This is a genomic window from Nocardiopsis codii, from assembly GCF_036327455.1.
Classification (GTDB): Bacteria; Actinomycetota; Actinomycetes; order Streptosporangiales; family Streptosporangiaceae; genus Nocardiopsis; species Nocardiopsis codii.
Genome location: NZ_JAUZMY010000010.1, coordinates 57,672 through 112,562, shown reverse-complemented (window position 1 = coordinate 112,562; position 54,891 = coordinate 57,672). Strand labels below are relative to the sequence as shown.

Sequence of the window (54,891 nt, the reverse complement as noted above, 5' to 3'; positions counted from 1 at the left end):
TGATCACGTGCAGCCTGACACCGTAGTCGAGCGTGCGTCCGCGCTTGGCGGCCAGCGCGCTGACCCGGTCGATCTTGTCGGCGACCGCGCCGGGCGGCTCGCCCCACGTCAGGTACACCTGCACGCGGCGCGACGCCACGTCGAGCGCGGCGGGGGAGGACCCGCCGAAGTAGACCGGCGGCAGCGGGTCGGGCGCCTTCGCGAGCCGGGCCCCCTCCACGGTCACGTGCCGCCCCTGGAAGTCCACGGTCTCCCCCCGCCAGAGGCGCTCGACCACCTGGAGGAACTCGTCGGTCCGGGCGTACCGCGCGTCCTTGTCGAGGAAGTCGCCGTGCTGCCTCTGCTCGGCGGACTCGCCGCCGGTCACCACGTTCAGCAGCAGGCGCCCGTTGCTGAGCCGCTGGTACGTCCCGGCCATCTGCGCCGCCAGGGTGGGCGAGAGGAGCCCGGGGCGGAACGCCACCAGGAACTTGAGCCGCCTCGTGCTCCCGACCAGCATCGCCGTGGTCAGCCAGGCGTCCTCGCACCATGCGCCGGTGGGCGTGAGGACGCCCTCGAACCCCAGCCGCTCGGCCGCCTGGGCGATCTGGCCCAGGTAGTCCAGGGTCGGTTCGCGGGTCCGCCAGGCGGAGGCCACGACGTCCGCGCCGTGGCCTCCGCCGACGATGCCGCGGCTGTCCCCCTGCGTGGGCAGGAACCAGTGGAAGGTCAGGGGCATTGAGGGACGCTCCTCCGTTGTCGGGTCAGATCTGTCCGTGCCGCGGTGGGCGGCGACGGTTGAGGGAGTACTCCCCGACGTGCTGGACCTTCCAGCGCACCGGGTCGTGCACGGTGTGGGTACGGGTGTCGCGCCAGTGGCGGTGCAGGTTCTCGCTGTCGGCTGCGGCCCGCGTGCCCGCCACCTCGAACAGGGCGGAGGAGATCTCGACGGCGGCCCGGCCGCCGACGACCTTGGCCGCTGCCACGGCGATCGACGCCTCGGCGGTGGCGTCCTCCGCGCCGGGGGCGCCCTCGGACAGGACGGCGTCGGCGGCGTCCACCCGGTCGGCGGCGGAGGCCAGCAGGGCCTCCGCGGCCCGCACCTGGACCTCCAGCTCGCCGAACCGGTGGACGAGCAGCGGGTCCTCGGCGGCGGTGTCGACGCCGCTCTCGAACCAGGGGCGGCTCTTGGCGCGCACGAAGTCGGCCGCCTCGGTCAGCGCGCCGCGCGCCGCACCGACGTCGATGGCGGCGTGGAGCAGCTGCGCGAACGCGCCGTAGGTGGTGGGCGCCTCGAACGTCAGGTACTGGGGCAGGACCAGGGAGTCGGGCACGGCGACGTCGGCCAGGTGCACCGTGCCGCTGGCGGTGGTGCGCTGTCCCATGCCGGCCCAGTCGTCCTCGACGCGTACGCCGGGGGCGTCGGCGGGCACGAAGGCGAGGTGGGGGCGCGGGCCGTCCGGTGTCTCCGCGGGGGCGACCACGGCGATCCAGTCGGCGAGGAGCGACCCCGTGGCGTAGTACTTGCTGCCGTTGATCCGCCATCCGTCGCCGCCGCGCTCCAGGCGGGTGGCGTGGGTGTGGGCGGTCCTGCCGGACCGCTCGGCCTGGGCGTTGGAGACCAGGGATCCCGCGAGGACGTCGCCGAACACCCGGACGCGCGCCGAGTCGCCTCCGCGCAGGCGGAGCGCGTTGAGGAACGCGAAGTGCGGCTGCGTGACCTGCGCCAGGCTCAGGTCGGCTGTACCGAGCAGGCGCAGGACCTCGGCGACGGTTCCCGCGCCCGTCTCGGGTCCGCCGAGGGCGCGCGGCACGGTGACGCCGAGCAGGCCCGACAGGGCCAGCTCGCGGAGCTGCTCCCGGGGCAGACAGCGTTCGCGGTCGCGTGCGGAGGCGCCTTCCGCGAACCGGGGGACCAGGGCACGGGCGATCCGCACGGCCTCCGCGCCGGAGGCGATGACCGCCGCCTCACGGTCTGACGCGCCGAGGGTGGGACCGGTGATGGTCTCGGACATGGGGAACCTCCTGCTGGGACGCACGCCGACGTGTGCCGTAAATACCTACCGGAATTATGGGGAATCAAAGCACAGGGCGGTGTGCGGCGGGCGTCAGTCCCGTGTCCTCGGCGTTGTGTTCGACAGCCCGCGCGCGGCGGGGGAGGGGCTTCGGTCCGACCGCGTCCGTCCGCGCGTCGTGCCGGGCTCCCGTGCCGCCGGGGTGCGCGGCGGTTCTGGTCGGGTCTCGGGCATCGGGTCGGCCTCCCGTCCGATCGCGCTGGACGCGGCGTGGATGGCGTTCCGGGCCGAGAGTCGGGCGGCTCCGCGCATGGCAGCCCCCTCGGCCCGGAACGCCGGGACCGGCCTCGCGTTCGTCCGTCCGGCGGGGTGGCCCGGGCGGCGCGGGTTCGGCGGGTCCTGGCCGGCGGCTCCGCGATTCCGTCGGCCTCGTTCATCAGCCTGAACCCGTAACCCCATTTTGTCAACCGATAAAGTAGGGAATCTTCCGCGCCGCGTGTTCGGCGGTGGACTCCGGGTGTCGGTGTGCAGGTCGGGGCGCGTGTCGCGCGCGACGCCGCCGTGCTGGTGCGGGTGTGACACGTGCGGCGGGAGGCATCTACCAACTAAACCTGTAGGGAATATGGTTTACTGCGGTCATGGCAGTCAGAACACCGTCACACCTGCGGCCACGGCAGCGGCACCTGACCTTCGACGAGCACTGTTAGCGGTCACCGGACCCCTGCAGACGCCGACCGCCCACGACACCGAGAGCAAGAAGGCCATGACCGACACCGCCGCCGCACCCGCCGTCGCGCCGACACCGCTCACCCTGGACCGCCTGTCCGAGCTGACCGCCACGGTCGCCGAGGAGGTCCGCCAGGGGCTCCACGAGATCCACTTCGACGCCGAGAACCGCTGGTCCGTCCGGTTGCGCGCCGACGACTACACCGACGTCTGGCTCATCTCCTGGACCCCCGACCAGTCCACGCGCCTCCACGACCACGCCGGTTCGCTGGGGGCGCTCACGGTCGTCGCCGGAGAGCTGGTCGAGCGCTACTGGGACGCCGGGCTGCGCGAACGCACCCTCGCCGACGGCGAGGGCGGACGGTTCCCGCTCGGCCACGTGCACGACGTCGTCAACACCGCCGCCGAACCCGCCGTCAGCGTGCACGCCTACTCGCCCCCGCTGACCGCCATGCACTACTACGAGGTCAGCGACGACAACGCGCTGCGCCGCACCGGCAGCATCCTGACCAGCGACCCCGAGCCCGATGTCCCCACCCTGGACGCGGTGCCGTCCCTGAGGGCGGACGCCGTGCAGGAGGTGCGGCGGTGAGCGCGATCGAAAGGCTCCTCGACGGCAAGCGCACCCGCCTCGAGCGGCTGTCCCCGACCGAGGCGCTGCACGCCCAGGAGGAGGGGGCGCTCCTGGTGGACACCCGCCCCGTCGTCAACCGCGAGGCCGAGGGGGAGATCCCCGGTGCGCTGGTGATCGACCGCAACGTCCTGGAGTGGCGGCTGGACCCCAGCAGCCCCGACCGGGTTCCCGAGGCGGACTCCACGGACCGGCACATCGTGCTGTTCTGCAACGAGGGGTACGCCTCCAGTCTGGCCGCCGTCCAGCTCCAGGAACTGGGACTGACGCGGGCCACCGACATGGCCGGCGGCTTCCGCGCCTGGCGTGCCCGGGGGCTGCCCACCACCGAGCCCGCGCTCCACGGCGAGCCCGGCCCGGAGCCCGCGCACCGGGACTGAGTCCCGGCGCCGCGCCGGCGCCGAGGTCCGGCTCCGGGACGCGTACCACCTCCCGGATCCGGGCCTGGCGCCTCGCACGGCCATTAACTATACCTAAACAGTAGGTTTTGTGTGAATTGTCGCGATCGTACTCGCGACCGCACCCCCGTCCCCTCCCCCCGAGGGCGCCGTCCGGCGCCCGGAGATCGAGAAGAACCATGAGCGAGACACCCTCCACACCCGCGCCACCGCCGGCGTCCCCCGCGTCGCCCCCCGAAGCCCGGTGGAGCCTCAGCGAGGACTGGGCGGCCACCGTCACCGGACTCGTCCTGCTGGTCCTGGCCCTGGTCGGCGTCATCCCGGCGGGGCTGATCCCCTGATGAGCACAGACACCCCCACCCCCGAGGACGGCACGCCCCGGGCCGACGAGGCCCCGCGGCCCGACGCCGCCACGACCACCGGCACCGCGGACGACGCACCGGCCCGCCCCGACGACGCCGCCGGAACCGCGGCCGGCGGCCACGGAGCGGATGGTCAGGGAGCGGATGGTCAGGGAGCGGATGGTCAGGGAGCGGACGGTCGGGAGCACGCCGCCGGCCCGCGCGGCCCGGGCGCCCCGCTCCGGTTCGCGGCCGGCCTCGTCGTGGTCCTCGGCCTGGCCGCGACCACGCGCTTCCTGGAGTCCTGGGTCCCCGGTGTCGCCGAGGGCTCACCGCTGGGCGGCTTCGCCGAGGCCGTCGAGTACCCCGTCTACGCGATCCTGCTCGGCCTGCTGGGCAACCTGGCGCTCTCCCTCGCAGGAGTGCGCGACAGGCTCGCCCCCGCGTTCAAGACCGAGTTCTTCATCAAGACCGGCCTGGTCCTGCTCGGCTCCACGGTCCTGTTCGACGTCATCGTCCGGGCCGCCGGGCCCGCCGTCCTCCAGGCCCTGTTCCTGGTCACGTCGGTGTTCCTGTTCACCTGGTGGATCGGCGGCAAGCTCGGCCTGGACGACCGGCTGCGGGCGCTGCTCGCCTCGTCGGTGTCCATCTGCGGCGTCAGCGCCGCGATCGCCGCTGCCGGAGCCGTGCAGGCGCGCAAGGAACAGCTCGCCTACACCGCCAGCCTGGTCATCCTGTTCGCCGTCCCCTCGATCTTCCTCCTGCCGTGGCTGGTCGGGGTGTTCGGGTTGAGCACCGCCCAGGCCGGCGCGTGGATCGGCGGCAACATCGACACCACGGCGGCGGTCGCCGCCTCCGGGGCGATCGTCGGCGAGGAGGCGCTCCAGATCGCCTCCATCGTCAAGTCCACCCAGAACGTGCTCATGGGCGTCGTGGCGGTGCTGCTGACCGCCTACTTCGCCTTCAAGATCGCTCCCGCCGAGGGCGCCGGCGCCGTGGAGCGCCCCGGCCTGCGCACCCTGTGGGACCGGTTCCCCAAGTTCGTGCTGGGGTTCCTGGCCGCCTCGGTCATCGCGACCCTGTGGGCCAACGGCCCGTCCGCCGACCCGGACGCGGGCCTGGCCACGGCCAGGGCCCTGCGCGACTGGTTCCTGATCGCGGCGTTCACCAGCATCGGCCTGGAGTTCAAGCTGAGCTCCCTGCGCGAGGCAGGCTGGCGGCCGATCGGCGTCTTCGCCCTGGCCACGGTGTTCAACCTGGTGGTCGGTCTGCTGCTCGCGGTGCTGCTCTTCCGCGACTTCGCCTTCTAGGGGTTCTCCCGCAGGGCCCGCTCCGCCGGAGCGGAGGGAGAAGGAGAGAGCGGCGCGGTGCCTCCCGGGCGGGGGCGCCGCGCCCTGCCGTGTGTGCGGGGAGGAGAGCGGTGCCGGAGCGGGGCTCGGAGTCGCGTCCCGGGGGCAGTGCCCGCCGCCCTCCGGAGGGGGCGTCCTCGTCGCGGGGCTCGGCGGGGGCGCCGACGCGGGGACGTGAGCCGGTGCGGGCCGCCGAGGCGGAGGCGGCCCGCACCGGTCACTCCCCGTGCGGCGACGTCGGGGGACCCTGGTAGATGTAGCCGACCTTGCGCACGGTCGCGATGAGGTCCCCCGCGCGGCCGAGCTTGCGGCGGAGCCGGTGGATGTGCACGTCGATGGTGCGCGAGTGCAGGTCCTGGTGCGTTCCCCAGACGCGTTCCATCAGCTCCCCCCGGGCGATCGCGCGGCCGGGGGAGTCGGCGAGGCACTCCAGGAGCTCGTACTCCTGGTAGGTGAGCTCGACCTCCCGTCCGCCCGACCAGACCCGGCGGGCGTCGCGGTCGATGAGCAGTGCGCCGCCCGTCGTGGGGAGCGGCCGGGCCCGGCAGTGCGGCTCGTCCACCACCACTCCGTAGACCAGCATGTACTTGCCGCTCTCGGGCAGGGGGAGCACCCCGAGGAGCGAGTGGTCGGAGTCGGTGTCGCCGGGGGAGGTCTGGGCGGGGACGCGGAGGGAGCCGGCGGCCCCGGTGACGTCGAGCGGTCCGTCCTCCGGCCGGGGTACGGCGGGCAGGGAGGGTTCGCCGCGCAACGGGGCCGCGCTCCGCAGGGGCACGGTACGGGTGTCGACGCCGGGGAGTGAGCTGTGTGCGCTGAGCATGACTCCATCATGCGCCGAATTCCCGTTAATTTCTACCGGAGTAGTCGGTAATATGGTTCGTGTGGCTCACGCCACGCGTCGAGCGGGGCGAATCGGATTTTTCCTACCAATACGGTGGGATAGGGTCTGGTCAGGTTGGCGGCACCCCACAGGGGCCGCGATCCTCCCGGTCCGGCGGCGTTCGTGTCGACGCCGGGGCCCCCTGATCCTCCACCCCATGATCCCCAAGGAGTGCACATGCGCACGACCTCAGCCGTCCTCGGCGCCGCCGCCGTCACCCTGGCGCTCTCCGCCTGCGGTGCCCCCAGCGAGCAGGCCGCCGAGTCCGAGAACGAGGGCGGGGGCGGAGAGGTTCTGACCGTGGGGGTCAGCCCGGTGCCGCACGGCGACATCCTCGCCTTCATCGACGAGAACCTCGCCGAGGAAGCCGGCCTGAACCTGGACATCGTCGAGATCTCCGACTACAACACCCCCAACGCGGCCCTGGTCGAGGGTGAGCTGGACGCCAACTACTTCCAGCACCGCTCGTTCCTCGCCGAGTGGAGCGAGAACGGCCCGGACGCCGAGCTCGCCTACGTCACCGACGTCCACATCGAGCGCCTCGGCCTCTACTCCGAGGGCGTCGAGAGCGTCGACGACCTGCCCGACGGCGCCGAGATCGCGGTCCCCAACGACCCCGCCAACCTCGCCCGCGCGCTCGGTGTCCTGGAGGCCGAGGGCCTGATCACCGTCGACCCCGAGGCCGGCGGGTCCGCCACCGAGAACGACATCACCGACAACCCCCGGGACATCACCGTCACGCCGCTCGAGGCCGCGCAGCTGCCGCGCTCGATCTCCGACGTGGACGCGGCGATCGTCAACGGCAACTACGCCATCGAGGCCAACCTGCCCGAGGAGTCCAACGTCCTCGCCTGGGAGCCGGAGGGCGAGGACTACGTCGAGGCCTACGCCAACGGCCTGGTCGCCCTGGAGGAGAACGCCGACGACGAGCGCGTGCAGCTCCTCGCGGAGCTGCTCCACGACGAGCGCGTCCTGGAGTTCGTCCGCGAGTCGTGGCAGGGCGTCGTCCTGGCGGTCGACGGTGACGGCAACATCGTCGAGACCGGCGCTGCCGACGAGGAGTAGCGGTCGGGCGGTCGGCAACGGCCGTCGCGAGACCTTCCCGGACCCCCTGTGAGGGCGGTGGAGCCTTTCGGCTCCACCGCCCTTCGCCGTGTCCGGGCCCCGCCGCCGGCCTGCCGGGCCCTGTGCGTCCGCCACTACGGGCCCGTCCCTCACTCCCCGGGGTGTGGCGTCCACCCCTCGTGGCCAGGGCTTCCCCCTCGCCTTCCCCGAGGCTCCCAATGTGATCTGCATCACTATCGGCGAACTTCCACAAAACCTACTCATTTAGTAGAGTTTGTCCCGACCGGCCCGAACTCCCCCGACCCCCGAATGAGGACCCGAGATGAGCATGCGCACGTCTGTGCTTCCGACCGCCGCCGTAGTCATGGCACTGGGGCTGGTCGCCACCGGGTGCGGGAGCGCGGGGGGCGATGGCGGTGAGGGCGGTGGCTCCGACACCCTCACCCTGGGCTACTTCCCCAACATCACCCACGTTCCGGCGCTGGTCGGAGTGGAGAACGGGACCTTCGCCGACGCCCTCGGCGACGTCGAGCTGCAGACCCAGACCTTCAACGCCGGCCCCGACGCCATCAACGCCCTGTTCGCGGGCGAGGTCGACGCGACCTTCATCGGCCCCAACCCCGCCATCAACGGGTGGGCGCAGTCCGACGGCACCGCTCTGCACATCATCGCCGGGTCCACCTCGCGGGGTGCCGGGCTCGTGGTCCAGCCCGGTATCGACAGCGTCGAGGACCTGCCCGGCACCACCATCTCCACGCCGCAGCTGGGCAACACCCAGGACGTGGCGCTGCGCTGGTTCGCCCAGGAGCAGGGCTGGGACGTCGACACCGAGGGCGGCGGCGAAGTCTCGATCCTGCCCCAGGACAACGCCGAGATCATCGACACCTTCGTGCTCGGCGAGATCGACGGGGCCTGGGTGCCCGAGCCGCACCTGAGCCGCCTGATCAACGAGGCGGACGGCGAACTGCTCGTGGACGAGACCGACCTGTGGCCGGACACCGGCGGCGAGTTCGTCACCACGCACCTCATCGTCAGCGCCGAGTTCCTGGAGTCCGACCCCGAGGCGGTCGAGAACCTGCTGCGCGGCCACATCGAGACCGTCGACTGGATCAACGAGAACTCCGAGGACGCCCAGGCCGCGGCCATCAGCCACCTGGAGTCCCTGACCGGCGGCGGGCTCGACCCGGAGGTGGTCGCCTCCGCCTTCGAGAACGTCACCTTCACGGTCGACCCGATCGCCCCCTCGCTCCAGGGGGGCGCCGAGCACGCCGAGGCCGTCGGCCTCCTCGACCCGGTGGACCTGGGCGGCATCTACGCGCTGGACCCGCTCAACGGGCTCCTCGCGGAGGAGGGGCGCGACGAGGTCGCCGGACTCGGCTGACCCGCGGTCGGTGCGGCGGCGGCCGGCAGCCCCCGGCCGCCGCCGCGCGCGGCTTCCGCGCCGACGCGCCCGGATCACGGAGAGTGATCTGGATCACATTACGTGGGTGTCGCAGGTCGCGGGGGCGTACCGCGGGAACGCGGTGGGTGACCGGCGGCGCGGACAGTGCCCCAAGGGCTGGGCTGACCTGCTCGTTCTCGAGGGGTGGGATCACCCCGGGTCATGGCCTGGGGTGTCTGGGCTGGTCATTCGGGAGGAGGCGGGCGATATGCCTGCTTCCACAAAACCTACTTATTAAGTAGAGTTTTGCTCGTCCTCCGACGCAGCACGAAAAGGACCTCCCGATGCGCGTGCCTTCCGTACCCCTGAGAACCGCCCTGGCGACCCTGGCCCTCGGCCTGGCCGCCACCGGGTGCGGGGCGGCCGGCGACGGGGAGTCCGAAGGGTCCTCGCTGACCATCGGCTACTTCCCGAACCTGACCCACGCCCCCGCGCTCGTGGGAGTCCAGAACGGGATCCTCACCGACGCCCTCGGCGAGGACGTCGCCTTCGACACCCGCACCTTCAACAGCGGCCCGGACGCCGTCAACGCCCTGTTCGCCGGCGAGGTCGACGCCGCCTACCTCGGCCCCAGTCCCGCCGTCAACGGGTGGGCGCAGTCCGAGGGCGAGGCCCTGCACATCGTCGCCGGAACCGCCACCCAGGGGACCGGGCTCGTCGTGCGCGAGGGCATCGACACCGTCGAGGACCTGCGCGGCACCACCCTCGCCACCCCGCAGCTGGGCGGCACCCAGGACGTGGCGCTGCGCTGGCTCGCCGAGGAGCAGGGCTGGGACGTCGACACCGCCGGAGGCGGCGACCTGTCGATCGTCCCCCAGGCCAACCCCGACACCGTCGACGCCTTCGCGCTCGGCGAGATCGACGGCGCCTGGCTGCCCGAGCCCCACCTGAGCCGGGTCCTCGCCGAGGACGACGCCCACCTGCTCATCGACGAGGCCGACCTCTGGCCCGAGACCGACGGCCAGTTCGTCACCACCCACCTCGTGGTCGGCTCCGAGTTCCTCGAAGGGAACCCCGGTGTGGTCGAGGACCTGCTGCGCGGTCACATCGCCTCCGTCGACCTGCTCAACGAGGACCCCGAGCAGGCCCGGCGCGCCGCGGTGGACCACCTGGAGTCCCTCACCGGTGCGCGGCTCGACCCCGACACCACCGCGACGGCCTTCGACAACGTGACCTTCACGGTCGACCCCGTCGCCCCCTCACTGCTCGCCGGAGCCGACAGAGCCGAGGCCGTCGGCCTGCTCGAACCCGTCGACCTGACCGGAATCTACGCCCTCGACCTGCTCAACGGACTCCTCGCCGAGGCCGGCCGCGAGCAGGTCACCGGGTTGGAAGGGTAGAGGCCCATGACCACAGTCACCGAGACACCCGCGCGCACCGCCGCCGTGGAGATCGAGGACATCTCCAAGGTCTTCGGCCACGGCAAGGGCGCCGTGACCGCCATCGACGGAATGTCCATCACCGTCGGCACAGGAGAGTTCCTGGCCATCGTGGGAGCGTCCGGCTGCGGGAAGAGCACCCTGCTCTCCCTCGTCGCCGGACTCGAACAGCCCACGACGGGGAGCGTGGACGCGGGCGGCCACAAGGTCGCGATGATGTTCCAGGAGTCCGCGCTGTTCCCCTGGCTGACCGTGGGCGCCAACATCGAGGTGCCCATGAAGGTCAACAAGGTGCCCAGGGCCGAGCGCCGGCGGCGCGTCGCCGAGCTCCTCGACCTGGTGCGGCTCACCGGTTTCGACCGCAAGCGCCCCCACGAGCTGTCCGGCGGCATGCGCCAGCGCGTCGCCCTGGCCCGCGCCCTCGCCCAGGACGCCGACGTGCTGCTCATGGACGAGCCGTTCGGCGCCCTGGACGCCATGACCCGCGACATCCTCCACGACGAGCTGGAGCGGATCTGGCGGGAGAAGGAGCTGACCATCCTCTTCGTCACCCACAACGTGCGCGAGGCGGTGCGCCTGGGCGACCGGGTCGTGCTGCTCTCCAGCCGCCCCGGCAGGGTGATCGACGACTTCCCGGTGAAGGGCGAACGCCCCCGCCGGATCGACTCGGTGCAGATCGCCGAGCAGGCCGCCACCATCACCGACCGACTCCGTGAGGAGGTCTCGCGCCATGCCTGACACCGACGTGCGGGACGACCAGCGCCGCGTCCGGGGGCTCGACGCCCTCGAACTCCAGCCCAAACGCGGCACGGGGGAGCGCACCGCGGCCGAGACCGCGGGGAGGATCTGGGCCGCGACCTGGCCCAAACTGGCCGCGGTGGTCCTGGTGCTGCTGGCCTGGCAGGCGGTCGTGTGGTCCGGGTGGCGGACCGAGTTCGTCTTCCCCGGCCCGGACAAGGTCCTGCCGACCCTGTTCCGTGAGGTGACGACCCCCGAGTTCTGGGAGGCCGTCCAGGTCACCATGCGGCGGGCCCTGACCGGCTTCGCCCTGGCCCTGGTCGTGGGCGTGATCATCGGCATCGCGGTCTCGCAGTTCAAGCCGCTGCGGGTGGCGATCGGCTCGCTGATCACCGGACTCCAGACGATGCCGTCCATCGTGTGGTTCCCGTTCGCGATGCTCCTGTACGGCATCAGCGAGTCGGCGATCATGTTCGTGATCGTCCTGGGCGCCGCCCCCTCCATCGCGGGCGGACTGACCTCGGGCATCGACTACGTGTCCCCGTCGCTGCTGCGTGCAGGCCAGGTGATGGGCCTGCGGGGTGTCCAGCGGTACTCGCTGCTGATCATCCCGGCGGCCCTGCCGATGTTCGTCACCGGTCTCAAGCAGGGGTGGGCCTTCGCCTGGCGCTCGCTCATGGCCGGCGAGCTGCTGGTGATCATCAACCAGCAGAACTCCATCGGGTGGGCGCTCAGCCAGGCGCGCCAGCTCAACGACGCCGAGCGGCTGCTCAGCTACATCATCATCGTGCTGGTCGTCGGCATCGTCATCGACGTGTTCTTCAACTGGGCGGACCGGGCGCTGCGCCGCCGCTGGGGCATCACCGCGTCCTGACCGGTACGGGCCGTTCGGAGCAGACGGGGGAGGACGCGCACCCGCGCGTCCTCCCCCGACGTGTGCGCGGCCGGAGCGGGCCGCGCGGGCTCCGGTGCGGACCGGTGGCCGCCCGGCCCGCCCACCGGGACGGGGGCGGTCCCCCGCACGGGCGGACCGGTGGCCGGGGGCGGGGGTGTCGAGACCTCCCGTGGGACGGCGGCGGGGTGCGTCTTCGAGGCCGGCCCCGGTTGCGTCGTTCGGTCCGGTGCGTGTCGCACACCCAACGAAAGCCAACTAAAAACACAAGAAGCCAACAGCAAAGCCACACAAACCTGGCTTTTGACTGTCGGTGTGTGGTTGACTTCGTCGTGCCACATCCTCCGGCACGCGCCGGTCCCCGTTCGGCCGGTCAGTACCCCCTACGGTCTTGGAGACGCACATGTCCGTTTCACGCAGAGGCAAGGCCCTGGCCTCGTCGTTGGTCGTCGGCCTCTTCCTCACCTTCGGCCTCGCGATCGCCACCGCCTCCCCGGCCGCTGCCGCGGGAACCTTCCGACTCTGCAACGTCGGCTCCGGCTACACCGCCACCGCGCACTTCCCCGCCCGCGGCGGCTTCTCGACCTACGTCGTCGGCTCCGGCCAGTGCACCAGCGTGAGCACCAACGGCGGCGAGAGCATCAACGTGCGGATCAGGAACAGCGGTGGGGCCAACAAGATGACGCCCAACTACTACATCCCGAGCGGCAGGAGCATGGACTTCTCCACGGGAGGCACCTTCGCCGCCCCGCAGTTCCACGCGCAGGTCTACTGAGGCACCGCGTACTCGCAGGGCCGGGTCGCGTGTCGCGACCCGGCCCTGCTCCGTCCGACCGCGGGTGGTCTCCGGCGCGCTCAGTGCAGAACGCCCACCAGGTAGACCACGCCGGTGACCGTGATGAGCGCGCCGAGCAGGAAGCGCAGCGGCTGTTCGCCCAGGTGCCGTGAGAGCCGGATGCCGACCAGGGATCCCAGGGCGCCCCCCGCCCCCAGCGCCAGGCCGACACTCCAGTCCGGGGCGGCCGGGGCCGCGCCGAAGCCGATCCGGTCGAAGAGCGCGTAGGCGGTCAGGCCCACCACGGACGTGGTCAGGGTGGTGGTCAGGGCGACCACGGCTGCCCGCGCGGTCAACCACCCGGCCGCGCCGATCAGCAGCGGCGACAGCAGGGAACCGCCGCCGATGCCGACCGCGGCGCCGAACAGCGCCGCGCCGCCCGCCGCGAGCGCGAGCAGGGAGCGGCCGTCGCGGGGCCGGGTCCCGCCCCGGGTGTCCGGGGGCGGGGGAGCGGCCGCGCGGGCACGGCGGACCACGAGCAGGCGCGCCCCCATGCCGAGCATCAGCACGGCGAGCAGTGCGCGGAAGTGCGCCGGATCGGACAGCCAGGTGACGCGCACGGCCGCGCCCGCGACCGCGCAGGGCACCGCCGCCACCGCTGCCACGAGCATCTCCGTGCCGTGGCCGCGCGCCGTCCGCACCAGGCGGCTCAGCCCCAGTGGTGTGGCGACCACGTTGTAGAGCAGGTTGGTGGCGCTGACCGCCGGGCCGTGCATCCCCAGGGCGCTGATCTGGACCGGAAGGAGGAGGACGGCCCCCGAGATCCCGACGGGGGCGGTCACGGCAGCGACGGCGAATCCGGCCAGGACGGCGACGAGTAGCTCCATGCGCGTAAATCTACTAAACAAGTGGGTTTTTAGGAGATTCGGATTCCCTGTGGAGAGGGGCCGGACGGCAGCATCGGCCGCCGTCCGTCCTGGCGGGGCGCACGACGCGGGGCCGACTCCGCCCCTGGCGCGGCGCTCGGGGGAGAGCGGGCCGGCGCCCGGCCGCGCCGGAGGTTTGGTAGCTTGCATCCATCCCCGCGCCATCCGCCCGTACCGGGCCGGTCCGGCCGATGGGCTGATCCGGACGAAGGGACACGATGGCGGAGGACTCCCGACCCCCCGGCTCCCAGGCGGTGGTCCGGGCCCTGCGGGTCCTGCACTGCTTCCGCGACCACGGTCCCGAGCTCGGCGCCACCGACCTCGGGCGCCTCCTGGACCTGCGCACCAGCACCGCCCACCGGCTCGCCCGCACCCTGGTGGCCGAGGGCTTCCTGGAGCAGGACGGCGCCACCTCCCGCTACCGGCTGGGCGCCGCCGTGGCCGAACTCGGACAGGCGCTCTACCGCCATCGCGGCCTGTACCGGGTCGAGCCGCTGATGGAGAGCCTGGCCGAGGCCACCGGCACCTCGCCCGGCCTGGCCATCCGCAGCGGCGAGCGCGCGGTGGTCGTCGCGGGCGAGGCGGTGGACCCCGAGGCGGGGATCGGCGTGTACATCCCGCTGCACGCCTCGGCGATGGGCAAGGTGCTCATGGCCTGGGATCCCGGCTTCGACACGTCCGGGCTCGGGGAGCTGGCCGCGCTCACCGAGAACACGATCACCGACCCCGCCCGGCTGGCCGAGGTCCTCGTCCGGGTCCGCGCCGACGGCTACGCCACCAACGACCGCGAGATCACCCCCTACAAGCGCACGGTGGCGGTGCCCCTGGTGGACGAGCTCGGACAGGTGCGCATGGCCCTGGCGCTGCGCGCCGACGCCGGGTCGCTCCCGCCGGAGCGCTTCGCGGAGCTGGCGGAGGTGGCCAAGGAGTTCGCGCCGGCCTTCCAGCGCCTGCTGCTGCGGCCCTCCGTGTAGGAGCCGCCGCGTCGGGGGGTCTCCGCTCCCGTCTACGCGGAGCATGCCCAGGGAGGCCCGAACCCCCGTCCGTCCAGGTGGGGTGGTGTGCGGTGCGCCACGGGCCTATTGGCTATAAAACCTACTGGAAAGATTGACATTGCCACATAGTGGCAAATACTGTTCGAGGTGTTCGCTCACCCCACCCCCGGGACACCGCCGAGCGCGGTCTCCCGCACCCAGAAGGCGACCGCCCGATGCACTCCCTCCTCCGTACCGCAGTCCTCCCCCTGGCCGCCGTGTTCGCCCTCACCTCCTGCGGTACCGGCCAGGACGGTGCCGACGGCGACGACGGTGGAGCGGTCCTGCGCCTCATCGACCCCGGCAACGCCGGCCCCCTCGCCTACGCCAAGCACGAGGGCATCTTCGAGGAACGCCTCGCCGAGGTCGGCGCCACCATCGAGTGGGGCGGCTCCTACGCCTCGTTCACCGCCGCCAGCGAGGCCCTGCGCACCGGCGACATCAACATCCAGCAGGGCGCGCTCTCGCCCGCCGTCGGAGCCCTGGCCACCAGTGAGGACCTGCGCATCTTCAACGTCTCCGACCCGGTGGACGCCCCGGCGCCGCTCGCCGACGGCCTGGTCGTGCCCGCCGACAGCGACGTCCGGAGCCTGGACGACCTCCGGGGCGGACGCGTCGCCGTCAACCAGGCGGGCAAGGGCGAGTACCTGCTCCTGCGCGCGCTCGACGCCGAGGGCATCGACGCCGACGAGGTCGAGCGCGTGTACCTCAACCCGCAGGAGGGAGCCTCCGCGTTCGCCTCCGGGGAACTCGACGCCTGGTGGGCGATCGTGGACGCCTACCCCGAGGCGGTCGCGAACGGCGCGCAGACCATCGTCACCAGCCGCGATGTCGACGAGTCCGACCTGGGCATGTTCGCCGCCCGCGTCGAACTCCTGGAGGAGCACCCCGAGGCGGTCGAGGTCTTCCACGAGGTCTACAACGAGCTCATCGCCCGGGGCCGCGAGGAACCGGAGCTGTTCCAGAACGTCTTCCTGGACCAGGGACCCACCGCCCTCTCCGGGCAGCGCCTCGACGACGCGATCGAGACGACCCGGGCCGCGACCGACTCCCGCTACCCGCAGGAGGACGACCTCGCCGCCATCGAGGTCGTCGGCGGAGTCTTCCACGACCACGGCGTGCTCGCGGAGGCCGTCGACGCCCGGGACGTCGTCTTCGACCTGCCCGGCGCCCTCGGCTGACCCACCACGCGAGCCCGACCAGAGCGGAGGACAGCATGAGCGTGTCACCCCCTTCCACCGAACGGCCCGACGGAGCCCCCGCGGGCCGCCCCGGACCCGCGATCCCCCTCGACCCCGCGGCCCCGGCCGGGCTGGTCAGCCCCGCCCGTCCGGGGGTGCGACGGCGCCCTCCCGGTCTCTCCCTGCTCGTGCGGCTGAGCGTGCCCGCCGCCGTCCTCGTCCTGTGGTGGTGGGGGGCGGCCTCCGGGTTCGTTGACCCCGCGATCCTGTCCACGCCGCCCGACGTCCTCAACGCGCTGCGCGAGCTCGTCGCCACCGGCCAGCTCGTCGACTTCCTGGCCGCCTCCTTCACCCGCGCGGCCCTGGGCGTGGCCGTCGGCGTCACGGCCGGGCTCGTGCTCGGTGTGGCCGCGGGGCTGTCCGCCCTGGGCGAGGAACTGGTCGACCCGTCCATGCAGATCGTGCGGGCCGTGCCCTTCCTCGCCCTGGTCCCGCTGTTCATCTCCTGGTTCGGGGTGGACGAGACCTTCAAGGTCGTACTGATCGCGGTCTCCGCCGTCGCCCCCATGTACGCCTACACCTACCTGGGCGTGCGAGGGGTCGACCGCAAACTCGTGGAGGCCGCCCGGGACTTCGGGCTGCGCGGCCCCCGCCTCGTGGCCGGGGTGATCATCCCGACCGCCCTGCCCAGCATCCTCATGGCCCTGCGCATCTGCATGAGCGTGAGCCTCACCGGCCTGATCGCGGCGGAGCAGATCGGCACCACCGCGGGCATCGGCTACCTGGTCACCCTCGCCCAGCAGTACTTCCGCACCGACTACATGGTGCTGTGCATCCTGCTCTACGCCGTCATCGGCATCCTCATCGACCTGGTCATCCGCCTGGCCGAACGGCTGCTCATGCCCTGGCGCGGCCAGGTCACCGCCCGCTGACCCCGGAGGAACCGCCTTGACCACCCACGCACCCGCACCCGGGGCCCCCGCGAAGCCCGCCCCCGCCCCAGCCCCCGCGCACCGACCCGCCACCGTGGACCCGGCCGCCGCGACGGCGGTCCGCGTCCGCGGCCTGAGCCGCGCGTTCGGCGCCAAGACCGTCCTCGACGGCCTCGACCTGGACATCCGGCGCGGCGAGTTCCTGGTCCTGCTCGGCCCCAGCGGGACCGGCAAGACCACCCTGCTGCGCATCCTGTCCGGCCTGGAGGCGCCCGACGCCGGGGAGGTCCTCGTCCCGCCCCGCCGCACCACCGTCTTCCAGGAGCCCCGGCTCATCCCGGCACGACGGGTGCTGTCCAACGTCACCCTCGGCCGGCGGCGCGGTCCCGCCACCCGCGAGGCCGCCCTCCGCGCCCTGGCCGAGGTCGGCCTCGCCGACAAGGCGCGCGCCTGGCCCGCCACCCTCTCCGGGGGCGAGGCCCAGCGCACCGCCCTGGCCCGCGCTCTGGTCCGGGAGCCCGAACTCCTGCTCCTCGACGAACCCTTCGCCGCCCTGGACGCCCTGACCCGCCTCCGGATGCAGGACCTGGTCGCGGAGCTGTGCGCCCGCCACCGGCCCGCCGTCCTGCTCGTCACCCACGACGTGGACGAGGCGGTCCGGCTCGCAGACCGGGTCATCGTCCTCCACAGCGGCCGGATCGCCCTGGACCGCAGGGTCGGGACCGACCACCCCCGCCACCGGGACGACCCGGCCGTGCTCGCGCTGCGCCGGGACCTGCTCACCGAGCTCGGCGTCGACACCGCCCACTGACGCCGACCCGTAGGGGCCCCGGACGTCCCGGCCTCCTGGCCCACCGGACATGCAGGACTGTTCGGACGCTCCGAACGGCCCGAGGACCACGCACCGTCACCCCTCGGGGTGCGTCCGGGCGACCCGGCGGCGGTCGGACGCCCGCCGCCCGGGGTTCCGCGACGCCCTGACCACACCCCCGGGGACCGGCCCCGCACCCCGCCCACTCCCACCACCCTCGGAGCACCCCATGACCGTTCCCGCCTCCACCGGCGCACCCGTCCACGACGACACCGGCACGACGGCCGGGCCCGCCGGCGGTGCGCCCCGGTCCGACGCCTCCGCTCCCGCCGCCCCCGGCGGCGTGGACAGGATCTGGTACACCCGCTGCCCCGTGCCCACGGCCAGCGGACTCGCCCACCACCTCGGCTGGCTCGCCGACGCCTTCGGGGAACGCGGCCTGGACGTGGGCGTGCTCCAGGACGCCCCGCCCGAGATCGCCGCCCACCACTTCGACCACCAGCTGCGCGGCCTGTTCCGCGAGGGCGGCAACGTACCCGCCCTGGCCGCCCGCTCCGAGGGAGCGCCCACCCGCCTGATCGGCCTGACCTGGATCGACGAGTGGCAGTCCGTCCTCACGCGGCCGGACTCCGGCATCAACGGCCCCGCGGACCTGGCCGGACGCCGCGTCGCCGTTCCCGACTGGGCGGCCACCCCCGGCCGCAGCTTCCCGCGCGCCATGGCCCTGCACGGGTTCACCGGAGCCCTCGCCCTGGCGGGGCTGGCCCTGGACGACGTCGAGCGGGTCACCGTCGCCTCGGCGCTCCGTCCCAGCGTCGGCGCCGACGCCCGCGCCACCTCCTGGCCGGGCCTGGCCGAACTCGCCGACGGCCGCGTGGACGCCGTCTACGTCAAGGGAGCACGCGCCGCCGAGGAGGCCGCCGCAGTCGGAGCCGTCGTGGCCGTGGACCTGGACGCCGCCCCCGAACGCCGCTTCCGCGTCAACAACGGGACCCCGCGACCCATCACCGTGCACGAGCGCACCCTGGAGGAGAACCCCGAACTCGTCACGGCCTTCCTGGTCCAGACCCTCCGGGCCGCCGCGTGGGCCGCAGGCCACCCCGACGACGTCCGCGCCGTCCTCGCCGCCGAGACCCGCTCGGGGGCCGCGGGGGTCGCGCGCGCCTACGCAGACGGCTTCCACACGGACCTGGCACCCGACCTGTCCGGCGAACGGCTGGACCTGCTCCACGCCCAGCAGGGCTTCCTGCACCGGCACGGGTTCCTCGCCGCACCCGTGGACGTGCGCGGCTGGGCCGCCCACGAACCCCTCGCCGAGGCCCGACGGATCCTGGCGGCCGGCACTCCCGTCTGACCGGGCCGCCGTCCGGCTCCGCGGCCCGCTCCGCAACCCGCCCGCGGTCCCGCTCCAGCCGGATCCCACCGTCACCACGGTCACCCGGATCCCCCGGTCGCCCCCGACCTCTCCCACCCCGTCCTCCCCTGTTCCACCCCCACCGTCACCACCCCACCGAACGGAGCCCCGCACCATGACCAAGGTCGGCTACTTCCCGCACAACAACTCCCTGTTCGTCCTCCGCCACCGGGGCATCCTGGAACGGACCCTGCCCGACGTGGAGTGGGTCGACCTGCGCGACCTCGCCCCCGGAGAGCGCCCCGACCCCGCCGAGGGCCTGCCCACCGTCCACGCCGACCACCTCTTCGACGGCGGCTACGACTTCATCGGCACCGGGTTCACGCCGCCCGTCACCGCGCAGGGCCACGGCCTCGACGTCGTCTATGCGGCGATCTCCGGCCCCCGCGTGGAGAACGGCCGCCTCGTCGTCAAGGCGGACTCCGATATCAAGGACCTCTCCGACCTGGCCGGACGGCGGGTCGGCATCGCCCACGGCTCCTGGCAGACCACCCTGGTCCTGTTCGCCCTCGAACGGGTCGGCCTCACCTGGAAGGACATCGTCCCGGTCGACACCGGCGTCCACGCCTCCCGGCAGTTCCTCGACGGCGACATCGACGCCTGGGTCGGCGCCTACCCCGGCCTGGGCGCCGTGGAGGCACAGGTCGCGATCCGCGACCTCGTCGCCACCGACGGGCTGTTCAGCCACCGGTCCCTGTGGTTCACCCGCCGCGACTTCGCCGAGGAGCGCACCGACGAACTCGCCGCGATCCTCGCCGCGCTCCAGGAGTCCGACGCCTGGATCCGCCGCAACCCGCGCGAGGCCGCCGAGATCTTCGTCGCCGACGCACGCGAGCGCGGCAACCCCGACACCGACCCGGACGCCTGGGAGCACGCCCTGCGCACCCGCCCGTTCGGTCTGCACCCGGTCTCCGACGAGTTCGTCGCCGAACAGCAGCACGCCGCGAACCTCCTGCACGGCGGCGGTCTGCTGCCCACGCGCCCCGACGTGTCCAGGGCCGTGTCCGCGAAGGCCAACGCCCTCGTCCCGCCCGTCCCCGAGGACGCCTGATGCCCGAACTGATCCTGCGCCTGCCCACACGGCAGCCGCCCGCCCGCGGGCTCGGCCCGGTCGCCACCGACGTGCGCGCCGGCCTGTACGGGCCGCTCGAACACCTCTTCCAGACCGGCCGCGCCGCCGAGATCGCGGGGCTCGGCGGCGTCCTGGCACCCGACGACCCCGGCGGCGAGGAACCCTGGACCGTGGCCGCCGGGGCCCTGCGCCACAGCCGGCACCTGCGCGTGGTCGCCGAGTTCTCCCCGTCGTTCGCCACCCCCGTCTACGCCGCGAAGGTCTCCGCCACCCTCCAGCGCGCCGCCGGCGGACGCCTCGGCTGGCGGGTGGCGGTGGGCGGCGACCCGGCCGCGCGCGCCGCCCAGGGCGACACCGTGACCGGGCCCGACGCGTTCCGGCGCGCCGCCGAGTTCCTCACCGCCGCGAAGGGCGTGTGGCACCAGCGCCCCTACACCTTCGAGGGCGACTTCTACCGGGTGCTCGACGGCGGGTTCGGGCATCCGCTCGCCGGACACCCCTTCCCGACCGTGTACCTCTCCGGCACCGGAGAGGCGGAGCTGGACCTGTCCGCCGAACACGCCGACGTGCACCTGGTGCGGTTCGGCGCCGACCTGGACGCCGTCCGAGCCGCACTGGCCGATCGCGCCTCGGCCCACGGCCGCGAGGTGCGCCTGGGAGTGGAGCTGTCGCTGTCGGTGCGCCAGACGGGCCGGGACGACGGCCCTCCCGAGGGCGTGACCGGGCACTGGGACGGGTTCGCGGGCCTCGGCCACACCGTGCCCGAAGGGCTGGTCGGCACCCCCGACGAACTGGCGGCCGAACTGGACCGCCTGGCGGGGCGCGGGGTCGACACGTTCGTCGTGGAGGCCACCCCGGCGCTGCCGGAGGCCTACCGCCTGGGAGAGCACGTCCTGCCCGCCCTGGAGGCACTCGCGGCGAGGGAGGCCTCCGGTGCCCGCTGAAACCCCGCGCACCCTGTCCGCCGTCCGCCCGCCCGGCGGGCGCGTGCTCCCGCCGCCGATTCCGTCCGCCTCAGGGGAGGCCTTCCGTGTCCACTGACTTCTACTGGCGCATCGGCATGCACGGCGACCAGCGCTCGCTCACCGAACGCGCCGCCACACGAGGTGACTGGGAGCCCCACGGCCCCGGCCGCATCGCCCCGGCGCTCCGGCGAGGGGCGGACGACGGCTACGCGTACATCGAGCACATGGCCGACGTGGCCCGCGCCGCCGAGGCCGCCGGGTTCTACGGCGGGCTGATGCCGTCGTTCCCCTTCACCGACGACCCGTGGGCCACGGCCGGGCTGCTCGCCCGCGAGACCCGCGGCTTCCGGTTCATGATCGCGTTCCAGCCGGGGTTCCTGAACCCGGTGCACGCCGCCCGCATGGCGGCCAGCCTCCAGCGGGCCACGGGCGGGAGGGTGGTCTACAACGTCATCACCGGTGGCGGCGGACCGCCCCAGCTGTGGTGGGGCGACGAGGTCGCGCACGACGACAGGTACGCGCGCACCTCGGAGTTCCTGCACGTCCACAAGGGGGTGTGGAAGGAACGGCCGTACTCCTTCGACGGCCGCTTCTACCGGGGGGAGGACGGTGCGCTGCCCGACGCCCTCGCCGCCGAGGACTTCCCGGAGGTCTACTTCTCGGGGTCCTCCCCGGCCGCGATCGCCGCCGCAGGGCGGCACGCCGACTACTACCTGTCCTGGATGGAGCCGACCGCCGCCCTGGCCGAGAAGTTCGCGTCCGTGCGGGCCCACAGCGCCGCCCTGGGGCGGACCCCGAGGTTCGCCGTGCGCGTGGACGTGGTCGCGCGCGCCACCGAGAGGGCGGCCTGGGACGTGGTGCGCACCGGCTTCGAGTCGGCCGATCCGTCAGCCCTCGCCGCGTGGCGCACGGGCGACTCGGTCGGAGCCGCGCGGAGCCTGTCCTTCATCGACGGCCCGGTCACCGGATACCGCGACCTTGAGGTGGAGCCCCACGTCTGGGGCGGGTTCAGCCTGCTCCGGGGCGGGCCGGCGTTCGGTCTGGTCGGCAGCTACCAGCAGGTGGCCGAACGCCTGGACCAGCTGATCGGACTGGGCGTGGACGCGTTCATCCTGGCGGGGGTGCCGCACCTGGAGGAGGCCCAGCGGGTGGGGGAGGAGGTGCTCCCGCTCCTGCGCGGCGCGCGTGCGCCGATCGCCTCCCCCGTCTGAGGGCGAGGGGCCCCGGGCCGCGTCCGGACGCGGCCACCGCCCTCCGACGGGCGCCCCCGTCCCGGGGACGAACGCACGGCACGCCCCGGGACGGGCCGCCCGGGAGCCTACAGGGGCTCCACCGGCCGGGCGGCGCGCTCGTCGTAGTCCGCACGGGCGGTCGCGATCTCGCCCATGTGCTCCTCCGACCACACGCGGATCGCCCCCATCAGCGTCTCCAGTTCGGCGCCGAGCGGGGTCAGGCTGTACTCCACCCGGGGCGGCGTCGTCGGATACACCCGGCGGTCGACCAGCCCCGCCCGCTCCATCTCGCGCAGGGTCTGGGTCAGCATCTTCTGCGTGATGCCGTCCAGACGGCGGCGCAGCGCACCGAAGCGCGCGGGACCGGAGGAGAGCACCCCCACCACCAGGCACAGCCACTTGTTGGACAGCAGTGAGAGGACGTTGCGGGACGCACAGTTCCGCAGGTAGACATCGGCGCCGCCGAGTTCTCGCAAGTCAGGAGTGGTATACACCAGGTACCTACAGATGGGAGAAGTGCCTTCTATACAAGGGATACCTTAAACGGGAAGCTGGGCCCATGACAGAGCAGATGCGCACCGTCCAGCAGAAGACCGTCGGCGGTCCCGAGGTACTGGACGTGGTCGGCGCCCCCGTGCCCGAGCCGGACCCCACCCACATCCGGGTGCGGGTGCACGCCGCGGGCGTCAACCCGACCGACTGGAAGATGCGGTCCACCGGCTACTGGCACACGCCCCCGTTCGGCCAGGGCTGGGACGTCTCCGGGGTCGTCTCCGCCGTCGCTCCCGGGGTCACCCGCTTCGCCGTCGGCGACGAGGTGTACGGGATGCCCAACTTCCCCCACACGCCCGGGGCCTACGCCGACCACGTCACGGGTCCCGCGCGGCACTTCGCCCCCAAGCCCGCGGGGCTGGACCACGTCCACGCCGCCGCCCTCCCGCTCGCCGCGCTCACCGCCTGGCAGGCCCTGGTGGACACCGCGCGTGTGGAGTCCGGGCAGCGCGTCCTCGTCCACGCCGCGGCGGGCGGCGTGGGCCACCTGGCCGTCCAGATCGCGAGGGCGCGGGGCGCCCACGTGATCGGCACCGCGCGCGCCTCCAAGCACGACATCCTGCTCGGCCTGGGCGCGGACGGGGTGGTCGACTACGAGGCGGTGGACTTCGCCGAGGCCGTCGACGACGTGGACGTGGTGCTCGACGGCATCGGGGGCGACTACCTGGAGCGGTCGCTGCGCACCCTGCGCCCCGGCGGCCTGTACATCGGCCTGACCGACCCGTTCGGCACCGAGGGGGTCGCCCGGGCGGCGGCGGAGGCGGGCGCCGGGATCCGCGGCGTGACCCTGATGGTCGAACCCGACCACAAGGGCCTGGAGGCGGTCACCGCGCTCGTGGACGAGGGCCGGTTGAAGCCGCTGGTCGCCGCCACCTTCCCGCTGGAGGACGTCGCGAAGGCGCACGAACTGGGTGAGGCGAACCGCACCACCGGGAAGATCGTGCTGACCCTGGCCTGACACGTGCCCGGATCCCGGGAGCGGCACGCGACGAGGGGCCGGGCAGTGGGCCCGGCCCCTCGGCCGACGCGTTCGGGCCCCGTTCCGACGGGCCTGCGCGGTACCCGCCTCAGACGTGGACGAGCGGGGTGTCCACCAGGTGTTCGGCGACGAACCAGGCCTCCAGTTCGTTGGTGCGGATCACGTCCGACACCAGGAGGTCGTTCGTCCCGTCGTCGCCCGCCTCCTGGGTCCGCGCGGCGGCGTCGTGGCAGTCCTCCAGGATGGTCTCGTGCGCCTCCAGGAGGCGGGAGAGCATCGCGGGAACCTCCTCGACGCCGTTGGGCGGGCGCGGGATGCTGGTGATCTCCGCGACGTGCCTCGGGTCGCCGACGGCCACCCCGCCCAGGGTCTGGATCCGCTCGGCGATGTTGTCGATCAGCTCCGTCTGCTCGTCGGCGTGCTTGTCCATCAGCAGGTGGAGCTGGTAGAACGTGTGCCCGCGCATCAGCCAGTGGTGCTTCTTGTACAGGTCGTGCAGGATGCGGGTGTCGCACAGCACCTGGTTGAGCCGCTGGCACGAGTACATCCGCGCGTCGTAGGAGAGGCCGACCGGGAGCTGGCGGACGGTGCCGAACTCCTGGATCTCCTTGCCCTTCTGGTGCAGCCACGGCTGGCTGCTCCTGGGCTTGGGCGTCGTCCGGGCCTTGCGGTCTGCGGTCGTCACTCTGGTCCCCCTCCAGTCGGTGTGACTCGCTCTCGCGACTGGAGCGCACACGGCGGTGCGCTCCGTGTGTCAGTCTCGGATACCCGCTGCCGCCGGGCGACTAACGTCCCGCCAACCCGGGGTAAGTTTTCTGTGCTTTTGCCGGATTCGGGTGCGGTGCGCCCGGTGTCCGCCGTCACCGCTCCAGGCTCACGGGCAGGGAGAACAGTCCGTGCATGATCATGCTCGGCCACCAGTGCAGCTCGGACTCGTCCACCGCCAGCCGCAGCCCCGGGAACCGGTCGAGCAGGGCGCCGACCGCCACCCGCACCTCCATCCGGGCGAGCTGCGCCCCGACGCAGAAGTGCGCGCCGTGCCCGAACGCCAGGTGCGAGTCCCCGCGCTCCGGACGGAACCCGTCGGCGTCCTCGTAGCGCTCGGGGTCCCGGCCCGCGGACAGCAGGGAGACCAGGACCGGATCGCCCGCCTCCAGGGCGACTCCTCCCACGGTGGTCGGCTTCCCCGGGAACCTCCAGGTCGCGTTCTGCAGGGGGCTCTCCAGGCGCAGAGACTCCTCGACGGCCGGGTCGAGGAGCGTCCGGTCCGCGCGCAGGCGGTCCCACCGCTCCGGGCGGCGCAGCAGGGTGAAGAGCATGTTCCCGATCAGCGCGACCGTCGTCTCGTGCCCGGCCACCAGCAGCAGGAACGCCGTCGACGTCACCTCGTCGCGGGTCAGCCCGCCGGTGCGGTGCGCCTCGACCAGGTCGCCGAGCAGGTCGTCGGAGGGCTCGGACAGGCGGGCGTCCACCAGCTCCCCCAGGTAGCCGTCGAACCAGTCGGTGGTCGCGGCGATGGCCTCCTTCTCCTCGTAGGACGCGGAGTCGAGGACCGCGGCCCGGCGGTGGAACTCGGGCCGGTCGGCCTCCGGAACGCCCAGGATGTCGCAGATGATCGCGATGGGCAGCGGATAGGCGAGGTCCCGGACCAGATCCGGCCGGTCGGAGGCCGCGATGCCGTCCATCAGGTCGGCGGTGACGCGTTCCGCGCTCTCCACCAGGGTCCGGACCCTGCGCGGGCTGAACGCCCGGCCCGCGATGCGGCGCAGCCGCGTGTGGTCGGGCCCGTCCACGTTGACCATGCTGCGTACCAGGCTGGGTCGGTGGTCGTAGGGCAGCCCGAGGCCGGCCGCGTGCCAGAGGGCGTTGCCCGCCGAGGGATCCTTGAGCATGTCGGGATCGGCGAGGACCGTCCGCGCGTCCTCGTGACGGGTGACCAGCCACGCCCACGCCCCTCCGGGAAGGTCCACGCGGTGCACGGGGGAGTGCTCCCGCAACCACCGGTAGGCGGGGTGGGGGTCGGCCTCGAACGCGGGGCCGTGCAACTGCGGTTGGGAAACGGACATGGCGTGCCTCTCGTACCGGGGGTTCGGGGTGGTTCCTACCCCGTGCGTCCCACCGGCCCCCGCCCGGGGACCAGCACCGGTGGCCGTTTCCGGCCATGCGCCGCGCACGCGCCGACCCGTGTGGTCCGGCCCCGTCCCGCCCGGCGGCGGACGCGGTGTACCCGCCCCGGACCGTGGCCGGGCGCGGGCCCGGTCCGCCCCGCGGGTTCAGGGGGCGATGGCGCAGGCGGTCTCCAGTACGAAACGCGGCCAGGGCCGGTGCGGATCGTGGCCGGTCAGCTCCCGGACCCGGCGCAGCCGGTAGCGCAGCGTCTGCGCGTGGACGTGCAGGGCGTCCGCCGCCGTCGTTGCCGCGCCCTCCCGGAAGTAGGCCCGCAGGGTCTCCAGCAGATGGGCGTGGTCCGCCGACAGCAGCGGACCGAGCACGGTGCGCCGGACCGACGCCGGAGTGACCGGACCGCCGTTCAGCAGCGCAAGCACGCAGGCGTCGGCCTCCCGCAGCAGCCCCTCGGGGTCGAACGCGTGCGGGGGAGCGGTCTCCATCGCGTCGTCGGCCAACCGGTAGGCGGCCGACATGTCGGCGAGCGCGCGCGGCGCGAGTACGCACCCCCGCCACGGGTGCGCGCCGAGCACGGCGGCCACCCTGCCGGCGTCGTCCGGGGAGGCAAGCAGCACCACCCGCCCCGAGCGCGTGGTCAGCAGCGGGTCCGCCCCGGCGGGTTCGACCAGGCCCAGCAGCCCCATTCCGGCGGACACCGTGTCCGCCCGCGGTGAACCGTCGGCGGGAGTCCCCTCCGTCTCCGCGACGACCAGGACCGCCGGATCGGGCGGTGCGATGCCCAGAGTCCTCGCCCGGTCGCGGATGGCCCCCCGCGAGGCCTGCCGACCGATCAGGAGGTCGTCCAGGAACGCCCTCCGCGCCCGTTCCCGGTCGGCGTCCAGCCGGTGGGCGGTCTCGGCGTGGCCCACCGACAGGCTCTCGGAGATCTGGTCGATCGAGGTCAGCCAGAGTTCGCTCAGAGCGAACACGTCGGCGGCGTCGAGCTTTCCCGCCGCGTACTCGCAGACGACGCGCACCGCCGCCACCGACCCGACCCGGTGCGCCCGGACGACGGCGCCGATCGAACGCCCGTCCGCGGCGCGCGAGCGCCCGATGCCCCGCAGCCGTTCCACGTCCTCCGGCGGCAGCCGCGTCTCCCCGGCCACCCACAGCTCCAGCGAGCGGGAGACCAGCCACCCGGTGATCGCGCGCACCTCCGCCAACTGGGAGCCGTGCAGCGCACGGTAGGCGGGGACCTCGGCGTACACCTCGGCGACGATCCGCTCCACCAGTCCGGCGCGGTCCCGCACCAGCCCCGCACTGACCCGGGCGCGCTGTTCGTGTCCCACCGGTCACCTCCAGCCTCGGCCCGGCAGCCTACCGGGCGGTCACGCGCCGCGGCGCGCCCGGGAGGACGGCGGGGGCCGAGGGCGCGCAGGGCGGTGGGTATCGGTAAAAAGCCCGCGCATCAGCGGCGCAGCCTCGGGCCGCTGCCCGCCCCGACGTGGCAGTATGCGACTGCGGCACGGGGAAGGCCGCACGTCGTACGAAGCAGGACCGTTCAGGGCCGACGGGGGATGAGAGCAGATGACGGTTCCCGGCATCACTCTGAGTAATGGTGTGCGAATGCCGCAGCTGGGCTTCGGAGTGTGGCAGGTACCAGACGACGAGGTGGTGGACGCCGTCTCGACGGCGCTGGAGGCGGGATACCGCAGTATCGACACCGCGGCCGCCTACGGCAACGAGGAGGGGGTCGGCGAGGCCCTGCGCAGAGCGGAGCTGGACCGGGACGACCTCTTCGTCACCACCAAGCTCGCCAACCGGGACCAAGGCTACGACGGCACGCTGCGGGCCTTCGACGAGAGCCTGGACCTGCTGGGCCTGGCCGTCCTCGACCTGTACCTGATCCACTGGCCGCTGCCCCGGTGCGACCTCTACGTGCCGACCTGGAAGGCCATGGAGCGCCTCTACGCGGAGGGCCGTGTGCGCGCCATCGGCGTGTGCAACTTCCAGGTGCCGCACCTGGAGCGGGTCATGGAGGAGGGCGGGATCGCGCCCATGGTCAACCAGATCGAGCTGCACCCGCTGCTCACCCAGGAGGCCGTGCGCGGCTTCGACGCCGAACACAACATCGCGACCGAGGCGTGGAGCCCCCTGGGTCACGGCAGGCTCCTGAACCACCCCGCGGTCACCGCGATCGCCGAGGAGCAGGAGCGCACGCCGGCCCAGGTGCTCCTGCGCTGGCACATCCAGCTGGGCAACGTGGTCATCCCGAAGTCGGTGACCCCGGAGCGCATCCGGTCCAACTTCGAGGTCTTCGACTTCGAGCTCTCCGACGAGGAGATGGACCGCATCAGCGAACTCGACACCGGGACCAGGTTCGGTCCCGACCCCGACGAGTTCGACGGCGACTAGGGAGCCCTGCCCGGGGCCCCTCGGATCCGCGGGCCAAAGCCCGGGCGGTCTCTCGCGGGACGCGGTGTGCGGCGTTCGGCCCGCTCGTGCTCCACGGGCGCGACGCCGCGCCGAGGGGGAGCCCGGCGGACGCGAGCCCCGAAAGACGCACGGGACACGCCCCCGGGGCCGTGCGGGCCCGGCCGCCCCACCACGCCCGGCCGGGGCTCACCGTGGCCGGGACGCGGCGCGTGTGAGGAGGAGCGCGACCTAGCCGCGCAGTTCCCGGTGCTTGCGGGCACCCGCGAGGACGGCCTCGATGCCGTGGCGGCGGACGCGGCCGGTGTAGACGGCGCCTCCGACGAAGATCGCGGCGAACAGCGCCAGCACGGCGACAAGGGCGACAGCGGACAACAGCAGTGTGATCGACATGCGCTCATCGTAGCCGCACGTCCGCGGACCTCCCCCCGGGGGACCGTTCCGGACCGCGCGGCGGGAGCCGCAGGAACAAGGAGGGACGCCGATGGACCGGACACCGCACCAGATCGTCAACCCGCTTTCCCTCGCCGACCCGGTGGGGTTCTCCCACGCGCTCGTGGTCAGACCCGGGCAGGTCATCCGCGTCGGCGGACAGATAGCGCGACGTTCCGACGGCAGGGTCGCCGGGAAGTCCGTGGTGGAGCAGTTCGACCGGGCGCTCGCCAACCTGGTGGAGGCCCTGCGCGCCGCCGGGGCCGAGCCCGCGCACGTGGTGGACATGTGCGTGTACACCACGTCGATGAGGTCCTACCGCGTCAACAGCGGCACCATCGGCTCGGTCTACCGGCGCCACATGGGCCGCTACTACCCGCCGATGGCCGTCGTGGGCGTGACCGACCTGTTGGAGCCCGGCGCCCTCGTGGCGCTGGTGTGCACCGCCGTTGTGCCGGAGACCGGTGAGGACGGGCTCATCGACGGGGCCGAGGCGCGCGAGCTGGTCGAGGAGGCCGAGGAGACGCTCGCCACCGGGCCGTTCGCCGTCACGGGGTCCGGTCGCCGGAACGTGCCGTAGCAGGCCCCTCATCGGGGCCGGGCGCAGAGCTCGGCCCCGCCCCGGGCACTTGCCGGGGGAGACCGCCCGGGCGCCCGACGTCCCGGCCGCCCCCGGTGGGGCGGACCTGCCGCCCCGCCGGCGCCGGCTCAGCCCAGGGGGACGGCGGTCACAGGTAGCCGAGCCGGGACAACTCCACACCCGCCACCTCGTGCACGTCCCCGTGCTGGTTGCGGGAGAGGCGGTCGCGCCACGAACCCACGCCCCACGACTGGTCGTTCAACAGCTCCGACGCCGACACCCGGGCGCCGCAGAACTCCCGCAGCCGCTCCGCCGTCTCGACCTCGCCGCCGTGCAGGTCCTCGTAGCGAAGGGTCAGCAGACGGTCGGCCCCGATCTCCCGGCGCAGCAGCGCGGACATGCGCACCGCGCCCCGCCAGCGCATCGCGCACTTGGCGGCGGTGGAGCCCTCCGTGAAAGCGTCCAGGTCCGACTGGTCCTCCAGCCCGAAGAAGTGGTTCGGGAACTCGTGGTCCAGCTTCATGAAGCTCGGCTTCAGCCAGGCCAGGGAGCGCTCGTCGTCCATCATGTCCGCGATGACGTCGCGCCCGTCCCGGATGACCTGGACGAACAGCGCGTCGGGGAACGCCGCGTGCAGGGCGGTCGCGGCGAAGAGCAGGTCGGGACTGGCGTCACCGTAGCGGTGCGCCTCGGCGCTGTGCTCGCACGGCTCCGCGGACGCGTTCGCGGGCACGCGGGCCCACGGTCCCGGGCACTTCGGACAGGTGAGGGGGGTGAGCTGCCAGGCCTCGGCGTAGGCCTCGCGAAGGAGGCTCGCCGTTCCGGCGACCTTCTCCCGGGCCAGCGACGGGCGTCTGGCCACGGCGTAGACGGCGTTGAGCACGCCCGAGGAACCCGCCCCCAGGTGGAACCCGGGCGCGCGGGACAGGGCGCGGGCGACCTCGGAGACCCCGGAGTGGGGGGCGCCCAGGACGAACACCGGGCGTTGGACCTTGGTCCCGTTGACCACGAGGATGTAGGACGGCTGCTTCATGATTGGGATGATTTTTGCACCCTTTGCCCCTCTCGCGTGCATCGGCCGGGCTTTTCGCGTCCGCACCCCCCGGTTCCCGAGGCTACGGCCCCGCGAAGGACCCCGCCAGGACCCGGCGGAGGGCGTGGAGGACCCGGTCCCGCGCCGCTGTCACAATGGGGTATGGCCTCGATGAGCACCCCTGCCGCGCCGTTCGCCGACCCCGAGGAGTTCGAGCACGCCGCCGACCTCCTCGCGTCCGCCGGGAGCATCACCGTGCTCACCGGCGCCGGCGTGTCCACCGACTCCGGCATCCCCGACTTCCGGGGGCCGAAGGGCCTGTGGACGACGAACCCGAGCGCGGAGGCCATGTCGGACATCGACTCCTACATGGGAGACGTGGACGTGCGCCGCGAGGTCTGGTCGCAGCGACGCGCCCACCCGGTGTGGGAGGCGGAGCCCAACGCCGCGCACCGGGCACTCGCCGACCTGTCCGCCATGGGGCGGCTGCGGGCGCTCATCACCCAGAACATCGACGGCCTCCACCAGCGCGGCGGGGTGCCCGACGACGCCGTCATCGAGGTGCACGGCACCATGCTGCGCATCATGTGCATGGAGTGCGGGCTGCGCACCCCCGCCCCGACGGTGCTGGCGCGGCTGGACGAGGAGTCCGACCCCCACTGCGTCGAGTGCGGGGGCATCCAGAAGTCCGACACCATCTCCTTCGGCCAGCGCCTCGACTCCGACGTCATCGGCGCGGCCACCCGGGCCGCCCAGGAGTGCGACGTCTTCCTCGCCGTCGGCACCTCGCTGACCGTCCACCCGGTGGCGGGGCTGTGCGACGTGGCGATGATGGCGCGGGCCTCCCTGGTCGTCGTCAACGCCGAGCCCACCCCCTACGACGACTTCGCGGGCGCGGTCCTGCACGACCCCATCGGCGACGTCGTCCCGGCGCTGGTGCGCCGCGTCCGCCGGGCCGGCGCCCCGGGCTAGGACGTGTTCCGTGGATGCTTTCGGTTGACTCGGCGCTTGCGCCGATCGACGCGAGCGGCTTCCAGGCCATCTCTCGCAAGACGAGTAGCGCGGGTCAGCCCGGGTTCGGCTGTCCGAGCGCAGTCGGCGCGGCGAGAGGCAGCCCGGGGGACGCGAGCCCGGAATGATCCGCGGAACGCGGCCTAGGGGAGGCCCCCGCCGCTTCCGGACTGGTTGTACGCCGCCTCCACCCGTCGGCCGGGCGGGACGGAGTCGACGGGCTCGGGCAGGTGCGGCGACGCCTCCTGCCCGTCCAGGAGCCCCCGGACGTACTCCGCCACCTGGGCGGTGACGACGTCGTCGGGCAGCGAGGCCAGGACCGGCATGACGACGGCCTCGCTGAGCCGCGGGCCCGGAACGGCGTCCTTGAGGCGCGCGAAGTAGCGGCGGAGCAGTGTGCCCAGGTGTTCGGACATGACGTTCGGGAAGGGCGCCGCCGAGGCTGACGCCAGGTCCTCGGCGGCCTGGGTCAGCGTGATGAGTTCGAGGCAGCCCAGAGTCGACTGCGACAGCAGCCTCCTGTAGGTGTCCAGGCGCTGGTGGGGGCTGAGGTGCGCGGGCTCCAGCCGCAGCCGCAGGACCTCGTGCAGCTCGGACCAGACCCGGTCGTCCTTGGAGTCCTCGTACCAGGTGCCCAGATCCGTGGAGATGTGCCGCAGGAAAGGGATCAGCCCGATCGCGAAGCGCGCCGCCGTGCCGTTCACGCGCATCGCCATCGACCGGATCAGACGGGAGGTGACCGAGTCGTACGGCACGGAGATGCCGTACGGGTCGACGACGACCGGACGGGACCCTCCCCGCTTGCCCAGCTCGAACCCCAGGCACTCGCCGACGTCGACGGGTGAGCCGTCCTCCCTGTCGAGGACGGTGACCGGGCCGCTCTCCGACCAGCCGTCCAGGTGGCGGACGCGGATCGTCGAGACGATGCTGAACCACTCCGCGCCGGGGAGGGTGCGCCACAACGACGTCGTGTGCAGGAGGGCCTGGTCGGGCTCGGGGGTTCCCGGGAACAGCTCCCGGGCGTCGACCGGCTCCTGGCGGACCAGGACCAGCAGGATCATCAGGTTGCTGGTGTAGTTCCCCTCGCGGCGGGTCAGCGGCAGCCGGGAGGGCTCGTACTCGGTGTAGGAGCGGTGGGAGGCCGGGAACGGCGCCTCCTGGAACAGCTCGACGAGCAGTTCCGCGTAGTCCTCGCGTGCCTCCGGCTCGTCCGCGAACCGTCGTTCCAGCAGCTCGGAGAGGAAGTCCACCACCTTGTCGCGCCCCGCGTAGCTCGCGAACGACGACAGGGCGAACAGCTCGCCGTCGTCGGGGCGCACGCTCCTGCCCCTGCGGCGCGACGAACGCGACCGGGCGTCGTCCAGGTCGGCCAGGGCGGCGACCACGGCCCTGGCCACCAGGTACTCGCCGAAGGTCGCGTGCAGGAACTCGAACACGCTCGCCGTGCCGTCGCCGACCCTGGCGCGGGCCTCGTGGACGAAGAAGAAGCGTCCGAGCACCTGGTGCGCCGGGTCGATGCGGCCGTGCAGGTCGGTGTCCGCGGGGCGCAGCGCGGCGTCGGGCATGAGGACCGCCAGGTCCCGGTCCAACTCCTCCGTGCCGACGCTCTGCTTGCGGCGGGTGAACATCGCCAGGGCGGCGACCTCCAGGCGGTGCAGCTCGTCATCGACCGCCGCGTCGAAGTCGCGCCTGCTGAGCCCGGACCGGTGCTTCTCCACCTCGCGCCTGGCGAACATGGCCAGAAGCCGCTCGTACAGCTCCCCGTGCGTCAGCGCGTCCGACGCCCTGCGCAGGGCGCCGTCCCCGGCGTCGTACATGAGCAGCATCAGGAGCAGGAGCGGCTGCTCGGCCAGCTCCGAGTACGGTGCCAGGACATCGGGGGTGAGGGGCGCCAGGCCCGAGGAGGCGAAGGCCCGCGCGTTGGCCCGGTTCCACACCTCCAGCATGCGCCCGATCCGCGGCCCGTCGAAGGGCTCCAACCGGATCACGACGGTGCCGTCGGGGAAGCGCGCCCGGTCCGCGACCACGGTGCGGCTCGTCACGATGACCACCACCGGTTGGCCCAGCGCGTCCTGCTGGTGCTGGAACTCCTGCACCCGCTCCAGGTAGTCGGAGCGGTCCACCCCGGTCGCCTGGAGGAGTTCGTCGAATCCGTCCAGGATGACGACGGGGAGCGCGCCGTCCGCCGACTCGGCGAGTTCGCGCCAGGACACCCGGGTGTGGAGGGTGGCGGCCAGCCCCTCCTCGATCTGCACGTGGATGGGGGAGTTGGGCTGGACCGCGCGCAGCTCCACCCGGATCGGGAGGAAGTCGGACTCGGGGAGCCGGGCGGCGAGCATCTCCGTGAACTTGGACTTGCCCGCCCCGGGGTGGCCGAGGACGACGGTGGGGAACTCGGTGCTGTCGGTGTGGACCAGGTGGGCGGCGAGGAACACCTGGAGGTCGTCGAACAGGGTCTGCTGCTGCCACCACGCCTCCACCGAGGGCGAGGCGCCGCCGTGGATCCGCGCGATCCGGCCGTGCGGCGGGATGTAGGCGTCCTCGAGCGGGGGCAGGACCAGCCCCTGCGCGGTCTCGTCCGTCCTCAGGACGGGCTGGCGCAGGACCGCCCGGTAGGAGGCGGCCAGTTCCCGGCGCCGGACGTCCACTCCGCGCCGGGAGCCGATCGCCGACAGCCGCCGGTGCAGGTCGCCGAACCCGGCGTCCAGGCGCCGACGCGTGTCCTCGTGCGCGTCGAGGTGTGCCCACATGCCGAACTCGGGGATCTCCGCGGCGAGCCTGCGGTAGTTCTCCTGGAAGCGCTCGTGCGCGCGCCGGGGGAGGTCCGCCGTCAGCAGCTGGAGGGAGGGGTGATGGGCGGACGTGATGCCGTGCTCCGCGGCCTCCGCCGATCCGGCGACCACCAGGCCGAAGGCCTGGGCGGCTCCGAGGTAGGAGGTGGCCCCCGGAGCGGTCCCGTCCGCCTCCTGGGAGTGCGCGAGCACCAACGGCCCCGGGGGCTCCGAGGCGGACAGCTCCTGTTGGAACAGGTCGAGCTGTCCCTCCGAGGTCAGCTCCAGGTCCTCCAGCGGGAACGGCATCGAGGCCGTGTCCCAGGACTCCTCGACCGCCTCCAGGAGGGAGACGACCTGCAGGACGCGGTACGCGGCGGCGATCTTCTCGGTCCGCGACATCCGGCTCTCGCCGCTGAGCTTGTCCCGGATCCCCTCGACGGCCTGCCGCCCCTTGCCCACCAGGTAGGACCGGGCCCCGAAGAGGTCCGGCACCCCCACCAGGGCCAGCCCGCCGTCGGCCAGTTTCTCCGCGAAGCCCAGCAGGTCCGAGTCGTTCTTGCCGAGGATTCTCAGGGCGTCAGCGTAGGTGAGCTTCTTCGCCATCGCAGGGGGCCTTTCCGCTTTCGAGGGGTGGAACGCGGTCGGACCCGGCACCGGGGGCGGTGCCGAGTCCACAGGTCGACAGGGGTGGGGGAGGGCGCGGGGCCCGGGGGCCTAGGGCAGCTGCCAGTCGACAGGCTGGGCGCCCTGCTCCTCCAGCATCGCGTTGGTCCTGCTGAACGGCTTCGAACCGAAGAAGCCGTTGCGCGCCGACAGCGGGCTGGGGTGAGCGGACTCCACGCACGGCACGCCCGGCATCATCGGGCGCAGGTTGCGGGCGTCGCGTCCCCACAGGATCGCCACGAGCGGCTTGCCGCGCTCGGCCAGTGCCCGGATGGCCTGCTCCGTCACGGCCTCCCAGCCCTTGCCCCGGTGCGACCCGGCGCTGCCCGGGGCCACCGTCAGCACCCTGTTGAGCAGGAGCACGCCCTGGTCGGCCCACGGGGTGAGGTCGCCGTTGGAGGGCATGGTCGTCCCGACGTCCTCCTGCATCTCCTTGTAGATGTTGCGCAGGCTCGCGGGCAGGCGCACGTCGGGGGCGACGGAGAAGCTCAGCCCCACCGCGTTGCCGGGGGTGGGGTAGGGGTCCTGGCCCACGATCAGCACGCGCACGTCGTCGAACGGCTGCTGGAAGGCGCGCAGGACGTGGTCCCCGGAGGGCAGGTAGGTGCGCCCGTCGGCCACCTCCTGACGGAGGAAGTCGCCCATCGCGGCGATCTGCGGAGCGACCGGCTCCAGGGCCTTCGCCCACCCGGCGTCCATGATTTCGTTGAGGTCCTTGGCCATGGCCAGAACACTAGCGGCAGACAGCGACAACCACGCCCCTTCCGGGCGATCGGCCCTCCGGCCCCCACCTCACCTGCGCGCCGCGAGCTCCGCGCCCGTCTCCCTCAGGTGGCGGGGAAGCGTGTTCCGTTCGCGGGTGGGCGCGGTCCCGGGCGTCCTGCCGGAGGAGGCGAGGGCACACGGTCGTCGCCGATCCGGGCGGCGAAGGCGCGCACCCACGCGTCGGTGTCGGGGTCCACCGCGGTGCCGCCCAGGACCTCCAGTACTCCGTGCACATCGAGCGGTCGGTCGAGAGTCAGCACCTCGATCCCCACAGGGCTGCCGTCGGTGGAGTAGTCCACGACGAACGACCCGTGGTCGGCCGTCCTCGCCACGGGAGCGCCGGAGAGCGCGAGGTAGCCCGCGTCCGCCTCCCGGTCGACGGTCACTTCTCGAAGAGCTGCCATGGGATGCACGGTACGCCCACCACCGTTGAGAGCACAGGGAATCTAGCGGCGGGAGCGGTCCTGCCACTGCTGCAGGTGGGCGCGGATGCGCGCGGTCGCGTCGCTCTGCGCGCCGTGCACCCGCGTGTACTGGGCGAGCAGTGCGTGGTACCGGTGCGCGGCCTCGGCCGGTCGGCCCGCGTGGCCCAGGTAGGCGGCGTGGTAGTGCCGCGCCCGCAGCGTGGCCGCGTCGTCCTCGCCCAGCAGCCGGGTCAGGTCCGGCACCAGCTCCTCCAGCAGCTCCACGGCCCGCTCGGGCCGCCCCGCCTCGCCGACCTCGAACGCCAGGTACAGGCGCGTGGTCAGAACCCTCTCGGAACCCGGCCCGTGCACGGCCACCAGGTCGGGCACCAGCTCCCCGTGGACCCGCGCGGCCAGCGCGTGGTCCCCCGCCCGCCCCGCGTTCGTCGCCAGGTAGTACCGGACGGCCAGCGTCTCCGGGTGCCGCGCGCCGTGGACCCGCATCAGGTCGGCCAACAGGGAGTCCAGGGCGGTCACCGCCGACCGGTGCTCCCCGCTCTTCCCGGTCAGGTAGGCCTCCTGGCGGCGCGCCCTCAGGGTGTCCTGGTGGTCGGGTCCGAACGTCGCCAGCATCCGGGGCAGCAGACCGCGCAGGTCACGCGCCGCTGCCGCGAACTGGCCGGAGTCGGCCAGGGACCGCGCCTCGTCCACCAGGGCCAGCAGGCGCACGGGCTCCTCCGGGCCGGCCGTCTCCGCGCGGGTGGCCCCCGCCCGCGTGTAGGGCCGGGTGCCCGGGACCGGCACGGGACCGCTCGGACCCGGCAGTGACCGCGGCCGGGAGGGCCGTTCCGCGAGGGAGTGCAGGAAGGGGGCCAGCCGGTCCCGCACCTCCCCGGCACTCGCGGGCCGGTCCTCGGCGCGCTTGGCCAGCATCGACGCCACCAGGTCCGACAGCGGAGCCGGGATCTCCGGGCGCAGCTCCGACGCGGCCGGGGGAACGTCCACCAGGTGCATGCGCAGGACCGACAGCGGACGGTCGGAGCGGAACGGGGGCCGCCCGGTCAGAAGCTCGTACAGGATCGCGCCCAGGGAGTAGAGGTCGCCGGACCGCCCGACCTGCTCACCGCGCACCTGCTCGGGCGACATGTACAGGGGCGTGCCGATCACCTGGCCCGCCTGCGTGATGCGGCGGCTCTGGGTGGCGGCCGTGATCGCGGCGATCCCGAAGTCCAGCACCTTCACGGTGCCGCCCCCCGCGCCGTCCTCGACCACCATCAGGTTGCCCGGCTTGACGTCCCGGTGCACGACCCCGGCCGCGTGCGCTGCGCCCAGCCCCGACGCGGCCTGCGACACCAGGTCGGCGGCGCGCGGCACCGGCATGGGCCCGCTCTCCCGCAGCACCGCCGTCATCGGACGGCCCGGCACCAGCTCCATCACCGCGTACACCGAGCCGGACGCACCCGGGGCGTCGTCCTGGCCGAAGTCGTGCAGGATCACCACGTTGGGGTGGCCCGCGAGGCGGGCGGTGATCCGCGCCTCGCGGCGGAACCGGGCGCCGACCTCGTCGGAACCGGTCCGGCCGGCCCGGATGAGCTTGACGGCCACGTGCCGGTCCAGCAGCTCGTTGACCGCCCGCCACACCTCGCCCATCCCGCCCCTGCCCAGGGGGGAGAGCAGACGGTAGCGGCCGCCCAGGACCCGTTCTCCGGTCACCGCGGCCCCCCGCCGTTCGCGTTCGTGTGCGCGACGTCCGGTGGCCACTGACGGCCTTCCGGTCGTACAGGGCGTAAGAGTACAGCGGCCCGCGTTACTGTGGTCTCCCGCCCGAGGGCGGGATCCCCTGCGCCCCAGGTGCGCCTACCCCCCGTGTGGAATGAGTGTCAGAGAGTGAGCCTCCATCTCTACGTCGGTCCGGACTCCCAACCGGACAAGTACCGCCTTGTCCGCTCGGTGGGGCGCGGCGGCGAAGCCACGCTCTACCTCGCCGAGGTGACCCTCGCGGGGCAGACCGAACCCGTCGTGGTCAAGGTCCTCAACTCCGACGTCACCTCGAACGAGGAGCAGTTCGCCGAGCTCAGCGCCAAGTGGGGCGAGCAGGCGGAGCTGCTGCGCTTCATCAACCGGCTCGGGGTGGTCGGTGTCCGGGAGCACTTCGAGGGCGCTCCCGAGCATCCGGCCGACGGCTCGGAGGAGTACACCGACCGCGCGCTGTACCTGGTCATGAACTACGTCCAGGGCGTCGACCTGCGCGACTGGCGGGCCGAGCACACCGTCGAGGGGCCGCGCGGACAGCGTGAGGCGCTGCGCTACCTGGAGCAGGTCGCACTGGTGCTCGACGTGCTGCACTCGGGCCGCGCCACCCCGTCCAAGCGGGTGGTGGTGCACGGGGACCTCTCACCCGGCAACGTCATGATCAGCGACGAGGGCCAGGCGACGCTGGTCGACTTCGGGCTGAGCCGGATCGCGGCACGCCACATGACCGCACGCCCCTGGTTCACACCCGGGTACGCGGCACCGGAGATCTTCACCGGCGAGTACTCGGCGGCCACCGACCGGTACGCGTTCGGCGCGATCGCCTACTTCACCCTGACCGGCGAGGACCCGCCGCCCGCCCCCGAGCAGCTGCGCGAGCGGTTCGGCGCGCTCCCGCTCGTCGCGAACGCGGGTGAGCGGGAGCGCGAGCTCGTCATGGCCATGTTCTCGGCCGAGCCCGCCGACCGGCCCGCGTCCGCGGACTGGGTCCGGGCCCTCCGGTCGCTGGCCACGTCGGCGCCGTGGACCGGGCCGGTCTCCGACCCGGGCGACGCCGTCCTGGCGGCGGCCGTGGCCGAGGGGCCCGGCGGCGCCGGGACGGGGGAGCCCGAGCGCGAACCCTCCGACCCCGGATCCGGGAGCACCGGGGAGGGTGCCCCTGACGACCACGGCAGACCTGCGCGGTCCGAGGACACCGCCTCCGCGGGGGCGGCGCCCCCGCAGGGAGCCCGCTTCTCCGGGCCGCCCCCGGTGAGCGCTCCGGCCGCGGGCGCGACCCCGCCGCAGGGGCGGCCGGGCGCACAGACCCCGTCCGCGTCCTCCGACCCGTCCGCCACGACGGCGTCCGGGCAGGTCCGTGGCGGACCGCCGGTGCCCGACGCCGACGACATGCCCCCGCGGCCGGTCGGCGGCCTGCGCGGCGCACCCCAGGGCGCCCCGCACACCCAGGGCCCCCAGGCGGCACCTCCCACCGGCGGCCCCCGCGGCGGCGGCCCCGGGGCGCCCCGGCAGCCCGGCCCCCGACCCGGGCAGCCGCCCCAGGGCACTCACCCCGGATCGCCCGCACAGGGCGTGCCGCAGCAGCGCCCGGCGTCGGCCGGAGCCCAGGGGCGGTCCGCCGCGTACTCGGGCCCGGTCCCCCCGCACCACCAGGCGCCGACCGGGCACCGGCCCGGCTGGTCGGGCCCACCGCGCCCCGACGCCACCGGGGCCTTCGCCTCCCCGGTCCCGCCGGCCCCCACGCCAGCGCAGGCCGAGGCGCCCGCCCGCAGGAAGTCGCGCAAGCCCCTGCTGATCGGGCTGGGCGTCGTCATCGTCCTCGCCATGGTCGCGGGCTCGGCGGGCACCTACTTCGTCATGGACCGGATGTCCTCCACGACCGTCGCCGCCGAGGAGCCGACCGCGGAGGACTCCGGGCAGCCGGAGCCGTCGGAGCCGTCGCAGGGCCAGGAGGGGACCGCCGCCGAGCCCACGGGGGAGGCGAGCGATCCCGTGCTGGGTGACGCCGGTCCGGGCTCCGAGGACGCGTCCGGGGCTCCCTCCGCGGGCGACTCCACCCTCCTCACGCAGATGACCCCCGTGGACCTGGCGGAGGGCGGCGGCTGGGAGCCGGAGACGGGCCGGGCCCAGGTCGACGGCCAGGTGTACACGCGGGCGCTCGCCCCTGGCTCCTGCGCGGACGCCGAGTACAGGGAGTGCACCGGCTGGGTCGACTACGACCTCGGCCGCAACTGGACGACCTTCACCGCCACCATCGGTGTGCAGGACGACTCGCGGGCGGGCGCCGCCACCACGTTCGTCGTCCACGTGGACGACGAACCGGTGGTCACCGAGACCCTGAGCCTGGGCGAGCCCATGGAGATCGAGGTGGACGTGCGGGACGCACTGCGCCTGCGGATCGAGGTCGAGAGCGACGACTACAACATCCATCCCGTGTGGGCGGACCCCACCCTCCTCAAGGAGTGACCCCGGCGCCCCCGCGACCGTCACGGTCGCGGGGGCCCGCCGCCGGGAGGGGGCGTCCCGGGACAGGGGAGGGGTGTTACTCCGCGCGCCAGCCGCCCTGCCTGGTGGCCAGGTTGAGGGCGGTCGTCACGAGGGGCACGTGGCTGAACGCCTGCGGGAAGTTGCCGACCTGGCGGCCCGCCCGGGGGTCCCACTCCTCGGCCAGCAGGCCCACGTCGTTGCGTAGCGACAGCAGCCGCTCGAAGAGTTCGCGGGCCTCGTCCTGGCGGCCGATGGACAGCAGCGCGTTGGCCATCCAGAAGCTGCACGCCAGGAAGGCGCCCTCGTCGCCGGGCAGCTGGTCGGCGGAGTTCTCCAGGTCGGTGCGGTAGCGCAGCACGAACCCGTCGACCATGAGGTCGTTGCGGACGGCCTCGATGGTGCCGACGACGCGCGGGTCGTCGTAGGGCAGGAACCCCACCTCGGGGATGAGGAGCAGCGCGGCGTCCAGCTCCTTGCTGCCGTAGTACTGGGTGAAGGTGTTGCGCTGGGGGTCGTAGCCGTACTCGCACACCTCGGCGTGGATGGTGTCGCGCAGGGCCCGCCACCGTTCGATGGGGCCCTCCTTGCCGAACTCCTCGATGCTGCGCACCGCGCGGTCGGCCGCCACCCAGGCCATCACCTTGGAGTGCACGAAGTGCTGGCGGGGGCCGCGTACCTCCCACAGGCCCTCGTCGGGCTCGTCCCAGCACCACTCCAGGTAGTTGACGAGGGACCGCTGCAACCCCCAGAGGTAGTCGCCGCCGCGGATGTTGTGGCGGCGGGCCAGGTGCAGCACGTCCATGACCTCGCCGTAGACGTCGAGCTGGTACTGGCCGACGGCGGCGTTGCCGACCCGGACCGGCCGGGAGCCCTCGTAGCCCGGCAGCCAGTCGGCCTCCCACTCGGTGAGCCTGCGCTCACCGCGGATGCCGTACATGATCTGCATCAGCTGGGGCTCGCCCGCGACGGCCCGCACCAGCCACTCGCGCCACGCCAGGGCCTCGTCCTTGTACCCCGACCGGATCATCGCCTCCAGGGTGATGGTCGCGTCGCGCAGCCAGCAGTAGCGGTAGTCCCAGTTGCGGACCCCGCCGATCTCCTCCGGCAGGGACGTGGTGGGCGCCGCGACGATACCGCCGGTGGGGCGGTAGGTGAGGGCCTTGAGCACGATGAGGGAGCGGATGACCGCCTCGCGGTAGGGCCCCTCGTACGTGCACTGGTTGACCCACTTCTCCCAGAACCTCTCGGTGCGGGAGAGGGCCTTCTCCGCGTCCAGGTGGTCGGACTCCTCCACCTGCGAGGGGTGCCAGGTCATCACGAACGGCACGCGCTGGCCCGCGGTGACGTCGAAGGTGGCGTCGTGGGTGAAGTTGTGGCCCTGGAGTTCGATGGGGGTGCTCAGCCAGATGGCGTCGGGGCCGGCGACGGCCACCAGCTCGGCGCCGGTGCGGTGCACCCACGGCACGACGTGGCCGTAGTCGAAGCGGATGCGCATGGAGGTCTCCATGCGCACCGACCCGCGCAGGCCCTCGACGATGCGCACGATGTGGGGTGCGCCGCCGCGGGGAGGCATGAAGTCGATGACCCGCACCGAACCGGTGTCGGTGTCCCACTCCGACTCCAGGATGAGGGTGTCGCCCCGGTAGCGGCGACGGGTGGCGCGGGGCTCGCCGTCGGCGGGCCTGAGGGTCCAGCTGCCATTCTGGTCGTCGCCCAGAATGGCGGCGAAACAGGCGGAGGAGTCGAAGTCGGGCAGACAGGCCCAGTCGACGGAACCGTCACGCCCGACCAGCGCGGCGGTCTGCATGTCGCCGATCATTGCGTAGTCTTCAATCCAGCCGGGCACGCGGCTCACCCCCATCACGTCGTCCTGGTTGCTGCGGTCGGCGCCGATGTCTCGCGGGGGTCTGCCGCACCATCGCGGAGGGTTTCGCGCACGGTCGTGTGCACGCCCCGCCGGGGGTCATCCCCCCAACCCGCCAACAGGTCGTACCCGCTGGTGGGACAGGGCGCCGTTCGGGTCACGCGACTCCTCCGGGGTGCCTCTCCTGCGCCTTCATACCCGGGTATGTGCCCAGGAGAGGGCAGCCGAAAAGGCCGGTCCTGAGGAACTGTGCCGAAGACGGTCCTTCCGTTCACCGCGGTCCCATCTTCCCCCTTCCGCGGGGCCCGCGCTACCCGCAAGTGCACGTGCATCTGGAAGTGCAGCGAGGTATGTGCGGTATTGGGGGATTTTGGTGGGCAGAAGTTATGACGCGGTGATCAACGACCGATGACGAAATGGCTAAGGGGCCTCCGGCAGTGGGGTTTCGGGTGTCTCATCCGGCATTCGCAACAGTGGCAGGAACAGGTGCGCGAGGGGTCCGATCGCCACCGCGAAGACCACGGTCCCCACCCCCACCGTGCCCCCCAGGAGGACTCCGGCGACCACGACCGCCACCTCGATCGCGGTTCGGGCGAGGCGCACCGACCACCCGCGCGCGGCGAGTCCGGTCATGAGGCCGTCACGCGGCCCCGGGCCCAACCGGGCTCCGATGTAGCACCCCGTCGCGATCGCGCACACCAGCACGCCCAGTACCAACAGCCCCACACGTGCCACCAGGGAATCGGTCTCGGGGAGCAGCCACAGGAACAGGTCCACCGTCATGCCCACCACGACCACGTTGCTCAGCGTGCCCAGTCCCGGCTTCTGGCGCAGCGGGATCCACAGCAGCATGAGCAGGGCGCCCACCAGGACGCTCCACGTGCCGATGGACAGCCCCGTCTGACGGGCCAGGCCCTGGTGCAGCACGTCCCAGGGCATGGAACCGAGTTCGGAGTGGACCAGCAGCGCACCGCTCAGCCCGTACAGGGTCAGCCCCGCGTACAGCCGGACCAGGCGGCGCAGCCGGGGGCGCGGCAGGAGCGGGGTGATCATCACCCGGCCGGCCAGGCCGGCGGCCGTCGGGCGGTCGGGGCGCTGTTCTGCGGTCACGGAGGTACTGCCCTTCGGTAGGAGGAGGCGCTTCGGGGCCGATCCGCGCCGCCCGCGGTGGTCCCGGGGGCGCACTCGGCTAACACACCACCGGATCATCGGATGAAACGCTGCCCGCGCGGGGCAGGCGGCGCGGGCGCATCGGAGGTCCGGCGGGGACCCGCATCGGAATCCCCGCGTACTCGGCCCGGCCGGGAGCCAGAGGGGATCCACCTGGGTATCGTGGCTGAGGTGGCGCTCGAAATGAAGTGCCAATCCAGTCAACTGGCCTGATTCGTGACGTGTGGGAAGACGGAGGAACGGCATGGCGAGGCAGAGCGGCCGTCGCCCGTCGGAGCGCGCCGGCGGCGGAAGCGGAACCAGGAGGATCAACGGGCGCCTCCTGGCCCGGCTCATCGGCGAGGCCCCCGTCGAACGCCCCTACTACCTCGCCATCGCCCGAGCCGTCAGCGCGCTCGTCCTGGACGGACGCGTGCCCACCAACACCCGGCTGCCCGCCGAGCGCGACCTCGCCGGCGCCCTCGGCGTCAGCCGCAACACCGTCACCGCGGCCTACGCCTGGCTGCGCGACAACCGGTTCCTGGAGAGCAGGCAGGGAGCGGGCAGCTGGACCGTCCTTCCCGACGCCGTGACGAGCGAGCCCTCCCCGTTCGGGCACGCCTCCGAGCACATCGACCTGGGGGTGGCCGCCCCACCCGCGGTGGAGGGCCTGCGCGCCGCAGCCGGCCAGGCCGCCGAACAGCTCTCCGCGCACGTCAGCGGTCTCGGCTACTACCCCTACGGCCTCCCCGAGCTGCGGCACGCCATCGCCCGCCGCTACGTCGAGCGCGGACTGCCCACCACCCCGGAGCAGATCTTCGTCACCAACGGCGCCCAGCAGGGCATCGCCCTGATCATGGACCTGCTGGTCCAACCCGGCGACGAGGTCCTGGTGGAGTCGCCGACCTATCCGCACGCGCTGGACGCCGCACGCCGCACCGGGGCGCGCGTGCGCACCGTCGGGGTGACCCCGCAGGGGTGGGACATGGACTACCTCTCCGACGCGTTCCGCCAGTGGCGGCCCGCGCTGGCCTACCTCATCCCCGACTTCCAGAACCCCACCGGCGCTCTGATGGACGACGACGAGCGCCGCGTCCTGGTGCGCGAGGCGCGCCGCGCCGGCAGCCACCTGATCGTCGACGAGTCGGTCTGCGAGCTGGCCATCGACTCCGGGGACCTGCCCGCCCCGGTGGCCGCCCACGACACCGACGGCCGGGTGCTGACGGTGGGGTCGGTGGCCAAGCTGCTGTGGGGCGGACTGCGGGTCGGGTGGGTGCGGACCACACCGCCCATGGTCGCCAGGCTGATGGCCGCCCGCCAGCGCTTCGACCTGGCCGGGGCGGTCCTGGACCAGCTCACCGCGACCCACCTGCTCGCCGACGTGCTGCGCATCCGGGCCGAGCGCAGCCGCCAGCTGCGCCGCAACCGCGACGCCCTGCTGCACGCACTGCGCGAACGCCTGCCCGACTGGCGGCCCAGCGTGCCCGGGGGAGGGCTCGTGCTGTGGACGACCCTGCCCCACCCCGTCGCGAGCGCGCTGGCCGCCGCCGCCGTGCGGCACGGCGTGCACCCGGCCGCCGGTCCGGTGTTCGGCGCCGACGGAACCCTGGAGCGCTACCTGCGCCTGGCCTACACGCAGCCGCCGGACGTCCTGGCCGACGCGGTCGAACGGCTGGCCGCCGCCTACAACGAGACCCTCGCCCACCCCCTCCAGCCCCGCGGCCAGCTGTACGTGTAGCCGTCCGGAGGACACGGCGTCCTCCGCGCCGGGTGAGCATCCACCGGCCAGGCGGCGGCCGGCCACGGCCGGGCACGGCCGGGCACGGGGAAGGACGCGGCCGGGCCCCTCGCGGGCGTGCGCGGGGGAGCGGCCCGGGGCCGCGGGGGTGTTCCCCGAAGGCCGTCGGGTCGGCGGCAGGCCGTCCGCGCGGTCTCCCGCGGGACGGCGTGCGACGTCCGTCCGTGCCGCACGAGCGCGGAGACGCGGTGGGGGGAGCCCGGTGGCCGCGAGCCCGGAAGGCCGCGAGGACTCGGCCTAGAGGGTGACGTGCGGGACCGCGAAGCGCTGGGCGAAGCGGACCACCTCGGCCATCACCTCGTCCCGGTTGCTCTCGTTGAACACCTCGTGCCGGGCGCCGGGGAAGACCCGGGCGGTGAAGTCCTCGCCGGCGAGCGCCTCGATGCCGACCCTGGTGTCGGCCACCGGGACCAGCCGGTCCTCGTACCCGTGCACCCACAGGAGCGGCAGCGACCCCACGCTCCCGGACCTGACGCCCCACTCCAGCTCGGCCAGCAGGGCGTCGACGGTCTCGCGCTTGAACGGGCCGTGCCACACCAGTTCGTCGGCCGCGTACGCCTCGCCCACGGCGGGATCGCGCGAGAGCGTGGCCGGGTCGATGGGCGCCTCGGGGATCCGCTCGGCGGCGGCGATCTGCTCCAGGGCGGTCCAGCGGCCCAGGACGGGGGCCGACAGCACCAGGGCCTGGAGCGCCTCGGGGTGGACCTGCGCGTAGCGGGCCGCGATCAGGCCGCCCATCGAGTGGCCGATCAGGATCAGCGGCAGCGTCCGGTAGGCGGTGCGGGCCTGCGTGATGATGCGGTGCACGTCCTCCACCACGCTCGCGTAGTCGTCGATCAGGACCCGTTCGCCGGACGAGCGGCCGTGCCCGCGGTGGTCCGCGCCGTAGACCACGGCACCGGCCGCGACCAGGTCGGCGGCGACCTGCTGGTACCGTCCCAGGTGCTCGCCGTAGCCGTGGACCAGCACCGCCAGCCAGGTCGGCTCGCCCTCGGTCGGTGCCCAGGCTCTCGCCGCCAGTCTCCCGGAACCGTCCGGCCCGCCCGCCAGGGCCCACTCGCGTGTGGTGATCACCGTGTCCTGCCTCCTTGCCCGCGCCGTCGTCCGCGGCGATCGGTCCGTCCGCGACGGCGGGTGCCGTCGGGGACGCTCTCTGGGATGGTCACCCTATGGGGCGGCGGTGTCCGTGTACACGAGGCGGGGGAGGGCGCGCGAGCCTCGGGGGGCGCTGCACGGCGTGTGCCTGTGCGATCGCCTCTATCGGCCCTCTCAACTTCGTGTTCGTCAACGAAATACCTCATAGGGTGTGGTGAGGATGAACAGCGAGGAAAGGGATCTTCTACGCTGATCTCTGGTGAACCCCGCGGGCGGGTATAGCCCAGACGACAAGCCAGATGACTCCGACTGGAGAGGGTGGGGCCCTTGCTGGCCGATTCCTATGGGCGACTGGCGACCGACCTGCGCGTGTCGCTCACCGATCGCTGCAACCTGCGATGCACCTACTGCATGCCCCCCGAGGGCCTGGAGTGGCTGCCCAAGCAGGAACTGCTCACCGACGACGAACTACTCCGGCTGATCGGGATCGGGGTCACCCGTCTCGGTATCACCGAGGTCCGCTTCACCGGGGGCGAACCCCTCCTCCGGCGAGGCCTGCCCGGTCTCATCGCCGGGACCACAGCGCTCGCCCCCCGCCCCCTGACAGCCCTCACCACCAACGGCATCGGCCTAGCCCGCATGGCGCCCGCGCTCGCCGAGGCCGGGCTCGACCGGGTCAACGTCTCGCTGGACACCCTCAAACCGGACGTCTTCGAGACCCTCGCCCGCCGTCGCAGGCTCGACGACGTCCTCGACGGGCTGGACGGCGCCGCCCGCGCCGGGCTCACCCCGGTCAAGGTCAACGCCGTGCTCATGCGCGACGTCAACGACTCCGAGGCCGCCGACCTCCTGCGCTACTGCGTCGAGCGCGGATACGAGCTGAGGTTCATCGAGCAGATGCCGCTCGACGCCCAGCACGGCTGGCGGCGCGACACCATGATCACCGCGGAGGAGATCCTCGGGTGGCTGGAGGCGGAGTTCTCGCTGGAGGCCGCCGACAGCGCCACCCGGGGCAGCGCACCCGCGGAGCTCTTCCACGTGCGGGGGGCCCGCTTCCCCAACGGAGAACCGGCCACCGTCGGGGTCATCGGATCGGTCACCCGGCCGTTCTGCGGCGCCTGCGACCGTGTCCGGCTCACCGCCGACGGGCAGATCCGCAACTGCCTCTTCGCCCGCGAGGAGTCCGACCTGCGCTCCCTGCTGCGCGGAGGCGCCACCGACGACGAGATCGCCGAGCGCTGGATCGCGGCCGTCTCCGCCAAGCTTCCCGGGCACGGGATCAACGACCCCAGCTTCCTGCAGCCGTCCCGGCCGATGTCCGCGATCGGGGGCTGACCGGCCCCTCCCCGGTACGGCGCCACCTCCGGAAACCGGTTGCCGCCGAGCCCCCGCTCCGGCTTGATGTTCGGGGGCACGGCCGCGTGCCCGGACGAACGATCCACAGGCCGGATCCGGGGAGGGGGCGGCCTGACATGCCCCACACCGAAGTTCCCGGTGAACGCGTTCCCCTCCGTATGTGGGCCGCACCCGACGAGGTCGAGGCCGCGGCGATGGAACAGCTCCGCAACGTCACCCGCATGCCCTGGGTGCACGGCCTCGCCGTCATGCCCGACGTGCGCTTTCGGGAGGCCGCCCGCCGAAGTTCGACAGGGCCGACTACCGCCACCGCAACACGGTGGAGCGCGGGATCAACCGGTTGAAGCGCAACCGGGCGGTCGCGACCCGCCATGACAAGCTCGCCTCAAGCTACGAGGCCACTGTTCTGATCACGGTCATCAACGAATGGCTCTGACTTCCCAGACACTAGTACCGAACTCCTTACTGTGCTCGCCCCGGGGCGGTCGGCCGCGCGCTATCGGGCGACCTGGCGGAAAGCGGTGTAGTAGGTGCCGATTCCGTAGGTGTCCCGGAACTTCTGGCTGATCTCGCCGACAACGGTGAGCGAGATCATTTCGGTGGCCGCGTTGAAGTCGGACCGGCCGGAGCCGGTCGATTCCGTGTGCTCCCAGAGGGCGTCCTCGTTCTCGCAGCGCCCATGCTGGAAACAGGTGCCTTCACCGCCCCGAAAGATCTCGTAGCTCAGGCGGGGTTCAGTCGGTGGTGAAGCTGGACAGGACCGCGGCCGGGAGGCGGCTGCCTGCCGAGCCGAGGGGAAGGATCTCGGCGATACGGGCCAGATCGGCGGCGGAGAGCTGGACGTCGGTGGCGCCGGCGTTCTCCTCGACGCGCTTGGTGCTGCGGGTGCCGGGAATGGGCGCGATGTCCTCGCCCTGGGCGAGCAGCCAGGCCAGCGCGAGTTGGGCGGTGGTGATGCCCTTGATGTCGGCCAGGTTCTTGAGCTGTTCGATGGCGTGCAGGTTGTACGTGTAGTTCTCGCCCTGCCAACGCTCGTCCCAGCTGCGCATGTCGTCCGCGGGGTATTCGCTGGCGGGCTTGACCTGGCCGGTGAGGAAGCCGCGGCCGAGCGGGGAGTAGGGCACCAGGCCGATGCCGAGCTCCCGCAGAACGGGAAGGATCTTCTCCTCGACCTCCCGCTCGAAGAGCGAGTACTCGTACTGGAGCACAGAGACCGGGGTGACGGCGTGGGCGCGGCGGATGTACTGGGGGCCGACGTTGCTCAGGCCGAAGTACTTCACCTTGCCTTCGGTGATCAGTTCGCCGACCACGCCGGCGACCTCCTCGACCGGAACGGCGGGGTCGGAGATGTGCTGGTAGAAGAGGTCGATGTGGTCGCTCTGCAGGTAGCGCAGGCTGTTCTCGGCGACCTTGCGGACGTTTTCCGGGCGGCTGTCGAAGCCGGGGCTGAGCGCCGGGGCGGTCATGTCGAAGCCGAACTTGGTGGCGAGGACCACCTCGTCGCGGAAGTCTTCGACCGCCTTGCCCAGGAGGATCTCGTTGCTGCCGGTACCGGCGCCGTACAGCTCGGCGGTGTCGAAGAAGTCGATCCCGAGTTCGTGGGCGCGGCGGATGGTCGCGGTGCCCTCGTCGTCGTTCGAGGCGCCGTAGGCCATGGACATGCCCATGGTCCCCAGACCGAGCGCCGAGACGCGCAGGCCCTGAGAGCCCAGATTGCGGTGCTGCATGAGTTCACTCCCTCAGTGGTTTGCCGGCTCCACCCAGAGGTCAAACCGAACTGTTCGGTTTGACTCTACGCGTCGATCGCCCGGATGCCAAACCAAACGGTTCGGGCTCTATCCTGGGGCCATGTCCCAGTCCCGCGACTCCGGCCAGACCGCAGCGCCCGCCGCCGGCGGCGACACCACGCGCGAGCGCATCCTTGCCGCTGCCATGGAGGAGTTCGCCCGCCACGGCATCGCCGGTGCCCGCGTGGACCGCATCGCCAAGCTCGCCAGGACCAGCAAAGAACGCGTCTACGCCTACTTCCGCAGCAAAGACGCGCTCTATGCCGCTGTCGCTGCACGGGAGTATTTCGTCATCGCCGAGGCCACCCAGTTGGACCCGACCGACCTCCCTGGCTACGCGGGCCGCCTGTTCGACTACTTCGTCGCCCGCCCCGACCACCACCGCCTGATCACCTGGGGGCGCCTCGAACTGCCGGGCACCGCGACCGGTGCCGACGATCCCACCCAGGCAGCGATCACCCGCAAAATCGACCTGCTCCGCCAGGTGCAGCAGGCTGGACAGCTCGACCCCGCCTGGGACCCGGCCGACGTCCTCGCCCTGGTCAACCAGATCGCCACGACCTGGGCGTCACAACCCGAACTCAGCGAGGCCGCCGCCGCACACGCTGTGGACCCCACCACAGCCGCACGCCGTGCCGCGGTGGTGACCGCTGTCGAGCGGCTTTTCCCCCGAGCACGCTGAGGTCGCCCGGACCGGCGGCAGCCTGCTCGAACATTCCCGAAACGGTGCCGATGCCCCGGCTTCTCGACTCGGTCACGTGGGACGTTCGGGACGTGGAGGAAGGCCGGGAGCGGCAGGCACGTGCTCACGTGTTCGAGCGCGTCGCCGGGGCTCCACCGAGTGCGGACCCCGCCATCACCGCCGCGCCCGACGTGAGCGACGTGTGGTGGAAGGACCTCCGCGAAGCCCACGACGAGATCTCCGCTGCGTCCTGGGCGGGCCCGGCCAGTCCGAGAAGCGTGTCCGCCGCCGGGTAGCCGGTGTGGCCGGCGGCCGGTACGCCGACACCCCGATCTCGTGGGCTCCGGCCCACTGCGATGCCCCCGCCGGGTTCGACGCTGGGACCCTGCTGACGTCCAGCCTCGCCGTCCCCGCCGCCGCCAGTGTCCGAGGGTTGTTCACGGACGTCCCGGACGGTGACGCCGGGATGATCGCCCAGCTGTTCGCGGCGGCCGACGTGTGGACGGCCGTGCAGGACGGGTTCTATCCGCAGCCGGAAGCGGTCCTGACGGCCGCGGTCGAGGTGCGGGAGGGAGTTCGCTACGGCGGTCGCGTAGCCGGGGGTTTGGAGGAGGCCGGGGACGGTGCCGGGGGCGTACTGCCAGGTGGCGTTCGTTGCTTCCTCGGTGGTGAGGGCTTCCTGGCCTCCGGTGAAGACGTCAGGGGCGGTCGTGGTCATGGGTGCCTTTCCCGGTGTGCGGTCGGGGATGTGGTGTGGGGTCCGTGCGTCACCCCCGGAACGCACGGGCCCCGGCTCATGTGGCGAGGTGCTGCCAGTGGCGGACCCACACGGTCAGGTGCGCGGTGTCGGCGGCGTTGACCTGTTCGCGGGCGGCTTCCAGGCGGGCCTTCGCGGCGTCGAACTCCTGCTGGGCGGCGATCTGTTCCAGGCGGGCCAGCCCGGCGGCGGCATCCGCGGCGGCCCGTTCCCGCTCGCGCATCACCGCTGGGGCGACGCGTTCGGCGTGCTCGGTGTAGCGGGGCACGATCGGGGTTCCGTCGCTGGCATACGCGGGCCTCGTCTGCATGGTCACCGGTCGCTTCCCTCCTACAGGCCGTGTTCGAGTCGGGCCGCGGCGATCAGTTCGACCAGGTCGGTGACGGTGTCCGCTTCCACCAGGACGTCGCCGGGGTGTTGCGCCCACAGGCCGTCCAGGCGGGTGACCGGGACATGGCGGTGCAGGAACCCGGCGAACCAGCCCGGGTTGTCGGCCTCGATGCGTTCCAGGGCTTCGAGGTCGGTACGCACCCGGTCGGGGTCCAGGACGCGGATGGTGGTGGGCTCTTCGTCCCAGGGGCGTTGGAAGCTGATCGCCGGGTGGCCGTCCACGTGGGTGGGGGTGATCTTCCAGGTGGGGGTCATCGGGGCTCCCGGGTGCGGAGGGTGGTGATCAGGGCGGCGATGTGCTCGGCGGCGGTCTGGTCGGCGGAGTCGGCGGCCAACCCCTGGGCGTGCTCCAACGCCTGGACGACCGGGCCGTCACCCGGGTTCAGGAGGTCGCTGATCTGCGTCTTGGAGAACCGGCGGTGCCCGCCGAGGGTCATGACAGAGGCCAGGCGGCCTTCCTTCGCCCACGCGGTGACGGTCTTGGGGTCCACCCGGAACAGGCGGGCGACCTCGCCGGGGGTGAGCAGGCCGTCGGGGTTGGGCGGGCCGGGTCGAGGGGCGGGCACCGGGGTCTCCATCTGTCAGTGGTGGGCGGGGCCGGTCCGGGGAAGTACGACCGGCCCCGAGAGGGTGGGACCCGGGGCCGGCACCGACCGTGCCGGCCCCGGGGGTGGTGCGGCGGCGGAAACCTCCCGGGAGCAGAGGGAGGTGCGTCATCGCCGCACCGTCCGCCGGGCGATCGGAGGCCCGGCGGGGCTTCATCGCAGGCGGCCCTTGGCCAGCTCCTTGAGGGTGGACCGCATCCGCTGGGACAGGTCGACGGGGTCCGTGGACCTGAGCGGGGCCACCGTGGCGGGGCCGGTGAAGTAGGCCTCCCACCAGCGGTTGGGGTAGGACCACCGCACCCACCAGTACGGCCGGTGGTCGCGGGTGAGGGCGGCGGCCACCTGCTGTTGGCCGCGGTCGTGGGCGGGGTTCCACTTCACGGGTTCTCCACCACCGCGCGGATCGTGAGCGGACCGATCACGGCGCCCTTCCACTCCCAGTCCCAGTCCCAGCAGATGGCGAGCTGTTCGACCAGATGCAGGCCGGGCAGAGGCGACAGGCGGAGGGAACCCGACCGGGGGTAGGGGGTGACGGTGTCCCGGCGGGGGCCGTTGTCGGTGACGGCGACCCGGATCAGGAACGGGTCGACGCCGATGACCACCCGCACGTTCCCGCCCGGGTCCCCGGACCTGGTGTGCTTGTGGGCGTTCGACACGAGGGCGACCGCGATCTGCTCGACCCGTTTCGCCACCGGGCCGGGGACCACGGCGTGCACCCAGTTGACGAGGTCGGTGGTGTCGGGTTCGTGGCCGAGGATGATGCCGTGGCGACCGGTCTCCTCGAACCGGATGCGGTGGGGGTAGGGGACTCCGGCCTCGGGGGTGGGGTCTTGGGGTGACGCGGTGGTGCCGGTATGCTGCATTTGCTTCACCTCGTGTCTTTGCGGGACAGGTGGGGCTTTTGGCCTCGGAGGTCGTTAACGGCGACCACCGAGGCCTTTTTCGTGCCCGGAGAGGCCGCCCCTTCCGTGTCCCCTCCGCCGGAAGGGGCGACCCACCACGACTATGACGACGCCCAGGTCAGAGGGCTATAGATGCAACAGAACAGGCAGGGAAACTCACTACCCGTTGTTTTCCAGTCGTCTATGTTGTTGGATGTTTTTCATGGCAGACAGAGTCCTGGCGGAATGGCAGACCTTCGGTCGCGAGGTGCGTGAACTGCGACGTCAAGCTGCGCTGACACAAGGAGAGCTCGGCGAAAAACTGAGACTGACCGGGAGCATGGTCGGGCATCTGGAACGTGCGACAAGGAACCCAAATCGGGATCACGTTCGCAAATTGGATGCCCTCTTTGCAACAGGTGGCACGCTGGAAGCTCTCTACGAGGATGCGAACAGGGACGGCAGTGTTCCACCTTGGTTCCGGGATTCATTGGAGCTGGAACGCCGAGCCGACACCATCAGTGACTACCAGCCGATTCTGTTTCCCGGCTTGCTCCAGACAGACGGGTACGCGAGGGTCCTGATCACAGCCCGACAGGTGCGGAAGACCCCTGAGGAGATCGAGGAGGTGGTCGAGTTGCGCACGGGACGCCTACCCTCGATCCTTCCCCGCAAGCCGGCCCTGTGGGCGGTGGTTGAGCAGTCCGTGGTCGATCGCATCATCGGTGATGAGACCATCATGCGTAAGCAGCTCAGGCACGTCATCGATCTGGCCGAGCAAGGTACGATCCGGTTTCAGGTGATCCCGGACGATGTCCGCCACCACTGCGGTCTGTGTGCGCCATTCCGGCTGATGAGCATGGACAGTCGCAAGGTTGTTCAGATGGAGCACACCCTCGGGGGCACGACCTACGATCGGGTTCACGAATTCGAGGAGATGGCCGCCCTGTTTGGTGCCCTCCAAGCAGAGGCACTGTCGCCTCGCAGATCCCTCGACGTCCTGCGTCAAACGATGGAAAGGCTCTCATGAGCAACGTCCGAGCCAACTGGCACAAGTCCACCTACAGCGACGGCAACGGCGGCCACTGCGTGGAGGTTGCGGAGGGGCCGGTCACAGGCATCCGCGACACGCAGAACCGGGAGTTGGGCCACCTCGCGGTGCCCGCCCCTGAGTGGACCGCGCTGGTGAACGCGGTGCGCGGCCGGTAACCCCCCACGAATGCGAAGAACCGCACCCCGCCAGTCTCGGTGGCGGGGTGCGGTTCTCATGTTCAGCGGGTTCAGGCTACCCCGGGCCCGGGGGCAGGACACACCACCAGGACCAAAGACCCCACCCTCCTACCGGCCGCCCAGGTGCTCCGCCCACGCGGTGGCCGCCTCGGACAGTTCCTGTAGCCACCCTTCCTCGGGGTGCGAGCGAGCGATCTCCGCGTACTTGCGGGCGTTCACCGCGGAGCACACCTGCCGCGCCCGGACCGACGCGACATCCCATGCCTTCAACCTGGACACCCAACCCAAAGCCGATGAAGGTGTGTGCCCAGCAGAGACCAGCTGCACGCCGAGCATGGTCGGCATCAGCGCCGCAGAGGCACGGGTCGGCCACTCCCAGTCGACCACCCACCCACGCCCGCCCCCATCCAGCAAGATGTTCCGGCCGTGCATGTCGGCGTGGGTCAGGGAATCTCCGCGCAAATAGGGGAGGTCCTGCTGGTCCGCGAACTGGTCCCAACGGGTGTCGTCCCACCCTTCCGCCACGGCGGGCAGCCCCACCATGTAGATGCGGTCGACCGCCGAGATCGCCGGGCCCAGGTCCGGGGAACCCGGGGCAAGATCGGTCGGGCGAGCGTCCAAGGCCTCGACCACGGTCACGAGCCAACCGTGATCCTCGACGTGGAAGAGGAACTTCGGCGCCACCCCTTCCAGGTGGGGACCGATCGCGGCTTCGCGTCGAGCCGCCTTCCGGTTTCCCCCGGCCTTGTTCGGAGTGGCCTTGACGAACACGCGTCCACCCTGGCTGTTCTCGACGATCGCGGTGGTGGAACCTCCGTACCCGCCTGCAGCAGGCTTGATGACGAGGTCCGTCCCAAGACGAGGTTCGAGCAGAGCGATGATGTTGCGGTCCATGGTCACTTCCTGGGCGGGCACCAGCTCAAAGGACCGGGCCTGCATTCGTTGTCGGGTGCGCATTCAACGGTGACGTGGCCGCCGTCTTCGTCCTCGTCCTCGTTCTTCTTCCCGGCCAGGATCCCAGCTCGGGCCTGGGCCATCCCGGGGCCGGTCAGGATATCGACCAGCTCTTCGGTGTGGACGTTTCCCGTGCCCATCCAGGTGGTGAACACGCACGGGGACACGGTGCCGTCCGGTGCGACTGAGGCCCGGT

General features: G+C 72.6%; 53 protein-coding genes and 2 pseudogenes (2 of these 55 running past the window's edge). 29 read left to right on the top strand and 26 right to left on the bottom strand.

All coding sequences use genetic code 11. The features are described from left to right. Together Q8791_RS12365 and Q8791_RS12360 are read right to left on the bottom strand one after the other, a co-directional pair. On the bottom strand, positions 1 to 718 hold the 5' portion of the coding sequence (locus tag Q8791_RS12365) for an LLM class flavin-dependent oxidoreductase (RefSeq protein ID WP_330091802.1). It extends 446 nt beyond the left edge of the window; the window shows 718 of its 1,164 coding nt (coding positions 1-718); the start codon lies at positions 716 to 718; its stop codon lies beyond the left edge, outside the window. 25 nt (positions 719 to 743) lie between these two features. Beyond that, entirely contained in the window at positions 744 to 1,994 is a 1,251-nt protein-coding gene (locus Q8791_RS12360) for an SfnB family sulfur acquisition oxidoreductase (RefSeq protein ID WP_330091801.1), read from the bottom strand. Between the two features lie 763 nt (positions 1,995 to 2,757). On the opposite strand from Q8791_RS12360, the gene Q8791_RS12355 reads away from it, so the two are divergent. The 4 genes from Q8791_RS12355 (at position 2,758) to Q8791_RS12340 (ending at position 5,400) form a co-directional block, all read left to right on the top strand. Continuing rightward, the gene (locus Q8791_RS12355; protein ID WP_330091800.1) at positions 2,758 to 3,312 is read left to right on the top strand and encodes a cysteine dioxygenase; all 555 of its coding nucleotides are present in this window, start codon (positions 2,758 to 2,760) and stop codon (positions 3,310 to 3,312) included. Then, positions 3,309 to 3,731 carry a rhodanese-like domain-containing protein gene (locus Q8791_RS12350; RefSeq protein WP_330091799.1) on the top strand — a complete coding sequence of 141 codons (423 nt, stop codon included), beginning with the start codon at positions 3,309 to 3,311 and terminating at the stop codon, positions 3,729 to 3,731. The genes Q8791_RS12355 and Q8791_RS12350 overlap by 4 nt, the downstream gene beginning before the upstream one ends. Before the next feature lie 197 nt (positions 3,732 to 3,928). Then, positions 3,929 to 4,090, top strand: coding sequence for a hypothetical protein (locus Q8791_RS12345; protein ID WP_330091798.1), 162 nt, complete (start codon positions 3,929 to 3,931; stop codon positions 4,088 to 4,090). Continuing rightward, complete coding sequence (locus tag Q8791_RS12340) at positions 4,090 to 5,400, top strand: YeiH family protein (protein WP_330091797.1); 1,311 nt, start codon at positions 4,090 to 4,092, stop codon at positions 5,398 to 5,400. Before Q8791_RS12345 ends, Q8791_RS12340 begins: the two co-directional genes overlap by 1 nt. A gap of 256 nt (positions 5,401 to 5,656) precedes the next feature. On the opposite strand, the gene Q8791_RS12335 is transcribed toward Q8791_RS12340, so the two are convergent. Then, complete coding sequence (locus Q8791_RS12335) at positions 5,657 to 6,259, bottom strand: winged helix-turn-helix domain-containing protein (protein WP_330091796.1); 603 nt, start codon at positions 6,257 to 6,259, stop codon at positions 5,657 to 5,659. A 237-nt stretch (positions 6,260 to 6,496) separates the two neighbouring features. On the opposite strand from Q8791_RS12335, the gene Q8791_RS12330 reads away from it, so the two are divergent. From Q8791_RS12330 to Q8791_RS12305, 6 genes are all read left to right on the top strand, one after another. Continuing rightward, positions 6,497 to 7,384, top strand: a complete 888-nt coding sequence (locus tag Q8791_RS12330; RefSeq protein WP_330091795.1) for a MetQ/NlpA family ABC transporter substrate-binding protein — start codon at positions 6,497 to 6,499, stop codon at positions 7,382 to 7,384. Positions 7,385 to 7,706: 322 nt separating this feature from the next. Further along, positions 7,707 to 8,765, top strand: coding sequence for an ABC transporter substrate-binding protein (locus tag Q8791_RS12325; protein WP_330091794.1), 1,059 nt, complete (start codon positions 7,707 to 7,709; stop codon positions 8,763 to 8,765). A gap of 344 nt (positions 8,766 to 9,109) precedes the next feature. Then, on the top strand, positions 9,110 to 10,165 hold the full coding sequence (locus Q8791_RS12320) for an ABC transporter substrate-binding protein (RefSeq protein ID WP_330091793.1): 1,056 nt from the start codon (positions 9,110 to 9,112) through the stop codon (positions 10,163 to 10,165). Positions 10,166 to 10,171: 6 nt separating this feature from the next. After that, positions 10,172 to 10,942, top strand: a complete 771-nt coding sequence (locus Q8791_RS12315; RefSeq protein WP_330091792.1) for an ABC transporter ATP-binding protein — start codon at positions 10,172 to 10,174, stop codon at positions 10,940 to 10,942. After that, positions 10,935 to 11,816 carry an ABC transporter permease gene (locus Q8791_RS12310; protein ID WP_330091791.1) on the top strand — a complete coding sequence of 294 codons (882 nt, stop codon included), beginning with the start codon at positions 10,935 to 10,937 and terminating at the stop codon, positions 11,814 to 11,816. Before Q8791_RS12315 ends, Q8791_RS12310 begins: the two co-directional genes overlap by 8 nt. A 421-nt stretch (positions 11,817 to 12,237) precedes the next feature. Continuing rightward, positions 12,238 to 12,609 (top strand): hypothetical protein, encoded by a 372-nt coding sequence (locus Q8791_RS12305; RefSeq protein WP_330091790.1) that lies wholly within the window; start codon positions 12,238 to 12,240, stop codon positions 12,607 to 12,609. 80 nt (positions 12,610 to 12,689) lie between these two features. On the opposite strand, the gene Q8791_RS12300 is transcribed toward Q8791_RS12305, so the two are convergent. After that, complete coding sequence (locus Q8791_RS12300; protein WP_330091789.1) at positions 12,690 to 13,496, bottom strand: TSUP family transporter; 807 nt, start codon at positions 13,494 to 13,496, stop codon at positions 12,690 to 12,692. Between the two features lie 257 nt (positions 13,497 to 13,753). Here Q8791_RS12300 and Q8791_RS12295 point away from each other — a divergent pair, with 257 nt between their 5' ends. The 8 genes from Q8791_RS12295 (at position 13,754) to Q8791_RS12260 (ending at position 22,155) form a co-directional block, all read left to right on the top strand. Next, the gene (locus Q8791_RS12295; RefSeq protein ID WP_330091788.1) at positions 13,754 to 14,509 is read left to right on the top strand and encodes an IclR family transcriptional regulator; all 756 of its coding nucleotides are present in this window, start codon (positions 13,754 to 13,756) and stop codon (positions 14,507 to 14,509) included. Between the two features lie 236 nt (positions 14,510 to 14,745). Then, a complete protein-coding gene (locus Q8791_RS12290; RefSeq protein ID WP_330091787.1) occupies positions 14,746 to 15,750 on the top strand; it encodes an NrtA/SsuA/CpmA family ABC transporter substrate-binding protein in 1,005 nt (334 codons plus the stop codon). Between the two features lie 35 nt (positions 15,751 to 15,785). Then, a complete protein-coding gene (locus Q8791_RS12285) occupies positions 15,786 to 16,682 on the top strand; it encodes an ABC transporter permease (protein WP_330091786.1) in 897 nt (298 codons plus the stop codon). Between the two features lie 94 nt (positions 16,683 to 16,776). Beyond that, a complete protein-coding gene (locus Q8791_RS12280; RefSeq protein WP_330091902.1) occupies positions 16,777 to 17,493 on the top strand; it encodes an ABC transporter ATP-binding protein in 717 nt (238 codons plus the stop codon). Positions 17,494 to 17,722: 229 nt separating this feature from the next. Continuing rightward, a complete protein-coding gene (locus Q8791_RS12275; protein ID WP_330091785.1) occupies positions 17,723 to 18,847 on the top strand; it encodes an ABC transporter substrate-binding protein in 1,125 nt (374 codons plus the stop codon). 175 nt (positions 18,848 to 19,022) lie between these two features. Next, positions 19,023 to 19,958: an ABC transporter substrate-binding protein gene (locus tag Q8791_RS12270; protein ID WP_330091784.1), complete on the top strand. Its 936-nt coding sequence runs from the start codon at positions 19,023 to 19,025 to the stop codon at positions 19,956 to 19,958. After that, entirely contained in the window at positions 19,958 to 20,923 is a 966-nt protein-coding gene (locus Q8791_RS12265) for an LLM class flavin-dependent oxidoreductase (RefSeq protein ID WP_330091783.1), read from the top strand. The genes Q8791_RS12270 and Q8791_RS12265 overlap by 1 nt, the downstream gene beginning before the upstream one ends. Before the next feature lie 86 nt (positions 20,924 to 21,009). Continuing rightward, entirely contained in the window at positions 21,010 to 22,155 is a 1,146-nt protein-coding gene (locus tag Q8791_RS12260) for an LLM class flavin-dependent oxidoreductase (RefSeq protein ID WP_330091782.1), read from the top strand. Between the two features lie 107 nt (positions 22,156 to 22,262). Here Q8791_RS12260 and Q8791_RS12255 read toward each other — a convergent pair whose 3' ends face one another. Then, positions 22,263 to 22,652: a winged helix-turn-helix transcriptional regulator gene (locus Q8791_RS12255; protein ID WP_330091781.1), complete on the bottom strand. Its 390-nt coding sequence runs from the start codon at positions 22,650 to 22,652 to the stop codon at positions 22,263 to 22,265. Between the two features lie 83 nt (positions 22,653 to 22,735). On the opposite strand from Q8791_RS12255, the gene Q8791_RS12250 reads away from it, so the two are divergent. After that, positions 22,736 to 23,686: an NADP-dependent oxidoreductase gene (locus tag Q8791_RS12250; RefSeq protein ID WP_330091780.1), complete on the top strand. Its 951-nt coding sequence runs from the start codon at positions 22,736 to 22,738 to the stop codon at positions 23,684 to 23,686. Positions 23,687 to 23,795: 109 nt separating this feature from the next. On the opposite strand, the gene Q8791_RS12245 is transcribed toward Q8791_RS12250, so the two are convergent. The 3 genes from Q8791_RS12245 to Q8791_RS12235 all read right to left on the bottom strand — a co-directional run bounded on the left by Q8791_RS12245 (position 23,796) and on the right by Q8791_RS12235 (position 27,162). Further along, on the bottom strand, positions 23,796 to 24,392 hold the full coding sequence (locus tag Q8791_RS12245; protein WP_330091779.1) for a Dps family protein: 597 nt from the start codon (positions 24,390 to 24,392) through the stop codon (positions 23,796 to 23,798). Between the two features lie 175 nt (positions 24,393 to 24,567). After that, positions 24,568 to 25,773, bottom strand: a complete 1,206-nt coding sequence (locus Q8791_RS12240; RefSeq protein ID WP_330091778.1) for a cytochrome P450 family protein — start codon at positions 25,771 to 25,773, stop codon at positions 24,568 to 24,570. A gap of 207 nt (positions 25,774 to 25,980) precedes the next feature. Then, a complete protein-coding gene (locus Q8791_RS12235) occupies positions 25,981 to 27,162 on the bottom strand; it encodes a PucR family transcriptional regulator (protein ID WP_330091777.1) in 1,182 nt (393 codons plus the stop codon). A 238-nt stretch (positions 27,163 to 27,400) separates the two neighbouring features. Between Q8791_RS12235 and Q8791_RS12230 the strand changes: the two genes are divergently transcribed. Next, positions 27,401 to 28,228, top strand: a complete 828-nt coding sequence (locus Q8791_RS12230) for an aldo/keto reductase (protein WP_330091776.1) — start codon at positions 27,401 to 27,403, stop codon at positions 28,226 to 28,228. Between the two features lie 249 nt (positions 28,229 to 28,477). On the opposite strand, the gene Q8791_RS12225 is transcribed toward Q8791_RS12230, so the two are convergent. After that, positions 28,478 to 28,639, bottom strand: a complete 162-nt coding sequence (locus tag Q8791_RS12225) for a hypothetical protein (RefSeq protein WP_330091775.1) — start codon at positions 28,637 to 28,639, stop codon at positions 28,478 to 28,480. A 91-nt stretch (positions 28,640 to 28,730) separates the two neighbouring features. On the opposite strand from Q8791_RS12225, the gene Q8791_RS12220 reads away from it, so the two are divergent. Further along, positions 28,731 to 29,258, top strand: a complete 528-nt coding sequence (locus tag Q8791_RS12220) for a RidA family protein (protein ID WP_330091774.1) — start codon at positions 28,731 to 28,733, stop codon at positions 29,256 to 29,258. A gap of 148 nt (positions 29,259 to 29,406) precedes the next feature. Here Q8791_RS12220 and Q8791_RS12215 read toward each other — a convergent pair whose 3' ends face one another. Beyond that, a complete protein-coding gene (locus Q8791_RS12215) occupies positions 29,407 to 30,291 on the bottom strand; it encodes a sulfotransferase family protein (RefSeq protein ID WP_330091773.1) in 885 nt (294 codons plus the stop codon). A 162-nt stretch (positions 30,292 to 30,453) separates the two neighbouring features. Here Q8791_RS12215 and Q8791_RS12210 point away from each other — a divergent pair, with 162 nt between their 5' ends. Further along, the gene (locus tag Q8791_RS12210) at positions 30,454 to 31,263 is read left to right on the top strand and encodes an SIR2 family NAD-dependent protein deacylase (protein WP_330091772.1); all 810 of its coding nucleotides are present in this window, start codon (positions 30,454 to 30,456) and stop codon (positions 31,261 to 31,263) included. 182 nt (positions 31,264 to 31,445) lie between these two features. Here Q8791_RS12210 and Q8791_RS12205 read toward each other — a convergent pair whose 3' ends face one another. From Q8791_RS12205 to Q8791_RS12190, 4 genes are all read right to left on the bottom strand, one after another. After that, the gene (locus tag Q8791_RS12205) at positions 31,446 to 34,679 is read right to left on the bottom strand and encodes an NACHT domain-containing protein (RefSeq protein ID WP_330091771.1); all 3,234 of its coding nucleotides are present in this window, start codon (positions 34,677 to 34,679) and stop codon (positions 31,446 to 31,448) included. A 111-nt stretch (positions 34,680 to 34,790) separates the two neighbouring features. Next, positions 34,791 to 35,462 (bottom strand): uracil-DNA glycosylase, encoded by a 672-nt coding sequence (locus tag Q8791_RS12200; RefSeq protein WP_330091770.1) that lies wholly within the window; start codon positions 35,460 to 35,462, stop codon positions 34,791 to 34,793. Between the two features lie 104 nt (positions 35,463 to 35,566). After that, entirely contained in the window at positions 35,567 to 35,908 is a 342-nt protein-coding gene (locus Q8791_RS12195) for a DUF2283 domain-containing protein (protein ID WP_330091769.1), read from the bottom strand. Between the two features lie 42 nt (positions 35,909 to 35,950). Next, positions 35,951 to 37,621 carry a serine/threonine-protein kinase gene (locus Q8791_RS12190; protein ID WP_330091768.1) on the bottom strand — a complete coding sequence of 557 codons (1,671 nt, stop codon included), beginning with the start codon at positions 37,619 to 37,621 and terminating at the stop codon, positions 35,951 to 35,953. Between the two features lie 174 nt (positions 37,622 to 37,795). On the opposite strand from Q8791_RS12190, the gene Q8791_RS12185 reads away from it, so the two are divergent. Further along, a complete protein-coding gene (locus Q8791_RS12185) occupies positions 37,796 to 40,126 on the top strand; it encodes a protein kinase domain-containing protein (protein WP_330091767.1) in 2,331 nt (776 codons plus the stop codon). Between the two features lie 76 nt (positions 40,127 to 40,202). Here Q8791_RS12185 and Q8791_RS12180 read toward each other — a convergent pair whose 3' ends face one another. Together Q8791_RS12180 and yczE are read right to left on the bottom strand one after the other, a co-directional pair. Then, positions 40,203 to 42,008, bottom strand: a complete 1,806-nt coding sequence (locus Q8791_RS12180) for a glycoside hydrolase family 15 protein (protein WP_330091766.1) — start codon at positions 42,006 to 42,008, stop codon at positions 40,203 to 40,205. Positions 42,009 to 42,431: 423 nt separating this feature from the next. Continuing rightward, positions 42,432 to 43,064 (bottom strand): membrane protein YczE, encoded by a 633-nt coding sequence (yczE, locus tag Q8791_RS12175; protein WP_407941990.1) that lies wholly within the window; start codon positions 43,062 to 43,064, stop codon positions 42,432 to 42,434. Between the two features lie 361 nt (positions 43,065 to 43,425). On the opposite strand from yczE, the gene yczR reads away from it, so the two are divergent. Further along, positions 43,426 to 44,898: a MocR-like transcription factor YczR gene (gene yczR / locus Q8791_RS12170; RefSeq protein WP_330091764.1), complete on the top strand. Its 1,473-nt coding sequence runs from the start codon at positions 43,426 to 43,428 to the stop codon at positions 44,896 to 44,898. 297 nt (positions 44,899 to 45,195) lie between these two features. On the opposite strand, the gene Q8791_RS12165 is transcribed toward yczR, so the two are convergent. Next, a complete protein-coding gene (locus tag Q8791_RS12165) occupies positions 45,196 to 46,032 on the bottom strand; it encodes an alpha/beta hydrolase (protein ID WP_330091763.1) in 837 nt (278 codons plus the stop codon). Between the two features lie 348 nt (positions 46,033 to 46,380). Between Q8791_RS12165 and moaA the strand changes: the two genes are divergently transcribed. Further along, complete coding sequence (gene moaA / locus Q8791_RS12160; protein WP_330091762.1) at positions 46,381 to 47,388, top strand: GTP 3',8-cyclase MoaA; 1,008 nt, start codon at positions 46,381 to 46,383, stop codon at positions 47,386 to 47,388. 137 nt (positions 47,389 to 47,525) lie between these two features. Further along, positions 47,526 to 47,687, top strand: a pseudogene (locus Q8791_RS12155) (RtcB family protein); the annotation flags it as partial. A 456-nt stretch (positions 47,688 to 48,143) separates the two neighbouring features. On the opposite strand, the gene Q8791_RS12145 reads toward Q8791_RS12155, so the two are convergent. Further along, the gene (locus tag Q8791_RS12145) at positions 48,144 to 49,136 is read right to left on the bottom strand and encodes an aldo/keto reductase (RefSeq protein ID WP_330091761.1); all 993 of its coding nucleotides are present in this window, start codon (positions 49,134 to 49,136) and stop codon (positions 48,144 to 48,146) included. A gap of 121 nt (positions 49,137 to 49,257) precedes the next feature. Between Q8791_RS12145 and Q8791_RS12140 the strand changes: the two genes are divergently transcribed. Further along, positions 49,258 to 49,878, top strand: coding sequence for a TetR family transcriptional regulator (locus Q8791_RS12140; protein ID WP_330091760.1), 621 nt, complete (start codon positions 49,258 to 49,260; stop codon positions 49,876 to 49,878). Positions 49,879 to 50,002: 124 nt separating this feature from the next. Here the strand turns inward: Q8791_RS12140 and Q8791_RS12135 are convergent, their stop codons facing one another. From Q8791_RS12135 to Q8791_RS12110, 6 genes and pseudogenes are all read right to left on the bottom strand, one after another. Continuing rightward, positions 50,003 to 50,596, bottom strand: a complete 594-nt coding sequence (locus tag Q8791_RS12135; protein WP_330091759.1) for a Scr1 family TA system antitoxin-like transcriptional regulator — start codon at positions 50,594 to 50,596, stop codon at positions 50,003 to 50,005. A 76-nt stretch (positions 50,597 to 50,672) separates the two neighbouring features. Then, positions 50,673 to 50,951: a hypothetical protein gene (locus tag Q8791_RS12130; protein ID WP_330091758.1), complete on the bottom strand. Its 279-nt coding sequence runs from the start codon at positions 50,949 to 50,951 to the stop codon at positions 50,673 to 50,675. Positions 50,952 to 50,965: 14 nt separating this feature from the next. Continuing rightward, complete coding sequence (locus Q8791_RS12125; RefSeq protein ID WP_330091757.1) at positions 50,966 to 51,280, bottom strand: hypothetical protein; 315 nt, start codon at positions 51,278 to 51,280, stop codon at positions 50,966 to 50,968. Positions 51,281 to 51,408: 128 nt separating this feature from the next. Next, positions 51,409 to 51,603 (bottom strand): annotated as a pseudogene (locus tag Q8791_RS12120) (BldC family transcriptional regulator); the annotation flags it as partial. A gap of 180 nt (positions 51,604 to 51,783) precedes the next feature. Then, positions 51,784 to 52,011, bottom strand: a complete 228-nt coding sequence (locus Q8791_RS12115; RefSeq protein WP_330091756.1) for a hypothetical protein — start codon at positions 52,009 to 52,011, stop codon at positions 51,784 to 51,786. Further along, positions 52,008 to 52,493, bottom strand: a complete 486-nt coding sequence (locus Q8791_RS12110; RefSeq protein WP_330091755.1) for an ATP-binding protein — start codon at positions 52,491 to 52,493, stop codon at positions 52,008 to 52,010. The genes Q8791_RS12115 and Q8791_RS12110 overlap by 4 nt, the downstream gene beginning before the upstream one ends. Before the next feature lie 241 nt (positions 52,494 to 52,734). On the opposite strand from Q8791_RS12110, the gene Q8791_RS12105 reads away from it, so the two are divergent. Both Q8791_RS12105 and Q8791_RS12100 read left to right on the top strand, forming a co-directional pair. Next, positions 52,735 to 53,541 carry a helix-turn-helix domain-containing protein gene (locus Q8791_RS12105; protein WP_330091754.1) on the top strand — a complete coding sequence of 269 codons (807 nt, stop codon included), beginning with the start codon at positions 52,735 to 52,737 and terminating at the stop codon, positions 53,539 to 53,541. Further along, complete coding sequence (locus Q8791_RS12100) at positions 53,538 to 53,720, top strand: DUF397 domain-containing protein (RefSeq protein WP_330091753.1); 183 nt, start codon at positions 53,538 to 53,540, stop codon at positions 53,718 to 53,720. Before Q8791_RS12105 ends, Q8791_RS12100 begins: the two co-directional genes overlap by 4 nt. A 129-nt stretch (positions 53,721 to 53,849) precedes the next feature. Here the strand turns inward: Q8791_RS12100 and Q8791_RS12095 are convergent, their stop codons facing one another. Both Q8791_RS12095 and Q8791_RS12090 read right to left on the bottom strand, forming a co-directional pair. Beyond that, complete coding sequence (locus Q8791_RS12095) at positions 53,850 to 54,635, bottom strand: protein kinase family protein (RefSeq protein WP_330091752.1); 786 nt, start codon at positions 54,633 to 54,635, stop codon at positions 53,850 to 53,852. 2 nt (positions 54,636 to 54,637) lie between these two features. Further along, on the bottom strand, positions 54,638 to 54,891 hold the 3' portion of the coding sequence (locus Q8791_RS12090; protein ID WP_330091751.1) for a radical SAM/SPASM domain-containing protein. Its footprint extends 625 nt past the window's final position; 254 of the gene's 879 nt are visible here — the last part of the coding sequence; its start codon lies beyond the right edge, outside the window; it ends in the stop codon at positions 54,638 to 54,640.

Excerpts from the sequence above, each read along its gene's own strand:
- Q8791_RS12105 (WP_330091754.1), top strand. The coding sequence starts at position 52,735 with ATGGCAGACAGAGTCCTGGCGGAATGGCAGACCTTCGGTCGCGAGGTG.
- Q8791_RS12095 (WP_330091752.1), bottom strand. The coding sequence starts at position 54,635 with ATGGACCGCAACATCATCGCTCTGCTCGAACCTCGTCTTGGGACGGAC.
- Q8791_RS12320 (WP_330091793.1), top strand. The coding sequence starts at position 9,110 with ATGCGCGTGCCTTCCGTACCCCTGAGAACCGCCCTGGCGACCCTGGCC.
- Q8791_RS12195 (WP_330091769.1), bottom strand. The coding sequence starts at position 35,908 with ATGGCAGCTCTTCGAGAAGTGACCGTCGACCGGGAGGCGGACGCGGGC.
- Q8791_RS12180 (WP_330091766.1), bottom strand. The coding sequence starts at position 42,008 with ATGGGGGTGAGCCGCGTGCCCGGCTGGATTGAAGACTACGCAATGATC.
- Q8791_RS12315 (WP_330091792.1), top strand. The coding sequence starts at position 10,172 with ATGACCACAGTCACCGAGACACCCGCGCGCACCGCCGCCGTGGAGATC.
- Q8791_RS12250 (WP_330091780.1), top strand. The coding sequence starts at position 22,736 with ATGACAGAGCAGATGCGCACCGTCCAGCAGAAGACCGTCGGCGGTCCC.
- Q8791_RS12110 (WP_330091755.1), bottom strand. The coding sequence starts at position 52,493 with ATGCAGCATACCGGCACCACCGCGTCACCCCAAGACCCCACCCCCGAG.
- Q8791_RS12265 (WP_330091783.1), top strand. The coding sequence starts at position 19,958 with ATGCCCGAACTGATCCTGCGCCTGCCCACACGGCAGCCGCCCGCCCGC.
- Q8791_RS12285 (WP_330091786.1), top strand. The coding sequence starts at position 15,786 with ATGAGCGTGTCACCCCCTTCCACCGAACGGCCCGACGGAGCCCCCGCG.
- Q8791_RS12300 (WP_330091789.1), bottom strand. The coding sequence starts at position 13,496 with ATGGAGCTACTCGTCGCCGTCCTGGCCGGATTCGCCGTCGCTGCCGTG.
- Q8791_RS12100 (WP_330091753.1), top strand. The coding sequence starts at position 53,538 with ATGAGCAACGTCCGAGCCAACTGGCACAAGTCCACCTACAGCGACGGC.
- Q8791_RS12355 (WP_330091800.1), top strand. The coding sequence starts at position 2,758 with ATGACCGACACCGCCGCCGCACCCGCCGTCGCGCCGACACCGCTCACC.
- Q8791_RS12230 (WP_330091776.1), top strand. The coding sequence starts at position 27,401 with ATGACGGTTCCCGGCATCACTCTGAGTAATGGTGTGCGAATGCCGCAG.
- Q8791_RS12140 (WP_330091760.1), top strand. The coding sequence starts at position 49,258 with ATGTCCCAGTCCCGCGACTCCGGCCAGACCGCAGCGCCCGCCGCCGGC.
- Q8791_RS12210 (WP_330091772.1), top strand. The coding sequence starts at position 30,454 with ATGGCCTCGATGAGCACCCCTGCCGCGCCGTTCGCCGACCCCGAGGAG.
- Q8791_RS12240 (WP_330091778.1), bottom strand. The coding sequence starts at position 25,773 with ATGTCCGTTTCCCAACCGCAGTTGCACGGCCCCGCGTTCGAGGCCGAC.
- Q8791_RS12305 (WP_330091790.1), top strand. The coding sequence starts at position 12,238 with ATGTCCGTTTCACGCAGAGGCAAGGCCCTGGCCTCGTCGTTGGTCGTC.
- Q8791_RS12135 (WP_330091759.1), bottom strand. The coding sequence starts at position 50,596 with ATGACCACGACCGCCCCTGACGTCTTCACCGGAGGCCAGGAAGCCCTC.
- Q8791_RS12125 (WP_330091757.1), bottom strand. The coding sequence starts at position 51,280 with ATGACCCCCACCTGGAAGATCACCCCCACCCACGTGGACGGCCACCCG.
- Q8791_RS12310 (WP_330091791.1), top strand. The coding sequence starts at position 10,935 with ATGCCTGACACCGACGTGCGGGACGACCAGCGCCGCGTCCGGGGGCTC.
- yczE (WP_407941990.1), bottom strand. The coding sequence starts at position 43,064 with ATGATCACCCCGCTCCTGCCGCGCCCCCGGCTGCGCCGCCTGGTCCGG.
- Q8791_RS12275 (WP_330091785.1), top strand. The coding sequence starts at position 17,723 with ATGACCGTTCCCGCCTCCACCGGCGCACCCGTCCACGACGACACCGGC.
- Q8791_RS12145 (WP_330091761.1), bottom strand. The coding sequence starts at position 49,136 with ATGCAGCACCGCAATCTGGGCTCTCAGGGCCTGCGCGTCTCGGCGCTC.
- Q8791_RS12205 (WP_330091771.1), bottom strand. The coding sequence starts at position 34,679 with ATGGCGAAGAAGCTCACCTACGCTGACGCCCTGAGAATCCTCGGCAAG.
- Q8791_RS12290 (WP_330091787.1), top strand. The coding sequence starts at position 14,746 with ATGCACTCCCTCCTCCGTACCGCAGTCCTCCCCCTGGCCGCCGTGTTC.
- Q8791_RS12335 (WP_330091796.1), bottom strand. The coding sequence starts at position 6,259 with ATGCTCAGCGCACACAGCTCACTCCCCGGCGTCGACACCCGTACCGTG.
- Q8791_RS12270 (WP_330091784.1), top strand. The coding sequence starts at position 19,023 with ATGACCAAGGTCGGCTACTTCCCGCACAACAACTCCCTGTTCGTCCTC.
- yczR (WP_330091764.1), top strand. The coding sequence starts at position 43,426 with ATGGCGAGGCAGAGCGGCCGTCGCCCGTCGGAGCGCGCCGGCGGCGGA.
- Q8791_RS12330 (WP_330091795.1), top strand. The coding sequence starts at position 6,497 with ATGCGCACGACCTCAGCCGTCCTCGGCGCCGCCGCCGTCACCCTGGCG.
- Q8791_RS12220 (WP_330091774.1), top strand. The coding sequence starts at position 28,731 with ATGGACCGGACACCGCACCAGATCGTCAACCCGCTTTCCCTCGCCGAC.
- Q8791_RS12225 (WP_330091775.1), bottom strand. The coding sequence starts at position 28,639 with ATGTCGATCACACTGCTGTTGTCCGCTGTCGCCCTTGTCGCCGTGCTG.
- Q8791_RS12345 (WP_330091798.1), top strand. The coding sequence starts at position 3,929 with ATGAGCGAGACACCCTCCACACCCGCGCCACCGCCGGCGTCCCCCGCG.
- Q8791_RS12295 (WP_330091788.1), top strand. The coding sequence starts at position 13,754 with ATGGCGGAGGACTCCCGACCCCCCGGCTCCCAGGCGGTGGTCCGGGCC.
- Q8791_RS12360 (WP_330091801.1), bottom strand. The coding sequence starts at position 1,994 with ATGTCCGAGACCATCACCGGTCCCACCCTCGGCGCGTCAGACCGTGAG.
- Q8791_RS12215 (WP_330091773.1), bottom strand. The coding sequence starts at position 30,291 with ATGAAGCAGCCGTCCTACATCCTCGTGGTCAACGGGACCAAGGTCCAA.
- Q8791_RS12340 (WP_330091797.1), top strand. The coding sequence starts at position 4,090 with ATGAGCACAGACACCCCCACCCCCGAGGACGGCACGCCCCGGGCCGAC.
- Q8791_RS12325 (WP_330091794.1), top strand. The coding sequence starts at position 7,707 with ATGAGCATGCGCACGTCTGTGCTTCCGACCGCCGCCGTAGTCATGGCA.
- Q8791_RS12200 (WP_330091770.1), bottom strand. The coding sequence starts at position 35,462 with ATGGCCAAGGACCTCAACGAAATCATGGACGCCGGGTGGGCGAAGGCC.